The 57438-nt window shown below is 63.1% G+C and carries 51 protein-coding genes and 1 pseudogene (1 of these 52 only partly in view); 31 read left to right on the top strand and 21 right to left on the bottom strand.

What is annotated here, in order from left to right:
* Positions 1-31, bottom strand: partial view of an aspartate/glutamate racemase family protein gene (locus tag B552_RS0102120; RefSeq protein WP_019447343.1) — the start only. 671 nt of this gene lie to the left of the window's left edge; the window shows 31 of its 702 coding nt (coding positions 1-31); the start codon lies at positions 29-31; the stop codon falls past the left edge of the window.
* A gap of 156 nt (positions 32-187) precedes the next feature.
* On the opposite strand from B552_RS0102120, the gene B552_RS28700 reads away from it, so the two are divergent.
* Together B552_RS28700 and B552_RS0102110 are read left to right on the top strand one after the other, a co-directional pair.
* Entirely contained in the window at positions 188-334 is a 147-nt protein-coding gene (locus tag B552_RS28700) for a hypothetical protein (protein WP_157160156.1), read from the top strand.
* 221 nt (positions 335-555) lie between these two features.
* Positions 556-828: a DUF1145 domain-containing protein gene (locus B552_RS0102110; RefSeq protein WP_019447342.1), complete on the top strand. Its 273-nt coding sequence runs from the start codon at positions 556-558 to the stop codon at positions 826-828.
* Between the two features lie 128 nt (positions 829-956).
* Here B552_RS0102110 and B552_RS0102105 read toward each other — a convergent pair whose 3' ends face one another.
* From B552_RS0102105 to B552_RS0102095, 3 genes are read right to left on the bottom strand one after another with little or no spacing between them, the layout of a single operon-like run.
* Positions 957-1973, bottom strand: a complete 1017-nt coding sequence (locus B552_RS0102105; RefSeq protein WP_019447341.1) for a HupE/UreJ family protein — start codon at positions 1971-1973, stop codon at positions 957-959.
* On the bottom strand, positions 1970-2866 hold the full coding sequence (locus B552_RS27040; protein WP_019447340.1) for a peptidyl-prolyl cis-trans isomerase: 897 nt from the start codon (positions 2864-2866) through the stop codon (positions 1970-1972). Before B552_RS27040 ends, B552_RS0102105 begins: the two co-directional genes overlap by 4 nt.
* 10 nt (positions 2867-2876) lie before the next feature.
* Positions 2877-4811, bottom strand: coding sequence for a DUF3604 domain-containing protein (locus tag B552_RS0102095; RefSeq protein WP_019447339.1), 1935 nt, complete (start codon positions 4809-4811; stop codon positions 2877-2879).
* A 686-nt stretch (positions 4812-5497) separates the two neighbouring features.
* Between B552_RS0102095 and B552_RS0102090 the strand changes: the two genes are divergently transcribed.
* Positions 5498-6175, top strand: coding sequence for a carbonic anhydrase (locus B552_RS0102090; protein WP_026035226.1), 678 nt, complete (start codon positions 5498-5500; stop codon positions 6173-6175).
* Between the two features lie 126 nt (positions 6176-6301).
* On the opposite strand, the gene B552_RS0102085 is transcribed toward B552_RS0102090, so the two are convergent.
* The 4 genes from B552_RS0102085 to B552_RS0102070 form a co-directional block, all read right to left on the bottom strand.
* Positions 6302-7948, bottom strand: coding sequence for a 3-(methylthio)propionyl-CoA ligase (locus tag B552_RS0102085; protein ID WP_019447337.1), 1647 nt, complete (start codon positions 7946-7948; stop codon positions 6302-6304).
* A 295-nt stretch (positions 7949-8243) separates the two neighbouring features.
* Entirely contained in the window at positions 8244-8723 is a 480-nt protein-coding gene (locus B552_RS0102080; protein ID WP_019447336.1) for a 2,4'-dihydroxyacetophenone dioxygenase family protein, read from the bottom strand.
* A gap of 170 nt (positions 8724-8893) precedes the next feature.
* Positions 8894-9850 (bottom strand): TauD/TfdA family dioxygenase, encoded by a 957-nt coding sequence (locus B552_RS0102075; RefSeq protein ID WP_019447335.1) that lies wholly within the window; start codon positions 9848-9850, stop codon positions 8894-8896.
* 360 nt (positions 9851-10210) lie between these two features.
* Complete coding sequence (locus B552_RS0102070; RefSeq protein WP_019447334.1) at positions 10211-11257, bottom strand: AraC family transcriptional regulator; 1047 nt, start codon at positions 11255-11257, stop codon at positions 10211-10213.
* 95 nt (positions 11258-11352) lie between these two features.
* On the opposite strand from B552_RS0102070, the gene B552_RS0102065 reads away from it, so the two are divergent.
* The 3 genes from B552_RS0102065 (at position 11353) to B552_RS27035 (ending at position 15054) form a co-directional block, all read left to right on the top strand.
* Positions 11353-12384 carry an alpha/beta hydrolase gene (locus B552_RS0102065; protein WP_019447333.1) on the top strand — a complete coding sequence of 344 codons (1032 nt, stop codon included), beginning with the start codon at positions 11353-11355 and terminating at the stop codon, positions 12382-12384.
* Between the two features lie 57 nt (positions 12385-12441).
* Positions 12442-13896 carry a DUF1254 domain-containing protein gene (locus tag B552_RS0102060; RefSeq protein ID WP_237718148.1) on the top strand — a complete coding sequence of 485 codons (1455 nt, stop codon included), beginning with the start codon at positions 12442-12444 and terminating at the stop codon, positions 13894-13896.
* Between the two features lie 294 nt (positions 13897-14190).
* Complete coding sequence (locus B552_RS27035; RefSeq protein WP_237718147.1) at positions 14191-15054, top strand: DUF2092 domain-containing protein; 864 nt, start codon at positions 14191-14193, stop codon at positions 15052-15054.
* A gap of 1015 nt (positions 15055-16069) precedes the next feature.
* On the opposite strand, the gene B552_RS0102045 is transcribed toward B552_RS27035, so the two are convergent.
* The 3 genes from B552_RS0102045 to B552_RS0102030 all read right to left on the bottom strand — a co-directional run bounded on the left by B552_RS0102045 (position 16070) and on the right by B552_RS0102030 (position 19670).
* The gene (locus B552_RS0102045) at positions 16070-17263 is read right to left on the bottom strand and encodes a monovalent cation:proton antiporter-2 (CPA2) family protein (RefSeq protein WP_019447330.1); all 1194 of its coding nucleotides are present in this window, start codon (positions 17261-17263) and stop codon (positions 16070-16072) included.
* Positions 17264-17358: 95 nt separating this feature from the next.
* Positions 17359-18231, bottom strand: coding sequence for an alpha/beta hydrolase (locus tag B552_RS0102040; RefSeq protein WP_019447329.1), 873 nt, complete (start codon positions 18229-18231; stop codon positions 17359-17361).
* A 146-nt stretch (positions 18232-18377) separates the two neighbouring features.
* Complete coding sequence (locus tag B552_RS0102030) at positions 18378-19670, bottom strand: MFS transporter (RefSeq protein WP_019447327.1); 1293 nt, start codon at positions 19668-19670, stop codon at positions 18378-18380.
* Positions 19671-19878: 208 nt separating this feature from the next.
* Between B552_RS0102030 and B552_RS0102025 the strand changes: the two genes are divergently transcribed.
* Positions 19879-20895 carry an AraC family transcriptional regulator gene (locus B552_RS0102025; protein ID WP_035879297.1) on the top strand — a complete coding sequence of 339 codons (1017 nt, stop codon included), beginning with the start codon at positions 19879-19881 and terminating at the stop codon, positions 20893-20895.
* A gap of 196 nt (positions 20896-21091) precedes the next feature.
* Entirely contained in the window at positions 21092-22087 is a 996-nt protein-coding gene (locus B552_RS0102020) for an NADPH:quinone reductase (protein WP_019447325.1), read from the top strand.
* Between the two features lie 120 nt (positions 22088-22207).
* Here the strand turns inward: B552_RS0102020 and phaC are convergent, their stop codons facing one another.
* The 3 genes from phaC to B552_RS0102005 form a co-directional block, all read right to left on the bottom strand.
* The gene (gene phaC / locus B552_RS0102015; protein WP_237718146.1) at positions 22208-23854 is read right to left on the bottom strand and encodes a class I poly(R)-hydroxyalkanoic acid synthase; all 1647 of its coding nucleotides are present in this window, start codon (positions 23852-23854) and stop codon (positions 22208-22210) included.
* Positions 23855-23931: 77 nt separating this feature from the next.
* Positions 23932-24372 (bottom strand): MaoC family dehydratase, encoded by a 441-nt coding sequence (locus B552_RS0102010; protein WP_026035223.1) that lies wholly within the window; start codon positions 24370-24372, stop codon positions 23932-23934.
* Positions 24373-24774: 402 nt separating this feature from the next.
* Entirely contained in the window at positions 24775-25851 is a 1077-nt protein-coding gene (locus tag B552_RS0102005) for a hypothetical protein (RefSeq protein ID WP_237718145.1), read from the bottom strand.
* 83 nt (positions 25852-25934) lie between these two features.
* Between B552_RS0102005 and B552_RS0102000 the strand changes: the two genes are divergently transcribed.
* From B552_RS0102000 to B552_RS0101940, 13 genes are all read left to right on the top strand, one after another.
* Positions 25935-27425, top strand: a complete 1491-nt coding sequence (locus B552_RS0102000; RefSeq protein WP_019447321.1) for a DUF3300 domain-containing protein — start codon at positions 25935-25937, stop codon at positions 27423-27425.
* A gap of 60 nt (positions 27426-27485) precedes the next feature.
* A complete protein-coding gene (locus B552_RS0101995; RefSeq protein ID WP_237718144.1) occupies positions 27486-28382 on the top strand; it encodes a DUF2950 domain-containing protein in 897 nt (298 codons plus the stop codon).
* Positions 28383-28996: 614 nt separating this feature from the next.
* The gene (locus B552_RS0101990) at positions 28997-29566 is read left to right on the top strand and encodes a YSC84-related protein (RefSeq protein ID WP_019447319.1); all 570 of its coding nucleotides are present in this window, start codon (positions 28997-28999) and stop codon (positions 29564-29566) included.
* Positions 29567-29578: 12 nt separating this feature from the next.
* Entirely contained in the window at positions 29579-30541 is a 963-nt protein-coding gene (locus B552_RS0101985) for an ATP-binding protein (protein ID WP_019447318.1), read from the top strand.
* Positions 30507-31130: a response regulator gene (locus B552_RS0101980; protein WP_019447317.1), complete on the top strand. Its 624-nt coding sequence runs from the start codon at positions 30507-30509 to the stop codon at positions 31128-31130. The genes B552_RS0101985 and B552_RS0101980 overlap by 35 nt, the downstream gene beginning before the upstream one ends.
* Positions 31131-31285: 155 nt before the next feature.
* Entirely contained in the window at positions 31286-31660 is a 375-nt protein-coding gene (locus B552_RS0101975; RefSeq protein WP_026035220.1) for a response regulator, read from the top strand.
* Positions 31661-31788: 128 nt separating this feature from the next.
* Positions 31789-32043: an RNA-binding protein gene (locus B552_RS0101970; RefSeq protein ID WP_019447315.1), complete on the top strand. Its 255-nt coding sequence runs from the start codon at positions 31789-31791 to the stop codon at positions 32041-32043.
* Positions 32044-32138: 95 nt separating this feature from the next.
* Positions 32139-33389, top strand: a complete 1251-nt coding sequence (locus tag B552_RS0101965) for an efflux RND transporter periplasmic adaptor subunit (RefSeq protein ID WP_019447314.1) — start codon at positions 32139-32141, stop codon at positions 33387-33389.
* Positions 33386-36565, top strand: coding sequence for a multidrug efflux RND transporter permease subunit (locus B552_RS0101960; RefSeq protein ID WP_019447313.1), 3180 nt, complete (start codon positions 33386-33388; stop codon positions 36563-36565). Before B552_RS0101965 ends, B552_RS0101960 begins: the two co-directional genes overlap by 4 nt.
* Positions 36562-38031 carry an efflux transporter outer membrane subunit gene (locus B552_RS0101955; protein WP_019447312.1) on the top strand — a complete coding sequence of 490 codons (1470 nt, stop codon included), beginning with the start codon at positions 36562-36564 and terminating at the stop codon, positions 38029-38031. The genes B552_RS0101960 and B552_RS0101955 overlap by 4 nt, the downstream gene beginning before the upstream one ends.
* 4 nt (positions 38032-38035) lie before the next feature.
* Positions 38036-38509, top strand: coding sequence for a glycine zipper family protein (locus B552_RS0101950; protein WP_019447311.1), 474 nt, complete (start codon positions 38036-38038; stop codon positions 38507-38509).
* 62 nt (positions 38510-38571) lie between these two features.
* Positions 38572-39162: a hypothetical protein gene (locus B552_RS0101945; RefSeq protein WP_019447310.1), complete on the top strand. Its 591-nt coding sequence runs from the start codon at positions 38572-38574 to the stop codon at positions 39160-39162.
* A gap of 25 nt (positions 39163-39187) precedes the next feature.
* On the top strand, positions 39188-39574 hold the full coding sequence (locus B552_RS0101940) for an RT0821/Lpp0805 family surface protein (protein WP_019447309.1): 387 nt from the start codon (positions 39188-39190) through the stop codon (positions 39572-39574).
* A gap of 138 nt (positions 39575-39712) precedes the next feature.
* Here B552_RS0101940 and B552_RS0101935 read toward each other — a convergent pair whose 3' ends face one another.
* Both B552_RS0101935 and ppk2 read right to left on the bottom strand, forming a co-directional pair.
* A complete protein-coding gene (locus B552_RS0101935; protein ID WP_237718151.1) occupies positions 39713-41815 on the bottom strand; it encodes a patatin-like phospholipase family protein in 2103 nt (700 codons plus the stop codon).
* A 294-nt stretch (positions 41816-42109) separates the two neighbouring features.
* The gene (ppk2, locus tag B552_RS0101930) at positions 42110-42928 is read right to left on the bottom strand and encodes a polyphosphate kinase 2 (protein ID WP_019447307.1); all 819 of its coding nucleotides are present in this window, start codon (positions 42926-42928) and stop codon (positions 42110-42112) included.
* A gap of 242 nt (positions 42929-43170) precedes the next feature.
* Between ppk2 and B552_RS27025 the strand changes: the two genes are divergently transcribed.
* Genes B552_RS27025 through B552_RS0101900 form a run of 6 tightly spaced genes read left to right on the top strand, consistent with a single transcriptional unit; the run spans position 43171 to position 48869 of the window.
* A complete protein-coding gene (locus B552_RS27025) occupies positions 43171-43449 on the top strand; it encodes a hypothetical protein (RefSeq protein ID WP_019447306.1) in 279 nt (92 codons plus the stop codon).
* A 48-nt stretch (positions 43450-43497) separates the two neighbouring features.
* The gene (locus B552_RS0101920) at positions 43498-44619 is read left to right on the top strand and encodes an AI-2E family transporter (RefSeq protein ID WP_019447305.1); all 1122 of its coding nucleotides are present in this window, start codon (positions 43498-43500) and stop codon (positions 44617-44619) included.
* A gap of 2 nt (positions 44620-44621) precedes the next feature.
* Positions 44622-46184 (top strand): TolC family protein, encoded by a 1563-nt coding sequence (locus B552_RS0101915; RefSeq protein ID WP_019447304.1) that lies wholly within the window; start codon positions 44622-44624, stop codon positions 46182-46184.
* The gene (locus tag B552_RS0101910; RefSeq protein ID WP_083860205.1) at positions 46177-47361 is read left to right on the top strand and encodes an HlyD family secretion protein; all 1185 of its coding nucleotides are present in this window, start codon (positions 46177-46179) and stop codon (positions 47359-47361) included. The genes B552_RS0101915 and B552_RS0101910 overlap by 8 nt, the downstream gene beginning before the upstream one ends.
* A complete protein-coding gene (locus B552_RS0101905) occupies positions 47351-48415 on the top strand; it encodes a DUF2955 domain-containing protein (RefSeq protein ID WP_026035216.1) in 1065 nt (354 codons plus the stop codon). Before B552_RS0101910 ends, B552_RS0101905 begins: the two co-directional genes overlap by 11 nt.
* A 10-nt stretch (positions 48416-48425) precedes the next feature.
* Complete coding sequence (locus B552_RS0101900; protein ID WP_019447301.1) at positions 48426-48869, top strand: ion channel; 444 nt, start codon at positions 48426-48428, stop codon at positions 48867-48869.
* A 33-nt stretch (positions 48870-48902) separates the two neighbouring features.
* Here B552_RS0101900 and B552_RS0101895 read toward each other — a convergent pair whose 3' ends face one another.
* Positions 48903-49259: a hypothetical protein gene (locus tag B552_RS0101895; RefSeq protein ID WP_019447300.1), complete on the bottom strand. Its 357-nt coding sequence runs from the start codon at positions 49257-49259 to the stop codon at positions 48903-48905.
* 59 nt (positions 49260-49318) lie between these two features.
* A complete protein-coding gene (locus tag B552_RS0101890) occupies positions 49319-50320 on the bottom strand; it encodes an AraC family transcriptional regulator (RefSeq protein ID WP_019447299.1) in 1002 nt (333 codons plus the stop codon).
* A gap of 194 nt (positions 50321-50514) precedes the next feature.
* Between B552_RS0101890 and B552_RS0101885 the strand changes: the two genes are divergently transcribed.
* The 3 genes from B552_RS0101885 to B552_RS0101875 are packed head-to-tail and all read left to right on the top strand — an operon-like array spanning position 50515 to position 54021.
* A complete protein-coding gene (locus B552_RS0101885; RefSeq protein ID WP_026035215.1) occupies positions 50515-51495 on the top strand; it encodes a quinone oxidoreductase in 981 nt (326 codons plus the stop codon).
* A 10-nt stretch (positions 51496-51505) separates the two neighbouring features.
* On the top strand, positions 51506-52354 hold the full coding sequence (locus tag B552_RS0101880; protein ID WP_019447297.1) for a TauD/TfdA family dioxygenase: 849 nt from the start codon (positions 51506-51508) through the stop codon (positions 52352-52354).
* A gap of 17 nt (positions 52355-52371) precedes the next feature.
* A complete protein-coding gene (locus tag B552_RS0101875) occupies positions 52372-54021 on the top strand; it encodes a fatty acid--CoA ligase (protein ID WP_019447296.1) in 1650 nt (549 codons plus the stop codon).
* Positions 54022-54526: 505 nt separating this feature from the next.
* On the opposite strand, the gene B552_RS0101870 is transcribed toward B552_RS0101875, so the two are convergent.
* Positions 54527-54727 carry a DUF1289 domain-containing protein gene (locus B552_RS0101870; RefSeq protein WP_019447295.1) on the bottom strand — a complete coding sequence of 67 codons (201 nt, stop codon included), beginning with the start codon at positions 54725-54727 and terminating at the stop codon, positions 54527-54529.
* Positions 54728-54735: 8 nt separating this feature from the next.
* Positions 54736-55794: a 3-keto-5-aminohexanoate cleavage protein gene (locus B552_RS0101865; RefSeq protein ID WP_019447294.1), complete on the bottom strand. Its 1059-nt coding sequence runs from the start codon at positions 55792-55794 to the stop codon at positions 54736-54738.
* Positions 55795-55911: 117 nt separating this feature from the next.
* Here B552_RS0101865 and B552_RS0101860 point away from each other — a divergent pair, with 117 nt between their 5' ends.
* Positions 55912-56991: an AraC family transcriptional regulator gene (locus B552_RS0101860; RefSeq protein WP_019447293.1), complete on the top strand. Its 1080-nt coding sequence runs from the start codon at positions 55912-55914 to the stop codon at positions 56989-56991.
* Between the two features lie 141 nt (positions 56992-57132).
* Here B552_RS0101860 and B552_RS27020 read toward each other — a convergent pair.
* Positions 57133-57438 (bottom strand): annotated as a pseudogene (locus B552_RS27020) (porin); the annotation flags it as partial.

The raw sequence follows: 57438 nt of genomic DNA, 5'->3' as shown, positions 1-57438 counted from the left end.
TCATCCCGCCAATCAGTCCAATCGTCTTCATAAGGTGGTGTCGTGGTTCAGGTCGGCATCCACTCTAGCAAAAGCGCCAAAGGCGGGTGAGCCGTCTGGCCTGAGTATCGATGGCTAATTTTCCTCGGCATCGGTTTGTGTTCATTATGAACATGTTGCGATAAGAAAACTTATCGCAATATAACGCATGCGTAGCGCATCCAACCGGCACGAGCGGGGTACTAACCCAGAACAACGGCATCCAGTTGGTGTGATCGGCTTCGTCCAGGCGAACGCGGGCCTGATGGTCGATGTCTCGCTCAACGGCGCGAAGATCACCAAGCTCGATCTCTGAGGAGGATCAGGGCGGCACGGCGCGTTCGAAGATTCGTTCGCGATTCCATGTTCGTGCCTCATGCTTCGGAAGAAGCCGCCGGGCGCCTCCCGATCAAGCCGGCACCTTGGTCATTGGGTCCTGCCCCCACTACCCCTACTGCCAATTGGGCGGGTGTATCTTGAGGTGGTTCCTGCTTTAATGACGCGCCAAGTCCACTCGGGATTACCGGAGCCTCCATCATGTTCTACTCCCTCAGCAAAGTACTTCTGCTTGTCGTCTACGGCCTCGCGCTCGTGAGCTGCGTGAAGACGCTGCCGCTGCCGCCGGATGCGATCCACTGGCTGCGCATCGTGGCCGTGGCGCTGCTGGCGGCGCATATGCTGGAGGCGGTCGTTTTCTTCAAGAAGGTGGCGCTGTACAAGGGGCCGCTGCTCGACAGCGTGGTGCTGACAGTGCTGTTCGGCTTTGTGCACTGGATGCCGCTGGCCGATGCGGCGCAGCGCGGGCGCTGAGCCCGCGACGGGGCGGCCTGCCGCGCGTGCCATCGGCATCTACTCTGGTTCGAGCCCCGAAGCGCGCGCACAGCGACTGCTCCCCATCCGGGGACAGGCCGCTTGTCCCATATCCCGTCCACCGTGTGTCAGAAGGCCGCCACGCGCTGCACAACCCAGAAGGCGGCAACCGACCCGATCACATAGGCGATTGGTGTCCGGATCGAAGACCTCGATTGCCACGGATTGCGCCCCTCGCGGCCGCTGCCAGTTGCGAGACGCGCGACGAGCAGCAGCACCATTGACACCGCGGCGATGAAAAGGATTTGCCCGGCCTCGACGCCGAGGTTGAAAAACAAGAGCGCGACGGGGATGTTCTTTTCAGGCAGTCCGACTTCCCGGAGCGCGCCGGCGAAGCCGAAGCCGTGCAGCAGGCCGAAGACGAACGCCACGATCCACGGAAATCGCGCCGCCAGCCCAGTCGCTCCGTGCGCGCTGCGCAGCACCTCGGCGGCGACGAACATGACGCTCAGCGCGATCGTGGCTTCCACCGGCGCCTGCGGGACGTGGACGAGGCCGAGCGTCGCGGCGGCGAGCGTAATGCTGTGCGCAACCGTAAACGCAGTGACGGTGACGAGCAGGCGGTGCCAGTTCCCACAGAGGAACAGCAGGCCGAGCACGAACAGCAGGTGATCGACGCCAAGCAGAATGTGCTCGACGCCGAGCAGCAGATAGGTCTTCGCGACTTCGAACCGGCTCGGCGAGGCCGTCACCTCGAACGAGGTCTCGGCAGGCGTCAGCCGGGCCGTCTGCGTCGTGCCGTCCAGGCGCTCGACGCGCACAAGGACGTCTGTCTTCGTCGCGCTCAGGCCGTCGATGCCCACCCGCCTGCCGACCAGGCTGCCCGTGCAAGTAGCCTGCCAGCGCTCGACAAAGGTCGAGCCGACGAAGGAACCCTGCGACGGCACGCCGCTGCAGTTTTCCGGCAGCACCACGTAGATGCCGAGGCGGTAGTCACCGAGCGCCGGAACCTTCCACATCACCTCGAAGCGATCCGGCGCCACTTCGCGCAGATCGAGGTAGCCCGGGCGCACTTCATGGGCGTCGGCCATTGCCGAGGCAAACAGCAGAACGACCCGCAGAATCAGGCGCGCTGCTCGCATCATGGGTTCCTCCCCGAGTCCGAAACCGGCGCTTGCGACGCCGGGCCCGCCAGGCCCTCGATGCTGACGCGGTACTTGGAGCGCAACTGTGCAAGGAAGGCTTCCCTGGCCTTCGTGCCCTGCGTGGCCTGCCATTCACGAAGGACGACGGGCCGGATCTCGGCCAGCGGCGGGAGGCGCCCGGGCTCGCGCTGGTCGACGCGCACCAGATGAAGCCCGAAGGTCGATTTCACGGGGCCACTCCAGGAGCCGACTGGCGCCGCGGCCACCTGCGCGGCGAATGCCCCGCCGAACATGTAGGCGATCTCCTGCGCGCTCGCCGACTGGAGGTGCGTTGGCAGCAGCGTCGGGTCACCGAGCTCGCGCGGATCGGCGGGGCCGCGACCGGCGCGCAGCGAGGTCAGGATGCGCGCAGCCTCGTTCGGCGCGGCGCCGCCCCGACGTTCGATGCTGACGAAGACCTGCTCGAAGGTGAGCCGCTCCGGCGCGGTGAACTTCGATGCATGCTCGCGCAGGAAAGCCTCGAGCTGCGCGTCCGTCGGCTCGGCCGCGTCGGCGACACTGTCCGACATGAACTCCATCTTTTGGCGCAGCCGGCGGCGAATCACCTGGTCGTCTCGATCGATGCCCATCGCGATCGCCTCGCGGTAGTACACCTCGTCGGTAACGTAGTCGTCCACGAGGCCGCGCAGTTCCTGCGCGGTCGGCGGCCGCGACCAGGTCTTCTGGAAGTTCGTCGCGAGCGCTTCGACCTGGGACGTGCTCACTACGATGTCGCGGGTCGGCCCGGCGTCGCCGCCGGCCACGAAGTGCCAGACCGCGAAGAGCCCGGTTCCGATCAGGAGGAAGTGCAGCAGGGGCTCGCGGACCCACCCGCGCCAGTCAGGCGTTCGCATGCGCGGTCTCCTAGTGCGGCGTGTACCAGATCGGCGAGCTCCAGCCCCGCTCCTGCGTCGTCATAGGCACCTCGGGAGTCATCTTCAACTTGAAGCGCACGGCGTCGTAGGCCGTCCAGCGCGGGGTCGGGATCTCGAGGACGCGCGCGTAGTAGAACGCCGGCCGTGTCGGGTCGAACTCGGGATCCGTCCAGACGACGGCGAGCTCGGGCGTGCCGATGGTGTTGGTCCAGGTCGCCGTCGCGAGGTCCACCGTGTTGCCCACTAGCGGCACCTTGCCGTTCCTGTCGCGCTTGCGCTTCTCCGGATTGCTCCACACGACGTCGAACACCTTCTCGTGGGTCGCACCCGACTTGTCGAGCCAGCCCTTGATGACCTGGATGCGATCGAGATTGCCGCCATACGGATCTTTCGCCGCGGCGATCAGGAAGGTCGGCTTCTTGCCGGCCGGCGGCTGCGCCAGGTCGCCTCCCATCGGCACGCCCTTGGCATAGCCCACTATCGCAGGCGAGCGCGTCTGCAGGTCCTTGGGCACGTAGTCATAGCCGCCGAAGAAGCGTAGCCACAGGCGCGTGCCGCTGGTCGCGTAGGTCTCGCGTCGCTTCATCGCGTCCCAGATCGACTCGCGTGTGTTCTCGATCGCCCAGACGGCCGTGTAACCCGCTGCCGTCAACTCCCAGCCCTTCACAACGCGATCCCCAAACTTCAGCGCGGCCTCGCTCCAGCGCTCAGCGCGCGGCTCGCTGGAGATGAACTTGCCAAAGAAGTTGTCTTCCTCGGCCGTGGTGAGGCCGGTGTGCGTGTCCGTGCCCGCGGCCATGCCGTACTTGAATGGATTGGCGCCCAGGTCCTGCTCTAGCTTGAGACCGTTCTTCAGCGCCTCACGCAGGTACTCGTGCTGGATCATGCCGGGCTTCTTGGGCACGAGGTTGAGATTGCCCCTATCCCAGATCTCGTAGCCGACGGAGAACTCGTCGTTTGGCGACATCGACGGATGTGACTCGCTCTGGCCCTTGAACTGGATCACCTCGAACAAGGGCTCGAAGCGCGCCCGCTGCTCGGCATATTCCTTGGTCAGCGGCTTGCCGTCGAAGGTCTGCAGCTCGAACATGCGGCCGTTCGACAGGTTGCCGTTGTGCGGGATGGCGAGCAGGTGGCCGCCCGTCTTGCGCTCCCAATCGGCCATCCACTTCCAGAGGCTCGCGGGATCCTCTGAGGAGAAGGTCGTCAGGGGCAGCACCTGGTCGGCCTTGTCCTTGTTGTCGCGGTAGATGACGTTGCGGTGCAGGTTGTTGCCGCCTCCCGCGTTCGAAGTCCACTCGTAGGCGATGAACGTCGTGAAGCGCCCCGGCTCGTTGTACTTCTCCATGATGGCCGTGTTCTTCTCCCAGGTGCTCTTGGCGAACTTCGGGTCCATCAGCAGCGGCGGGAGTTTCTTGTTCGATTGCGCGGCGATCAGCTCGCTCATCGCCTTACCGGTCTCGTCGCCGCCCTTGGCCATCATGTCGTGCCAGCGCTTGAGCGTTGGGTCGGCCATCATCTCCGGCTCACCCGCTTGCAGCAGGGCGATGGTGCCCATGCCGTCCGAGTGATCAGTCAGAGCGAACCAGTCGAGGGGCCGCGACAGCCGCACCGGCTGCCCGCTGTTGGAGACGACCTCGTCGCCGCGCGCGAAGCGCACTGCGTCTTCCGGCCCGAGCGTCGTGCCGCTCATTCCGGCGTCTGCTGACCAGCCACTGTGGGCGTGCTCGTCGCCGAACAGAGGCCGCTCGGGATAGCGTCGTCCGGCGTAGGGCGAGTAGCCCGGGATCTTGTGGAAGGTCGACGGGTCGGCGGGGACGTAGCCATCGGAGTCGATGAGCCGTTGGGCCTGGGCGGGCGGCAAAAGCGCCAGCATGGCCAACGCGAGTAGATGCGCCTTGCCCATAGCGATGCCTTGCTTCATGTGTTCGCTCCTTCGACATGTTTTGTGTCGATGAACATCAATGCCCGCGTATCGAGCAGACCGGGTCACCGCCTCGGAGGCACGCTGGGGGACAGCGTCCCGCATAATTTATGACGAAATGGGGCCTTGGTGCAATCTCCTCGATCTCGTCCGGGGCACCGCCCCACTGCCGAGCGTGGCCGCCCGAATCGTGGCCTGAAGATCACCCCGGACGCGTTCGGGTCAGTCACCGCTGCGCCATCTCACCTTTATGCGTCGGTTGGACTGTGGGTCAATTCCCTGCCCGGTGCGCAATCGGCTGTCGCGCCCCCTGACACTCTTCCACATCCGATTCTCCAGATCGGTGGTGCGCGTGATCCCGGCCGAGTATCCGTTGTCGAGATCGCTTCTTCTGTTCGTCAGGCCCCAGTTCACCGCTCATCATTTGAAGGGCTTCATATACAGCCTTCTGCAAGATACGACAGTGCGGTAGGCAGCATTCACCCGCATACGGTGGGTGATAGCCTCATCTGAGGTCTGGGAGAGGATCGTTATGGCTTACCGCCTGGAGAAACGGCTCAATACGGCCATTGCGTGAATGTACCCGTCTGTTGCCGGGCTCGCTCTTGTCCGTACTCTCGGGAATCGCGCGGACCTGGAGGTTCAGCCGCCTCTACATTCAAAACTAGTCCTGGCGGAGGCAAACCATGCGCAAACTCATAATGGGCATTGTTGAATTCCGCGAGAAAATGCTGCCGCAATACGCGCAGCAGTTCAGCAAGCTGGCGCTTTCGCAGACACCTGACGCGCTCTTCATCACATGCTCGGACAGCCGGGTTGTGCCGGATCTGCTTGCTTCGACCCATCCAGGCGATCTATTCACAATGCGCAATGTCGGCAACCTCATACCACCGGCGACTGCGGAGGGTGCCTCTACCGGTGACCTTTCCGAGGCAAGCGCGATCGAGTATGCAGTGCTGGTGTTGAAAGTCGCGAACATTGTTGTGTGCGGGCATTCCGAGTGCGGTGCGATGAAGGCCGTGCAAACGCGCAGCGCCAAGCTGAAAGCGCCGAACCTCGATAAGTGGCTGTACCACGCCAACAACGCAGCGTTTCGTCTCGAACACGAAGGCCCGCTCGATGGCAGGCTGAAGCCGCACGATCAATTGTCGCAACTCAACGTGCTAGTCCAGCTTGAGCATTTGATGACATACCCGATCGTCCACCATCAGGTCACTGCCGGGGCACTGGTATTGAGCGGCTGGTGGTTCGACATTGCGACTGGCGACATGTACGCCTACGAGCGGACGAGCCGCTCGTTCGAAGTCATCGATCGCGCGATGGCCGATCGGATGATTGCGCGCCTCGCCGCCCGAGCGCGGTGAAGGTGCGAGGCTCCACAGGAACGGACATCCAAACTCGTTCCGATCAAGTCCAATGAGAGCTGATTGCACAGGTTCCGTAGCTGCTCGTCGAACCGAGTCTGGACAGGACGATCCGCGGCCACTCGCTCAGCGGGCGGCCATTGCCATCAGATGATTGCCGAACTGTTCCCGCAAACGGTTCTTCAGGGTCTTGCCCGTCGCACCCAAAGGAATGGCGTCCACGAAGATCACATCGTCCGGCGTCCACCATTTGGCGATCTTGTCCTCGTAGAAGGCGAGCAGTTCTTCCCGCGTGAGTTCCGCTTCGGGCTTTCTGGCCACGATCAATAGCGGGCGCTCATCCCATTTGGGGTGCTTCGCGGCAATGCACGCGGCCTGGAAAACGGCTGGATGCGCCATCGCAATGTTCTCCAGGTCAATCGAGCCAATCCATTCGCCTCCTGATTTGATCACGTCCTTGCTGCGGTCGGTGATCTGCATGAAGCCATCGGCGTCAATGGTGGCGACATCGCCGGTCGGGAACCAGCCCTGTGCTTCGTCGTCGAGCTGTAGTGGATTTCCGCCTTCGCTCCGGAAGTACTCACGTACGACCCACGGCCCGCGCACCAGCAAGTCACCGGACGCCACGCCATCCCAAGGCAACTCACGACCGTCCGCGCCGACGATCTTCATGTCGACGCCGAACAGCACACGGCCCTGTTTCGACTGGATTGTGAGACGGCCTTCGTAGCTCATCTCCCAGTGTTTGGGTTTCATCGAGCAAACGGTCCCGATCGGGCTCAGTTCTGTCATCCCCCACGCGTGCAGCACCGCCACGCCGTATGTGTCCTGGAACTTGCGCAACATGGCAGGTGGGCAGGCCGCGCCACCAATGATGGTACGCGCCATGCTCGAGAATTCCTGGCCTGTCTGCTCCAGATGGTTCAGCAGGCCTTGCCAGACTGTCGGAACGCCTGCGGAGAGCGTGACCTGCTCGGCTTCGAGCAGTTCGTACAGCGATTTGCCATCCAATGCCGGTCCGGGGAAGACAAGCTTGGCGCCGACCATGCACGCAACGTACGGAAGGCCCCAGGCATTCACGTGAAACATCGGTACGACCGGCAAGATCACGTCGCGCGCGGAACAATTCAGCGCATCCGGCAGCGCAGCCGCATAAGTGTGCAGTAGCGATGAGCGGTGGCTGTACAGGACGCCCTTGGGGTTGCCAGTCGTCCCGGAGGTGTAGCACAGCGTACTGGCGCTTTCCTCATCAAGAAGGGGCCACACATACTCGGGCGCGCCTTGCTCGATCAGATCTTCGTAGCAAAGGAGGTCAATACCTGCGTCCTGCGGCATGTGGGCGCGGTCGGTCATGGCGATGAACGCCTTGACCGTCTTGCAGCGGCTGGCGACGGCCTTGATCAGCGGCAGGAAAGTCAGGTCGAAGAAGATGTACTGGTCTTCAGCATGGTTCGCGATATAAGCAACCTGATCCTCGTGCAGGCGCGGATTGATGGTATGAAGGATGGCCCCCATCCCTGAGACGCCATAGTAGAGCTCCATGTGGCGATAGCCATTCCATGCCAGCGTGCCAATCCGGTCAGACGGCTTGATTCCCAGGGCGGTCAGCGCGCTGGCCATCTGGCGCGCACGGCGGTGGCAGTCCCGGAATGTGTAGCGATGGATATCGCCCTCTACCCGTCGCGACACGATCTCCGTATCGCCATGGTGCCGGTCTGCGTGCACGATGAGAGAGGAGATCAACAACTGCTTTTGCATCATCAGGCCATTCATGGCGTCATTCCTGTGTCTGCTGCTGTCTGCCAGCCCGAACCTCTGGCGGCAAATCGCTCCAGGCTGCGGAATGGGGGGGCGCTGTCAGGTCCGGGGACCTTCGTTCAGGCTGGTCAGGAGCGATGCCACGGTTCGCTGCTGGTCTTGATGAAGCAAGCAGACTGCGTGGTACCGGTGTTTGGATAAGGATGAACCCTTGGCCGCATCGCTGGCAGCGAATTGAGAGGCAGCCAAGGATCAATAGTCAGGCTGGAGTGGGAAGCCGCGGTGGTGCCGCGGCGCCCCTAAGCATTGCTTAGTTGAATGCCGAGAGATCCTTCGGCTGGATGTCATGCTTTTCGCAATAGGCGAGGTAGCGCTGCATCGCAGTCTTCCAGTTTTCGATGGCCAGGACTTTGTCGTTCTCATCGACAAACACAAGGTCGCCCATCACGGAAACCAGCATCAGCGTATAGCCATCTTTCTCATTTGTGCTGACGACTTCTGGCGTGTGAGTGGACGCAGCCGTCTCAAACACCACGCTGCCAGGTCCGGCAACCCAGTCGTGCTCCTTGTATTTCCACTGGCCTTCGATGGTGTAGACCATGACGGTGCCGGAATGGTGGTGCTTGGGAAGCTGCATGGTGATCGGTGCCTTCATCAGCACGATGATTTCGCCCCGAATTGGGTCAAGCTTGAAGTACTTCAGCAAGACTTCGTCCGAATAGGGGGTGAACGGAACCCAAGGCAGTGAATCGCCATCGATGACTGCAGTATCAATTTGTTGGTAAAGCATAACTGTCTCCTTTGATTTGAAATAAGACGGCATTTCAATTTGCCGCGTGATGCAACGCACATGCGTGTTGGCGCCGTATCAGCCTTGCAACTGATCAGGGCGAGGTGTAGTTGATGCCCGCCATGCGTTGGCGGGCGGACTTCTCAAGGTTTCCCCGGGGACAGACTGGATCAGGACAGCGGAGCGCCAGCCAGCGTCGCGCGAAGCATCTTCCGCGGCGCATTGCCATAGTCAGCCACGGCATAGTGCTGGCACAGCAGGTTGTCCCACATGGCCACAGTGTTGTCGCGCCACTTCAGGCGGACCTGGTACTCTGGAATCGCGGCCTGGGAAGTCAGATAGTTCAGCAGGTGATGCGCTTCTGGCATGAAATCGTTGCCGCAACGGACGTCCTTGAAGTTCCAGAAGTTCGAGAAATGGGTGGTGAAAGCATTCACGAACAGCACCTTTTCCCCGGTCTCGGGGTGGATGAGCACAACGGGGTGCTCGACGGCAGGAAGCTTTTCTGCGGCAGCAAGGCGTTCCTCCCTTGGATGCTGGGCAAAGAAGGATGGTTCGACGCTGTGCTTGGCGTACAGGCCGTCAATCCGCTGCTTGATGGCCTCGGGCAGGCGCTCATAGGCCATGGCCATGTTGGACCACATCGTGTCACCGCCGGTATCGGGGCCCAGTTCGCGCCGCAGTATTGCGCCACGCGGAGGAGTCTTCTTGTAGGTTATGTCCGAATGCCAGAGGTTTTCACGGCTGATCTTCTCGACCGTGCTTGACTTGCCCGCGTCGAGATTGCGGTACAGAACCAGCAGTTTGTCGGCTTCCGGATGACTCGGCGCAATTGGATGCGGCTCCAGTTCGCCGAATTGCGCCGCGAAGGCCTGATGCTCCATCGGCGTAATTTGCTGATCGCGGAAGAACACCACCTTGTGCTTCAGCCACAGCGCACGGATTTCAGCGATGAGGTCAGGATCCTGGGCAGCGTCGGCCAGGCTGACATTGCTGAGTTCTGCGCCGATGGCAGGCGTGCAGAGCTCCACCTTGATCGAATGTTGACGCACCGATGGCCGGATAATGGCCGGTGCCGTGGGGGAAACCTGTGTGGTCCTGTTCTGCGCCGTAGCTGCTGCTGTCATAGCTGTCTCCAATCTGAGTCTGTGCCCGCGGTGTGCGAGCGTTTTGCAGGCCTGGGTGGATCGGCACGCCGTACATCGACGGCGCTTGATCAATCCACTTGGGTGCAGCTATCTTAGGTTTCGTCGCTGCTTTGATGATTAGCCTGTTGGGCCAATTACTTAGCAGCCTGAGACATGCGCACCAGGGGGCACTGGCTCGGCGCGTGCGGCGACACTGGTCTCACTCCGCGAGGGAGATTCGGGGCAAGCGGGGAATTGGTTCGGCGTCTCTACGCTAGTTGGCGCTGCAGACTAGTCAGCCAGGAGCAACGGAACCCATTGGCTGAAGGGCGCGGGCCGCATCAGGCGCCTCAAATGAGTTCATCCACGCTTCAGTCCGGGCCTGGACGTCGCCATTTCCTGCCTGTAGTCGCCCGCCCAATCCGACGGGGTTTTGCCAAACTCCCGGCGGAACCAGCGGGAAAAGTCGCCAGCGGTGGAGAAGCCAAGCAGTTCGGCGACTTCATATAGCTTGCGCCTGCTATTGGCGAGGTATTCCTCGGCGAGCTCCAATCGCACAGCATTGACGATCGTTGTCGCGCTCTCGTCGCTGCTTGCCAGGTGCCGGTTCAGCGTGCGCCGGTTGATACCCAGATGTTGGGAGATTCGCTCGACCGAACACAGTCCGGTCGGCAGCAACATCTTGACGACTTCACGCGCGCGCTGGGTCAGGTCGTCTTCTTCCAGTCTGGCTAACTGTACGTCAAGCAAGCGCTTCACTTCTCGACTGAGCTCCGGGGTAGCCGCCGGAATAGGCAGATCCAGCTCGCGGCTGCGACAGACGATCGCATTGAATTCCTTCGAGAATTCGACAGCGGTCCCGAGCACGCGGCGATGAACATCGAGGTTGGAAGGGGCCTCGTGGGTAAAGCTGATCGACACAGGGCGAAAGGTATTCTGTGTCAAGACGGCAAAGGTCCGTAGCAAAACGCCCACCGACTGCTCGACCGCCTGGCGCCAGACGCCGGGGCGCCGGAAATTGATATGCAGCGCTGCAAGGTCCCCGGCATCGTCGAGCCGCAATTGCACCCCATCATTATGCAAACGCAGGTATCGGGCGGTGGCCAGCATTGCAGTGCGCAAAGTTGGTTCTTCGCGGACGACCAGGGCCAGCATGCCGAGGTTCGCCAGGCTTCTCTTCTCTGCCAGCAGCAGGGCGAATGCCTCTTCCCCGGACCGGAGCGCTGATTCTTCAAGCAGCCACCCGACGGCATCGGCACTGATCATGAGGTTGGGATCATCCAGTGCTTTGGCCGGTATCTTTGCCGCCCGCAACATGCGGTACGGATCCAGGCCGACTGCTCGGGCAAGGGGTTCGTAGCCGGTAAGCGCGGCCGCCCTGGTAAAAATGTGCCCGTCTGCAGCCATGTCCCAAACCTCTAAGAATTTGTCCCAGCTCGCTTAGTATAGTTGCGGCCTTTGCAGCTACCTTAGTAGTCGAAACCCTGACACGGAGGAAGACAATGACTAAGGGCACAGCAGCTCACTGCGCCAGGATCGACGCTTGGGCACGGGCGAATGCCGACGATCCGCAAGCGTTCAACCACTGCTTCGCCGAGGTGAACGGCATCCGCATGCACTACGTGGACGAGGGGGAAGGCCCCCTGGTCATCCTGCTGCACGGCTTTCCCTACCTGTGGTACATGTGGCGCCGCCAGATCCCGGCGCTGGTCAACGCCGGCTATCGGGTCGTTGTGCCCGATCAACGTGGATTTGGCCAAAGCGACCGGCCCGAGGCGATCGAAGCCTATGACTTGAGTCAGGCCGTTGGCGACATGGTCGGACTGATGGAGGCGCTGGGTGAGACGTCCGCCGTGATCGTCGGGCACGACCTGGGCGCCTGGGTCGCTCAGTCGGCCGCCATGCTGAGGCCGGATTTGTTTCGCGCACTCGTCATGCTCAACACACCGGTACCGCCACGAGGCAAGGTAAAGCCCAGTGTCGGCTGGCAGGCCATGGCCAAGGGCAAGGTGTATCACCACATGTACTTCCAGCAGGTTGGCAAGCCCGACCGCGAATTGTCCGCCGATACGCGAAAGACGCTGCGCAGCGTCTTCTACTCGATCTCCGGGAGTGCCGTCGGCGCCGAACGCTGGCGCATGCTTATCGAGCCGGGCGAGAGCATTCTTCGCGCTTTCACAGAGCCGAAGGAATTCCCTGAGTGGTTGAGTGCTCGCGCGCTGGACTACTACGTGGAGGAGTACACCCGCACCGGATTTGCCGGCGCCTTGAACTACTACCGCTGTCGCGACCGGAACTGGGAAATCACGGCTTTCCTCGATGGCGCCGTGGTGCAGCAGCCGAGCATGTTCATTGGCGGCGCAGCCGACCCATCCCTTGAGCTGGTGGGTGACCTCTATGACCAACTCGACGCGTACCTGCCCGGGCTGCGAAAGAAAGTCCTGCTGCCTGGCGTGGGCCACAGTGCCGCGGAGGAATGCGTAGAACAAGTCAACGATTTGCTCCTCGAGTTCTTGGGGCAGCTAGCGGGCTGAGTTTCGGAAAGTTTGACCTGACGCCCCACCGTCCTGGATGGGGCGAACGTAACGCTCATGGAAAATACAGGAGAAGACATGATTGGATGGACTCGTAGCCCGTGGCTTGGGCGCGCTCTGTGCCCACTGCTTGGTTTGGCTGCACTTCAGGTTCAGGCATCCGCCGGCGCAGCCACGGCCCCGCCAAGCGCGGCCGATGCACAGGAAATTGCTACAGAGGCCTATATTTACGCCTACCCGATGGTGCTAATGGAGGTGACGCGACGCGTTTCCACCAACGTTGAAGCTCCCGATTCCAGCCACTTCCGTGCGCCGATGAACCAGTTCGTGCACGCGACCGCTTTTCCCGACGAAAAGTTCGACATAGTGGTTCGTCCGAATGCGGACACACTGTACTCGACGCTCTGGTTCGACGTCACGCGTGAGCCACTCATCATCACCGTGCCGGATTCCGGCGGTCGCTACTATCTGCTTCCGGCGCTCGACCTGTGGACGGACATCTTTACCTCACCCGGTACGCGCACCACCGGCAATGGTCCGCAGCAGTTCGCCATTGTCGGCCCAGGTTGGCGTGGCAAGCTCCCGGCTGGCGTGACCGCTTATGTCTCGCCGACGGCCGTGGGCTGGATGATCGGCCGGACGCAGACCAATGGCGTTGCAGACTATGAGTCCGTGCACAAATTCCAGGCCGGCCTCAGGACGACACCGCTCAGCGCATGGGGCAAGCCTGGCTATGTACCCCCAATGGGCACCGTCAATCCACAGCAGGATATGACGGCCCCAGTCGAGCAGGTGGCAAAGATGGACGCGGACACCTACTTTGCGACGTTTGCCCGGTTGCTGAAGACCAATCCGCCGCATGCCAACGACTTCCCGATTCTTGCCCGCATCGCACGCCTCGGGTTGGTACCCGGGCAGGATCTTGATCTGAACCGCTTGCCGCCGGAGTCGCAGGCCGCGTTGCGGGCCGCGCCGGCCGCGGGACGCTCGCTGATCGTGGCAGCGCTACCTCGCACCGGTTTCGTGACAAACGGTTGGAGAGTGATTGCCAATCCGATCGGCACGTATGGGACCGATTATCTCCGTCGGGCGATAATTGCTTTTGCCGGTCTGGGAGCCTGCACGGTCGACGACGCGCTCTACCCGTTTGCGATGGTGGACGCCGAAGGCAAGCCCTTCGACAGCGCGGCGAAATACGTCATCCACTTCGACAAGGAGCAGTTGCCGCCGGCACGCGCCTTCTGGTCCCTGTCGATGTACAACGATCGGCAGTTCTTTGCTTCCAATTCCATCAACCGTTTCGCCATCGGTGATCGCGATCCGCTGAAGTACAACGCAGATGGCTCACTGGATCTGGTGCTCCAGCGCGAGCGTGCCATCGGCATGGAATCCAACTGGTTGCCCACGCCTGCATCAGGCAGCTTTTCGATGAACCTGCGCATGTACCTGCCGGGGCCAGATGCCCTCAATGGCACCTGGAAGCCACCGGTAATCAGGCGCGTAGCAAGCTGATATCCGGATTCCCGCCTGCTGGCTCGTCCAGCGGCGGGTTGCCGATTTCCGGCCACATCCTCATCATCGAAGGCACATGTCGTGCATGAGGCGCATCTGGCGCGATCGAGGTGTACTTGTTTGCAAAGGGCAGGCCATGCTGTACGTCGCCGGCCGCGATTGTTTGTTTTACATGCATGTGTAGCCTAGGCTGTGAACTATATTGCCCACAAGCCAGCTTGCTCAGGGCGCCCGCTACTGCCCGGCAGGAAGACGCTTCAAGAAAAAGAGTCGTATGTGAACAAGGGGGTGTTCATGAAAGCACACTATCGGATCCTGCGTCGCGTTGTGCAGGTTGTTCTCATGTCGCCCTTCCTTTGGGCGATCAGCCAGCGGGCATATTCACAACCGCCTGTGCCGGCAGAGAAGGCGCCTGCCGCAGTGCAGAAGAGCGAGTCGCGGGAGCAGGAGCAGGCTCGTACTATCTTGATGCGGATGGCCGAATTTCTCGGCAGCGCGCAGGCGTTCAGCGTCACGATGCGATGCGGCTACGATACCGTCCAGGCATCCGGTCAGAAGATCGAATTCGGAGAGATTCGCAAGATCATTGCGAGCAGACCGGACCGGTTGCGGGTTGAAAGCGAGCGTAGCGACGGCAGTAAGACTCTTACTGTACTCACGGGCAAGGAGATTCGGCTGATCGATTTTGCCGATAACGTCTTTGCGACTGGCGCGCAACCCGGCGGTCTGGACGACACCGTTGTTCATTTGGTCCGGGATCTTCATGTGCGGTTTCCCTTGGCCATGCTCCTGTTAAGCCGACTGCCCGCTGAATTCAATGAGCGCGTACGGGCGATCGATTATGTGGAGAAGACCAATATTCAGGGTATCCCGTCCTATCACCTTGCCGCGCGCGGCGACACGGTGGATTTTCAGGTCTGGGTGGCTGACGGCAACCAGCCAGTTCCCGTTCGAGTTGTCCTGACCTACAAGAATGAGCCGGGCCAGCCTCAGTTCTGGGCACAGTTATCGGACTGGAACTTCGCACCGAAGCTTGCCGATGACACATTCTCGGCGCGGGTGCCGGACGGCGCGACAAGGATTGCATTTGCCGCGGAAATTCCCACTGTGCAACCCGGGGCGCGCAAGGTGTCGCCAGCCAAAGGAGGCAAGAAATGAAAACACTTCCATGGCGTGGCGTTGCCGCCGTGGCGCTCGCAAGCCTATTCCTCATGGGGGGCGTGCTTGAGGCTGGCGCGCAGGGGCGTGGCGGCCGTGGCGGCGATCGGGGCAGCCGCAGTGGTGGCGAGGGTGGTGAGGGTGGCTTCTCGCGCGGAGGCGCGGCGGCTAGCGGATCCTTTTCTTCGGGGCAAGGAGGCGGAGCAGCGGCACAGCGAACAGGCGGCGGCGAGGGTGCGACAGGCCAGCGTAAGCAGGCGGCCGGCGAAAATCAGGCGCAACGGCAGTCCTCTGTGAGCCAGGCGCAACAGACTTCTGGCGCCAACCAGGCGCAGCGGCAGTCCTCCGTGAGCCAGGCGCAACAGACTTCTGGCGCCAACCAGGCGCAGCGGCAGCAGAGCAAGAGTGAAAGCCAGGCTCAGCGCCAAGCGACCTCCAGCCAGAACCAGGCCAACCGACAGGCCACCTCCAGCCAGAACCAAGCAAACCGGCAAAGCGCCTGCTCAGATTGCAATTCCGACTGGGACGACGATGCGGCTGCCGGCTTTGTCGCGGGCGCGTTAGTTGTTGGTACGACAGCGGCCATGGTGAGTGCTGCGGCAACTCCGGTTCCGGTCAGTACCGCGGCGCCTATGCCGGCACCGCCTCCGCCGCCAGCCGCACCGCCCTGCAACGTTGCCCCAGTGGTGGTGAGCGGCGCCTCCTACTACAACTGCGGTTCAACGTGGTATACGGCGGGCTACGGCAGTGGTGGCGTCGTCTACGTGCCAACCCAGCCACCACCGGGCCGATAATCTGGCTTCTTACCGCAGGCGCGTAGCCGCCATCCATCGCGAGAGGTGGCGGCAAATCGCAGAGTCAGGATCCACGTCTTAGACACGGCCAATGTTCGGAGTCCAGCCGTTCCCGGCCTCTTCGCAATGCCGGTCGCGGTCCCTGCGAGCCAAGCCGGAGACAGGCAAGCGACATCGGATTGGTTTGTGAGGTGGCAGCCTCCGCCGCGCCGGCAAGTGGCTCATACCCGGTTGTCGGGCACACTACGCTTCTCGCTCGGGCGCGTAGCTGCCAGCATTCGCTGGGTGACGAGCAGAAGCGGGGTGGCGGCCATCGATAGAGCGACCGCCGCTGTCACGACCGACAATTGCTCGTCATTCAGCAAGCGCGCGCTCTGGGCCGCCGCCATCACAACGAAAGCAAATTCTCCGCCCTGGGAAAGCAGAATCGCGAAGTAGGTGTGCTGCTCGCGCGGTACCTGGAACCGGCTGGCCAGGAACCACAGTGCGGCCGATTTGGCGCCGACTAGCGCAACAACCAGTGCGGCAATCAGCGCCGGCTTGTGTACCAGCACACCGAAATCGATCGACATGCCCACGGCCATGAAGAACAGCCCGAGCAGTATCCCCTTGAAGGGCGCCATGTCGGATTCGATCTCGTGACGGCCTTCGGAACCTGCCAGGAGCACACCGGCTACAAACGCGCCGAGTGACATGGACAGGTGAACGCTGTGCATGAGCAAGGCGATGCCAATCACCCAGAGCAGCGCGAACACAGTGAACATGTCGCGTGTGCCGCTGCGTTTGATGACAGGAATGATAAAACCCAGGAAGAAACGTCCGGCGAAAAGAATCGCGGCAAGCATGGCCAGTGCCTTAAGCGCCAGTTCCCAACCGGGGGACATCATCTCCGCAGCCGGCATTGGGGAGAGCAGTGGCAACAAGGCAATCATTGGGATTGCCGCAATATCCTGGAACAGCAGAATTCCGAAACTCGTCCTCCCGAGTGGCGTATCGATCTGCCGGCTCTGCTCGAGAATCGAAATTACCATCGCGGTTGACGAAAGCGAGAGCGCTAGTGCGGCTGCAACGCCAACGCGCCATTGCACGCCGAAAGCAGTGAAGATCGCGGCCAGCAGCACCCCGCACAGCGTGACCTGGATGCCACCGTAGCCGAAAATTGACCGCCGCATGTCCCACAGCTTCTGGACATCCATCTCGATGCCGATGACAAACATCATCAGCATGATGCCCAGCTCGGATATATGGAATACCGGGTCGACAGCGACGACGAGCCCCAATACTCCAGGACCGATGATCACACCGGCTATCAGGTAACCAAGGACAGAGCCGAAGCCGAGTCGTACCGACAGCGGCACCGTGATCAGTGCTGCCGCGAGAAATATCACTGAGTCAAGCAACAGGTTGACGATCATTCATCTGCTTCCTGTCGGCAGGTACGCGAACCATTCTAGGAGTAGAAGCGCTTTTCATGCAAAGCCGGGGGGCTCCCAACGTCCCGGCCAACCAGTTAAGGCCGATGGGGGCACCTTGCGCTATTGTCGGCGAAAAATTCAAGTAGGCGCTCGACCGTCCAATCCGGCAGCTCTTCCGGAATCCAGTGTCCGCAGCCTTCTGCGACACCGCCACGAACGTTGGCGGCCACGCGCTGCCAGGATTCCATCGCCGCCATGCCGCGGCCGATACCCGGTGCACCACCGCCATAGACAAGCACTGGCATCTCCAGCTTGCCTTCGGCAATGAACTGCTGGTTGTCTGCAATATCCTGCGGAAGGGCGCGGTAGTAGTTGAATCCGGCGCGCATGGCGCCCGGCTGCGAGTAGGTGCGCAAGTACTCGCGCCGGGCCTCTTCCGAAATGGCATCCGGACGGGCACCCGCCTTGCGATAGAAAAAGCTCAGATAGAGTTCTTCACGACCCGCGACCAGCGCCTCAGGGAAATCGGGTTCTCCATGAAACCCGAAGTGCCAGCGAGCCATAGCCGCCAGGGGCGCGCCATCGCCCGGTACAGGTACGTCGAAGGCAGCCAGCCCGAGAATGGCCTTGCGGTGCTGTGCCGCCAGCGCAAACGCCACCGGCCCACCCCAGTCATGGCCTACGACGAAAAAGCGGTCCTCGCCGAGCACGTCGTGTACAAGGCGCCAGATATCCTGACTGACCGTCTTGGTGTCGTACCCACCAAGCGGGCGGGACGAATCGCCAAGCCCCCGCAGGTCCGGGGCGATGACCCGGTAACGACTCGCGAGCCCATGAATGACGTCCCGCCACATGTACCAGGTTTGCGGCCATCCGTGCAGCAACACGACGGTTGGCCCGCTGCCGGCGGCGACATAGTGCAAGCGCACGTCGCCCAGATCGGCGTAGTGATGCGTTACGTTTGTCATGTCGGATGTCCTTTCAGAGCGGCTTGTCGCCGACGATCGTGGCGCGTTCATCTTGCGTTTGGCATGGCGGGTAATCCATCGCCGCGTAGCTCAGTCGTTCGACTTTCATTGATGTCTCCATTGAATGAGAAGTGGGCAGGCCAGCGTCATTGCGATCGCTGCCATTGCGGCGCGATGTGCTCGCCAGCCGGGGAAGGATTAGTGGCACGCACCTTCGCGGCAACCAACAGGAAGACACCGGCCGACACGATGACTAGAAGATCGGTGCCCAGAAGCGCGGTGGTCAGCGCGTGCGAAGATCCAGCAGCGTTCAAGCGGTCACTGATCGCGCCAACTGCAGCACTACCAACCGCGATTGCAAAGATGTTGACCAGCAGCATGGCGATGCCGGTGACGGTCGAGCGCATCTGTGGCGCGGTCGACGCGTGCATGACGGCAAGGGCCGGGCCATACAGTGCCAGCGGCAGGAAGAAGCTGGCGCACATGCCGATGTAGAAGAGGGTCGAGCCAGGCTGCGCAAAGCGGTAGGCAACCATCAGCGGGCTGCACAGCAGGATCATTGCCACGATAACGTTGGCATGCCCGCCGCGCATGCGATTACCCACACGGTCACCGAGCACGCCACCCACGGCGGCGCCGAGTACGCCAAACACGATCTGCAGGAGCCCGATCTGGCGCGCAATGGCAGCAGCATCGAAGCCGCGCTCGCGCACGAGCCACAGTTGCACGAACGAGAGCCCCGCGAACGCCACGTTCACCACAGCGAAACCGATGATGGTCCACAAGACAGCGGGTGTGATGCGTATAGCGTCCAGTGTGCTGCGCACCTGCTGCACGAATGGTGCGCCGCACGGTGATGCTTCGTGGGCATCGCGACGGTCCTTGAACAGCAAGAGACACGCTGCAATGACCACGCCAATGAGGCCCAACAGATAGAACGTGCCGCGCCAGCCTTGCGTCGCCCCGAGTGTGCCGGCCAACAGGAAGCTGAAGCCGACACCCAGCGGGATGCCCATGAAGAACACACCCACCGCAGTACTGCGCCGCTCGGCGCCGAACAACTCGGTCAGCAACGACACGGCGGCCGGCACCAGCGCAGCTTCACCGGTGGCAACCAGAAAGCGCGCGGCCACCATCTGCTCGAAGTTCTGTGCTGCACCTGACGCCGCCGTACATACGCTCCAGATCAGCATTCCCACGGCCATCACCCGCGTACGGCTGGTGCGGTCGGCCAGCGTACCCATGAATACGGCCATCACGCCATAGCTCAGCACCCATACCGCACCGACCAGCAAGCCATACTGTGCATTGCTCAGGGCAAGGTCCTTGGTGATCTGAGGTGAGAAACCGAGCAGCATGTTGCGATCGATGTGCGCGAGCATGTGAATCGCCAGCAGTACGGCCAGTACGCTGCGCGGGTAGTTCTTCCAACGGATCATTGTCTCCTCCAGGGGGCGTGATGCCTAAGGGGCTTTGGGGCAGGCGCCACCAAGGCTTGCGAGCCGCAGCGTGAGGTCGTTTCGAAGCCGGCCAAGCTGAACAGCGGTTTTATCTTGCAGTCGATTATGGATTCGCCCGACAGAAACTACTTTGTATTTCGGGACTTCAAGTTTATATTTGGAGGCAATAAGGGAAAACGATAAAACCATGTCTGGACTAGTGCGCAGCGCAAGCCTCACTCACTTCGCACAGATCGCGGCTGCATGCGATCTGGATGCGCGTGCGCTGGTTGCCGAGGTGAATCTGCCGCGCCGTTGCCTCGATGAACCGGATCTCCTGATTCCGGTCCAGGCGGTTGAGCACCTGTTGGAGCTCGCCGCGGCGCGGGGCGCTGAACCAGCATTCGGGCTGCGCATGGCGGAATCGCGCCGGCTGTCGACCTTGGGTCCACTGGGGTTACGGGTGCGGGACGAGCCCACGCTGCGACACGCGCTGGACGCCATCGTCCGTCATATCCATATGCACGGCGAGTCGGTCGCGGTAAGCGTTGAGCAGGAAGGCAACCTGGTTACGATTCGCGTGGAGATTGCGGCCATAGATGGCCAATCGGTGCGACAGGCCATTGAGATGGCGCTGGGGACCACATACCGCGTGCTCAGCGTTTTCCTGGGTGTCAGTTGGCGCCCGCAGAGGGTGTGTTTCATGCACCACGTGCCTGCCAGCACCGCGGTGCATCGGCGCGTATTCGGTCCCGTGGTGGAGTTCGGCCAGGAGTTCAATGGCATCGTATGCAACGCTGCCGATCTTGATGCGCCGAATCCTGGGGCCGACCCGGTGATGGCACGCTACACGCACAAGCTGCTGGAGCAACTCCCCAACAGGGAGGCCCGCGTTACCGACCGGGTGCGCCAACTAATCGTGCTGCTGCTGCCACGCGGGCACTGCCGAGTGGAGATGGTTGCCCAGCATTTGGGCGTCGATCGCCGCACTGTGGCGAGGCGCCTGGCCGAAGAAGGGACGACTTTCAGTGCATTGGTGGAAGGCATGCGGCGTGACCTTCTTTCACGTTATCTGAAAGACGGTGCACGACCGCTTGCCGAAGTGTCGACGTTGCTAGGGTTTTCCGGGCCAAGCACATTCGCGCAATGGCATCGGATTCAGTTTGGCGTTGCGGCGCGTACCCGTGTGAGGACATCTCACAAGCGCACCCTTGATTTGTCGTGATGCTCCTTGCGATAGACCGTTGATCGAAGTCTTGTCGCGATGAATGTGATTTTATGCATACCGCATGTCGCAGATTGGTAAGCCAAAGTCTTGCCCACGTAAGCGTGAAAGTGGCGGCCGGCAGATACTTCCGATGTGAAATCGGCGCTGATGGCGGCCCCGAATACGCAATGGTGGCAATGGGGACAAGGGCAACATGAAGGCGGTCTGGTATGAGAAGCAGGGGCGGGCGGAGGAAGTTCTGGAGTGTGGCGAATTGCCCACTCCCGAGCCAGCGCCCGGCGAGGTACGCGTGCGGCTGCATGCGTCGGGGGTCAATCCTGCCGATGCAAACCGGCGGGCGGGACGCATGCACGGTGGGATGGAGTTTCCGCGCATTATCCCGAATAGCGACGGCGCAGGTGTGATCGATAAGGTTGGCGAAGGTGTCGACCGCCAGTTGCTCGGTTCGCGCATCTGGCTGCATTTCGGGCAGCGCGGGCGCGCGTTTGGCACTGCGGCGGAATACATCTGCCTGCCCCAGGAACTGACATCGCCGTTGCCGGAGCATGTCGACTTCGCACAGGGCGCATGCCTGGGCATTCCCGCGATGACCGCCTACACGGGCCTGTTTCAGCGCGGGTCCATCAAAGGCAAGAACATCCTCGTTACCGGCGGTGCGGGGGCCGTGGGGCACTATGCCGTGCAGCTTGCCAAGTGGGGTGGCGCGAACGTCATTGCGACGACCAGTTCCAGCGTCAAGGCAGCCCATGCCGCGGCCGGCGGCGCCGATACCGTGATCGACTACACCAAACCGGATGCCGCGCAGCAGATTCTCGATGCCACCCAGGGACGAGGCGTCGATCACATTGTCGATGTGAACGCGGCCGACAATCAAAAGCTTTGCCTGCAGGTGGTGGCCGATAACGCGCTGTGGGTCACGTATGCCGTTGGCGCCAGCCTCGCGATGGAGCTTCCCCTGGTCACGCTGATTCGCAAGAACCTCGGCATGCAGGGACTATTTTTGCCGGGGCTGTCCTACGAAGTGCGGCGGGTAGCTCAGGAAGGATTGTCGCGCTGGATGCGCGATGTGCCGGATGCCATTCACGCGGTCGACAGCGTGTTCGACTTGAGAGACACGGCGAAGGCTCACCTGGCTGTGGAGGCAGGGACCAAGCTGGGCACCGTCGTGGTTCGGTGCGATTCGGAATAAATAATCGGGACGGAGCGTGGCAACGCGATGACCGTACTTGTTGACGGAAAATCGCGCCGCCACGGCTCCCGCAGCGGGGACGATGGCGGCCCGTCGTCCTCCTAACGTCCCCACATCTGCTTACTCGACCCTGACCTTCACGTAACGGCCCGGTGCAGCTTCGATCGGCTGGAACTTGCTGTTGCCGAGCTTGGCCGGGGCCGCTTTCTGCTTGCCGCCGTGCTGCTTGAGCCAGGCGCTCCAATGCGTCCACCAGCTTCCAGGCGTGGACTGCGCGGAAGTCAGCCAATCCTCGGCTTGGTCACCCTGTGCCCCGGCGCTCCAGTAGCCGCGCTTCTGCTTCGAAGCCGGGTTGATGACGCCGGCGATGTGGCCACTCTCGCCCAGCACGAACTCACTCTCGCCGCCTAGCAGCTGCGTGCTCCGGTAGGCCGACTGCCAGGGGACGATATGGTCTTCCTTCGTCGCCAGGATGTAGCTTGGCACCTTGATCTCACCGAGATCGATGGACTGCCCGCACATGGACAGCTCGCCTTTGCACAACCTGTTCTCCAGGTACATATTGCGCAGATACCACGTATACATGGGGCCGGGCAGGTTGGTGGCGTCGGCATTCCAGTAGAGCAAGTCGAATGCCGCGGGCGCTTTGCCCTTCAGGTAGTTGGAGACCACGTACGGCCAGATCAGGTCGTTGGGTCGCAGCGTCTGGAAGACGAAGGCCAGTTCCTTGCCTGGGTAGATGCCGCCGTTGCCGATGGTCTGTTCGCGCGCCATCACGGTTGCTTCATCGAGGAGGTGCCCAAGGTCGCCCGGGTCGGTGAAGTCGAGCATGGTCGTCAGCAGCGTCATGCTGGCCACCGTGTCTTCACCGCGTGCCTGCAGCACGGCCATCGCCGAGGTCAGCAGCGTGCCGCCGACACACCAGCCCAGCGCATTGACCTGGCTGGCGCCGCTAATGGCGCGGCTGACCTCAATGCCATCGAGCACACCCTCGACGTAATCGTCCCAGGTGGTATTGCGCATGTCCTCCTGCGGATTGCGCCACGACGTGACGAACACGGTATAGCCCTGCTCGCAGGCAAAGCGCACAAACGAGTTGTCCGGCTGGAGATCGAGGATATAGAACTTGTTGATGCAGGGCGGCACGATCAGCAGCGGGCGCGACATGACCTTGGCCGTCAACGGCTTGTACTGGATCAGCTGCATCACCTCGGATTCGAAGACCACGGCGCCTTCGGACGTGGCAACGTCGCGGCCCACCTCGAACGCCGACTCATCGGTGATGGCAATACGGCGCTGCCGTACGTCCTCGACATAGTTCGAGAAGCCACTCAACAGGCTTTCGCCTTTGGTTTCCACAGCCAGGCGGAGCGCTTCCGGATTCGTTGCCAGGAAGTTGGAAGGGCTCAGGGCATCGACAAACTGGCTCAGGAAGAATTCCAGCTTGTTCTTGTCGTCGTCAGGCAGGTGAATCGATTCAGCCAGCTCGGAAAGGGTCCGCGCATTGAGCAGATAGCTTTGCTTGAGCAGCCGGTACCACGGGTTTTCATCCCAGTCCTTGACTGCGAACCGTCGATCGCGCCGGGTTTCGGCCTCAGGCTGGCCAAACATCGCCGCCAGCATGGCCATTTGACCTTCCAGATGGCGGAAGCTGGACTGCATCATGCGCGGCACGTCGATACCATGGGGCAGGTATCGAGGGGTCGTGAGCAGCTCGGCGAGCGTTGTCAGCGAAGGGGTAAAGCCGTTGAGTAAAGGATTGGACATCGGTGTCAGCACAGGCATGGTGATCTTCGTAGCGGTCTTCGTAGCGAATGAGGCGTGTTATTGGTCGTTATTGGTTGTTATTGCTTGCGCCGTTTTGCCGACGTCGGCAGGATCAACGCATCACCTTCAATGACGACCCTGTCCTGGACCGTACAGACCGTGCTCAGTGCCACACGCTGCTTCTCCGGGTGGAGATCCGTGACCGTGACGGTGACCTGCACCGTTTCACCAGGCCTTACCGGCGCCTTGAAGCGCAGGTTCTGGCCCAGGTAGATCGAGCCCGGGCCGGGCAGGCGGCTGGCAATCGCGGCCGAGATGACGCTGGCGGTCAGCATGCCGTGGGCCACGCGCCCGCCAAATGGCGTCGTCTTCGCAAACTCCTCATCGAGATGAACGGCGTTGTTGTCACCGGATGCGGTGGCAAACAGCTCGATGTCGGTTTCAGTGATTGTCTTGACGAAGCTTTCGCTCATGCCGAGCTGCAAGTCTTCATAGTCATAGCCATTCAATGGGTTCACGGTGTCTCCTTGGTGATAATGAAAATGGTTCGAGCCGCCGGTCCAGCCGAGGCCCTTACGCCGAGGTCGCGTTGTCGGAACAGAGCGCAGATTTCGCTGGGATTGCTGACGCTTGCGCTGACCCGGGGCCGGATCGGTGCGATCCGGCTGCTGCGCACGGAACGTGCTGCAAGCTGCCTGGGAATTGGCGGACGAGAGTTCTGACGGGGGCGTTGGGGGCGTTCAGGGGCGTTCGGGGACGTTCACGGTTGGGCGAATTGATCTTGTTGCCACCAGCATAGGTGTCCGCCCATTCCGCGACTTTGCATGAACGGCCAATGTTTTGACATTTCGCGCCATGCGACCTCTCCGCATCGATGGAGATGGCTGTGGCGCAACCCATGGCAGGGAAGGCGCCTTCGGCTAGAAGCTTGCCGCTATGCCCAGCGAGACCCCTGAGACATTGTTGCCAAAGACATAGCGCACCACGGTCCGCACACGTGTCACAAAAATCTCATGTGCACTGGTGTCGAGTTCCAGGCCCAACCCGAGTGTTGTCAGGTAGTTGAAGCCAAGTACGCCGGCCTGGGCGCCGAAGTAGTGAGAATGCGACAGTTCCAGCACGTAGCGTAGCGGCCGATCCATCGCGATATAGCCCGTGGGCGCACGCCAGCGCGCATACAGGTTCGCCGTCTGTGATGTCACAGATCCCTGGACGGCCGGCGACGAGCCGCCAAAGCTCTCCAGATGGATGGCCGTGTAGCGCAGTTCCAGGTCGATGTCATGCTCGGGGCGGTAGTGCTCCCAGTCGAGCATCAGCGCGCCGCCCAGCCCGTAGGCATTCAGCGAGCCGCCATCGAGAAAATTCGTGTCCCGGTCTGTCTTCCGCGCCACGAAGCCCTGCGCAAGCCTGAGATCGCTAGATACATTGCCCAGCGAGCCATTGAGGATCGGCCGGATCACCAGTTCCTTGTCACTGGTCAGCGGGAAGTCCCAGCCGATGCCGACCGTTCCCGCGAAGGTATTCCAGCGCGTAGGCAGGACGCGCGATTCGGTGCCGCTCGACTCCACGAAGGTCGGGTCATAGCGGCTATAGGCAATCGAGCCTTCCATGTACAGCGGGAATGTCTTGCTCATCGTGAAGCCGCCGCCGAGCTGGGACATGACGAGGCCAGGATTTTCGGTCTGGGCGTTCTTGATCGACAGCGAACTCGATGCAAGATCGGGCACCACCGAATAGCTCATCAGGGCCAGGACAGCGTTGGCCTGCCGCTGCACGCTGGGGCCGAAGATCTGGAAGTTCGGCGGGGTCTGGGCGTGCGCCGCTGGCAGCGCCCCCCCTGCAAGACAAAGCAGAGTCAGGCGCCATAGAAATGACGGGAGGCGAAGTTTCGGCGTCGTGACGCAGTCCATGCGCTCGGCCAGGATTTCCGGCGGCCAATGTCGGTTTCCAAAGCGTACCTCTCCTGCGTTGTGACGCGTATTGGACCAAGGTTCCATTGCGGGTAGCGCAAGCGGCATCTATAAGATCACCATGATGGCATCGGTGCGGCACAACGCCGACGCCGCGTTAGGAGGGGGCCATGACGCTTTGCAGCGCTCGACGACTCCGTTGGATCGGAGCATGGATCATTGCTTGCTTCCTAGCAAGCTTCGGCAGCGCATGGGCGCAGGATACTGCCAGCCAGGCGCCGACCTTCAAGCCGGAGGAGATAGAGGCGCTGGTAGCACCGATCGCGCTCTATCCGGATTCCGTGCTTGCCCAGGCGCTGATGGCTTCGACCTATCCGCTGGAAGTCGTGCAGGCCGCGCGATGGGTCAAGGCCAACCCCAATGTCAAGGGGGATGACGCGATCAAGGCCGTCGAGAGCCAGCCGTGGGACGTCAGCGTGAAGTCGCTGGTGGCGTTTCCACAGGTGCTGGAGCCGATGAGCGACAAGCTCGACTGGACCCAGAAGCTCGGCGACGCTTTCCTGGCACAGGAAAAGGACGTCCTGGCGGCCGTGCAGCGGCTGCGTGCGAAAGCCCAGCAGAACGGCAACCTGAAATCGAATGAACAGCAGCAGGTGATCGTCGAGCAGGCCCCGCCGCCGGAGCAGGGCGTCCCCGCACCGGCGGGCGGCGCGTCCCAGACCATTGTGCGGATCGAACCGGCCAATCCCCAGGTGATTTACGTACCGGCGTACAACCCGACGACCGTCTACGGCGCGTGGGGCTACCCGTCCTATCCGCCGTACTACTGGCCGCCGTCTCCGGCCTACTACCCCGGCGGTGCGCTGATGACCGGCTTTGCATGGGGCGTTGGCCTGGCCGCCGCCGGCGCGATCTTCTCGGGCTGCAACTGGGGCGGCGGGGACGTCAATATCAACGTCAACAAGGCGGCGAACATCGACCGCAACTTCGACCGGACCAAGGTTCAGGGCGGCAACAAATGGCAGCATGACTCCAGCCACCGCAAGGGCGTTGCATACCGCGACAACGCGTCGCGCCAGAAGTATGGCAACAACGTGGGTGGCGCCGATCGCCGCAATGATTTCCGTGGCCGCGAGGGGGCGGGCGATCGCGCCGGCGACCGTGCAGGCAATCGCCAGGGTGATCGCGTGGCAGACAGGGGAGGCGACCGCGCCGGTGATCGTGCGGGAGACCGGGGCGGCGCCGCGGGTGACCGGGGTGGTGCCGGTGCCGACCGGGGCGGCGCCAATCGCGCCAGCACAAGTGACCGCGGTGGCGCCGCTGGCGCCAACCGTGGCGGCGCGGCAGATCGCGGCGGCGCAAGCGTGGCGGATCGCAGCGCCGGCGCCAGCAATCGCGGCGGCAGCTACGGCGGTGGCGGGCGTGACAACGCGTTCCAGGGCGTGGGCAGCGGTAATAATGCACAGCGCGATCTTGACCGTGGCCGTGCCAGCTCCAGCCAGGCCGGGTTCAGCGGCGGTGGCCAGCGTGGCGGTGGCGGTGGCGGTGGATTCAGTGGAGGGGGAGGACGCGGCGGGGGTGGCGGAGGCTTCAGCGGTGGCGGCGGCGGCGGACGCGGAGGTGGTGGCGGCGGCCGTGGTGGTGGCGGCGGAAGGCGTTGAGCGCGACTTCAACGTATCCAGAAGGGGACATTCATGCGCGTTTTGACCCGTATCTTGCGAATGAGCATCTCAGCCGCTGTCGTGCCACTCATGCTGACACTCGGCCTGGTGTCGGCTGCGCATGCGCAGAAGTCATTCGACACCCCCGAAGCCGCGATGAACGCGTTCGGCGACGCGGTGGCCACCAGCAACGAGGCCGCCGTGGACGCCATGCTCGGGCAATCGGCACGACGGCTGGTGCCCCCTCTGGGCGCAGATAGCCGCTACAAGTTCCTGTCCGCCTGGAGCAAGTCACATTCGATCGTCGGCCAGAACGACAACATGGCCCGCATCGCCGTGGGCAAGGATGGCTGGACGCTGCCGGTCCCGCTGGTCAAGCGCAACGGCCGCTGGCAGTTCGACACGCAGGCCGGGCTGGCGGAAATACGCCTGCTCCGGATTGGCCGCAACGAACTGTCGACGATCCAGTCCATGCTCGCCATCTATGACGCACAGCGCGAATACGTGTTGGAAGATCACGGCCGCAACGGGATGCTGGTCTATGCCTCGCATCTGATCAGCTCGCCGGGCAAGCAGGACGGGCTGTACTGGCCGACGAAGCCTGGCGAGCCCGAGAGTCCGCTGGGTCCGGGGTTCATCGACGCGGTCGGCGGGAAAAACCTCAAGACTGACGGGTTCAACGGCTATCGGTACAAGTTGCTGACATCCCAGGGTTCGGCGGCATCGGGCGGCAAGTACACCTATCTGGTCAACGGGCAGTTGTTCGGCGGATTCGGCGTGCTGGCGTGGCCCGTGAAGTACGGCGAAACAGGAATCAAAAGCTTTATCGTCAATCACCAGGGACAGGTCTTTGAACGGGACCTGGGCAAGGACACCAACGCACGTGCCGAGTCCATCCAGTCATTCGATCCGGTGACCGGCTGGAACAAGGTTTCCGCCGATACGCCCGAGCCATAAGCTCATGGAAGGTGGGCCAGCCGGCCCACCGGAAGTACCGTGACCTGCGCTTTGGTTGTCGTCAAGAAATCTGACTAGTCATAAAAAGCTCGTGATGCCGCGAGCTTATTTTTTTTTGAATTGCGAAGTAACGATTGCATTCCACAAGGGCCCGGACTAACTTGATACCACACAAGGGTCGAAACCAGTGAAAGCGGAATAGTGTGCTCATCTGGACAGCATCCGCGCGATCGAGACCGGCTGGAGCCGGGTTGGATATCGATTGAGAGTCCGATTTTTAGCAGTCGGTTGGGGTAAGCGTTCAGGGACGTCGCATCGAGCTGGATTGCCGCGCGAGGACTTGTGCTCGCGCAGACTTCGCGTGTCATGGAGCGGCGCGGCATTGATCTTCCGGTCCCGGGACATCCCAAGCAACCAGGAGGGGTGTCATGTCATCCGTAGTCCTGCCTGCTGTCCTGTCTGTTCTCGCCGCCCTGGCAATCAAGGCGCGCCATATCCATAGCCATACCCCGACTCAGAATCGTCTTCTTGCCCGTGTTTCCGGGCGGGGGAAGGTTCGCTAATCCACTGGCTCAACAAAAAACGAGCCCGCTTTCCACCACTGGGAGACCACCATGAATCGACGCCTGTTCATTCAGCTGCCTTCGATCGCACTGATACCGGCGATTGCCGCCTGCACCACAAATAGTGGGTCCGGGTCGGACCCGGCCGCCAAGCGACGCGAGATCGATGCCGGCGTGGATGGCACGCTGAGCAAGCTCTATTCGACCTCCAGTTCGGCGCAGGCGCTGTCGCGCGATGCCAAGGGCATCCTTGTCTTCCCGAAGATCCTTGCGGCCGGATTTATCGTTGGCGCCGAGTATGGCGAGGGGGCATTGCGTGCGGCCGGATCGTCGGTGGGCTACTACCGCACGACCACGGCTTCCTTCGGCTTTATCGCTGGCGCGCAGTCCAAGGCGCTGATCATGATGTTCATGACCGATGACGCGTTGAAGAACTTCCAGCAAAGCAAGGGCTGGACCGCCGGTGTGGACGGCTCCATCGCCGTTGCCACCCTCGGCGCGAATGGCCAGCTGGATACCAACACGGCAAAAGCGCCGATCATCGGCTTTGTTCTGACCAACGCGGGCCTCATGGGCAATCTCTCCCTTGAGGGCACGAAGATCAGCAAGCTCGACATCTGAGGCGTGCACGCGATGCGGTTGCTGTCCTTCCTGGTGGTAGGCGTCTCGACGGGGGTGGCGTTCGCCGCCACGATGGTCCCCGTTTTCGGGCGCAGGCGATCGGCCAGGCCGGTTGGCGGTGCGCAGCCTGAAGAGGCCACGCGCGCCGCCGATGGCAGCCCCAGGGAGGTCGCGCATCTGTGCCAGGCCCCCGGCATGAACGAACTGGCGGGGTCTCTCGCGCATGAACTGAACCAGCCGCTCACCGCGATCACCAGCAATGCCCAGGCCGTCAGGGAGTATCTGACGTCGGGGCCGTGCGACATGGCCGAAGTGCGCGAGATCCTCGACGACATCGTCAGCGATGCATCGCGTGCCAGCGAGATAGTCAGGCGGGTGCGGGCGTTGATTCTTGGCGAAGCCCCCACGTCGGTTCAGTTCAACGTCGACGAGGTCGTAGAACAGGCGCTGGAACTGGTCGGCGCCAATGCGCGGGCGCGTGGCGTTGCTGTCTCGCGGGAAGTGGAAGGCCCGCTGCCGCGCGCGATTGGCGATCCGATGGAGATCCAGCTCGTGCTGCTGAATCTGCTGATCAATGCGCTTGATGCCGTGGAGTCGGTCCGCGCGGGCGGCGAACGCAAGGTCTCGATTCTTGCGCAGGAGCGCGACGGGACGATTGAAGTGCTTGTGCGCGACAACGGCTGCGGGGTCGATCCGGGCCAGCTCGAACGCATCTTCCAGCCGTTCTATTCGTCGAAGCCGAAAGGCATGGGGCTTGGGCTATCGTTCAGCCGGGCGCTTGTGGAGCGTAACGGCGGCCGGCTCAAGGCAAGCCGCAACAGCGACCTGGGCATGACCTTCGAACTCACCCTGCGCACGGAAGCCTCGGCGCAGCATCTGCGCGGATCGATATTGCCGCTGATACCGCGAAACTACCCGCGCCAACATGGAGGCAGCAGCGATGAACGCAACGCAGCCAACGGTTTGTATCGTTGACGATGACGACAGCGTGCGGCGTGCGCTGGCGCGCATGCTCGGCGCCCACAGGTATCACACCGCGTGCTTCGAATCGGCCAGGCACTTTCTGGACGGCGTGGATCTTGACAGTGTGCCGATCTGCGCGGTGATCGACCTGCAAATGCCTGACATGGACGGCATCGCGCTGCAGCAGGCCATGAGCCGGCGGGTGCCGGTGGTGATCCTGACCGGCCATGCCGACGTGGGCAAGGCGGTACAGGCCATGCAGGCCGGGGCCATCGACTTCCTTGAAAAGCCGGTCCAGGACATGACGCTGCTGGCAGCGGTCGAACGCGCGTGTGAATGCGCGATGGACCAGTTCGTGCGCAGGGCGGAGCTCAAGGTGCTCAGGCAGAAGGTGGAGCGTCTCACCCCGAGAGAGCGGGAAGTGCTGGCGTGGATCGTGTCCGGCCTGCGCAACAAGCAGGTGGCCAGCGAACTGGGAACGGTGGAGAAAACCATCAAGGTGCACCGCGCCCACGTGATGCAGAAGCTCGAGGTGGATTCGTTGCCGGCGCTGGTGCGCATCGCCGACAAGATGGGTATGGGGCTGGTCGCGCGCGCCTGAGGCGGCCTGAAGTTGCCTGAAGTTGCCTGAAGCGGACTGATGTCCGATGCTGTCTGACGACGCGATGGACCATCGTCCAATATCGTAGGGCGCCAGTGTTACATAGCCTTGGGGAAGGTGGTTCCTCCCTTGGTCTACGATCACTTGGCGCGGATATGGGGTCTTCAGGACAATTTGCAGTGGTTGTCGACGATGACGAGTCCGTTGCACGCGCGATATCGCGTCTGCTGCGTGCTGCGGGCATCACGGTAGACACCTTCACCAGCGGCACGACGTTCCTGGATCGGGTTTCGTCGCAGCCAGCGTATCGCCCGAGCTGCGCCATCCTCGACGTCTGCATGCCGGACATCGACGGCCTGGAAGTTCAGCAGCGCCTGACCGGCATGTCCGTGCCGATCATCTTCATCACCGCCCACGACGTGCCCGAGGCCCGCGACAAGGCCCTCAAGTCCGGCGCCATCGGCTACCTGCGCAAGCCTTTCAATACCGCCCAGCTTATCGAGTTGGTCCGCGGCGTAATGTCGTCCTGAGTGTCTGATCCGACGGAATTTGGTCCTTGGTCCAATTGCCATTCAGACACAAAGAGACACACTCTTAGCAGGACGGATCTGCAATGTGCGCAGCACGTACGGCTGCGGCTCCGTGAAGAGGACCGACCATGGCGCTTCTGATGCTCTCCAACCTTCATCCCGATACCACCGAAGAACAGGTGAAGGAATTCCTGGGCCGGTACGGTGTGCCGCCCTTTGACGAGATCGAATTCCAGGAGGGGGACGGCACGCGGCCGGCCGCCACGCTGACATTCCTGTCCGTCGATGCCGCCGCACTGCGGCAGTACGTGCAGCGCATTCATGGCGTGTTCTGGAACGGTCACAAGATCAATGCACTGGTATTGAGGGAGCGCTTCACCTGATGACGCTGGCCTGTAGTCGATGGTGCCAATGACGGGAAGCTCCGGTGGCGCGTCTATCAGGCGCGGGCAGACCGGAGCGAGCGGAGGAGCAAACGATGGCGAGCGGTCTGGAGTCCAAAGGCAGGCAGTATGCATTCGTGTTCCTCACCGCACTTGCGCTTGCAGTTGCGGGATGCGGAAAGCAGGAAGCCAAGGGCCCGGCCGCGCCGCCCGTGATGGAAGTCGGCGTCATCAAGGTCGCGCCGCACGATGTCCCGATCACGTTCGAGTTCGTCGGGCAGACAGAGAGTTCGCAGCAGGTTGAAATCCGCGCGCGCGTCAATGGCTTCCTGGAACAGCGCATCTATACCGAGGGATCGAGGGTCAAGGCTGGCCAGGTGCTGTTCCGCATGGACCAGAAGCCGTTCAAGGCCGCGCTGGACGCCGCCCAGGCCGAACTTGCGCAGCAGCAGGCGCGGCTGACCACCGCCCGCCAGAACCTTGCGCGCGTGCGCCCGCTGGCGGCCAAGAACGCCCTGAGCCAGAAGGACCTGGACGATTCCGTCGGCAACGAACATGCCGCCGCCGCCGCGGTGGACCAGGCCAGGGCCAACGTCATCAACGCCAAGCTGAACCTGGACTACACAACGATCTCGTCGCCCGTCGACGGGCTTTCCAGCTATGCCAAGAAGCAGGTTGGCTCGTATATCGATGCCAGCAACAGCCTGCTGACCTACGTCGCCAAGCTCGACCCGATCTGGGTCAACTTCAGCCTGTCCGAGAACGAAGTCCTGCAGTCCCAGTCCCAGCAGGCTTCCGGTGAGCTGAAATTGCCGCCGCGTGGCGAAATGGGTGTGGAAATCGTGCTGGCCGATGGAACGACCTACGGCAAGCGCGGGCACATCACGTTTGCCGATGCCTCGTTCAATTCCGAAACCGGCACCTATCTGATCCGGGCGGAACTGCCCAACCCCGAAGGTACGCTGCGTCCGGGCCAGTTCGTGCGCGTGCGCGTGCTGGGCGCAGAGCGTACACGCGCGGTCACGGTGCCGCAGGAATCCGTGGTGCAGGGCCAGCGCGGCCAGTCGGTATGGACGGTCAGCAAGGAAAACAAGGCGGAGCCGCGCGTCGTCGACGTTGGCGAGTGGGCCCAGGGCAACTGGATCATTCGGTCGGGCCTGCGCGAGGGTGACACGGTGATTGTCGACGGCACGGTGCGCCTGGCGCCCGGCGCGCCGGTCAAGCCTGTGGCCGCCGCACCGCGTCCGCCATCGACGCAGCGGCCGCCCGGCGCGGCGCCGCTGCCAGCGGCCCCGGCTTCGGCCCCGGCCCCGGCTTCGGCCGCTGCTCCGGGGGCGGCATCATGAAGCTCTCGCACTTCTTCATCGACCGGCCCATTTTTGCGTCGGTCCTTTCGATCATCATCGTCGTAGGCGGTCTGGTTGCCATGGTCAACCTGCCGATTGCCCAGTTCCCGGACATCACGCCACCAACCATCACCGTCACCACGACGTACCCGGGTGCCAGCTCGGACGTGGTGGCGCAGAACGTGGCGGCGCCGATCGAGCAGCAGGTCAACGGCGCGGACAACATGCTGTACATGACCTCGACGAGTTCGTCCACGGGCAACATGACGCTGACGGTCTACTTCGAGATCGGCACGGACCCGTCGCTGGCCCAGGTGGACGTGCAGAACCGCGTGAACCTGGCGCTGCCAACGTTGCCGGACGCGGTGACCAAGCAAGGCGTGAGCGTTCAGAAGCGGTCGTCCGCGTTCATGATGGTGATTGCCGTCTATTCACCGGACAACAGCTACCCGCAGACGTTCGTCGACAATTTCACGAACATCTACATCCTCGATGCGCTCAAGCGGATTCCGGGCGCCAACCAGGCGTCGATCTTCGGCACGCCGGACTACGCAATGCGCATCTGGCTGAAGCCGGACCGCATGGCGCAGTTGGGCATCACCGTGGAAGATGTGAAGAATGCGGTGGCCAACCAGAACGAACAGTTCTCCGCTGGCCGAATAGGACAGTCGCCTACTGATGGGCCCGTCAATCTGACCTTCCCGATCACCACCAAGGGACGGATGACCGAGCCATCCGAGTTCGAGAACATCATCCTGCGCGCGGCCTCCGGCGATGCCGCGCTGGTGCGGCTCAAGGACATCGGCCGGGCCGAACTGGGGTCTAAGGACTATTCGCTGCGCAGCCGCTACAAGGGCAAGACCGCCACGCTGCTGGCGGTTTATCAGCAGCCGGGCGCCAATGCGCTGGCCGTGGCCGAGCAGGTGCGCAAGACGCTGGCCGAGGTGAAGAAGACCTTCCCGCCGGGCATGGAGTACGACATTGCGCTGGATACCACCGAGTTCGTGCAGGAATCGATCAACGAGGTGATACATACGCTGCGCGACGCCGTGATCCTGGTGATCCTGGTGGTGTACATCTTCCTGCAGAGCTTCCGCGCCACGCTGGTGCCGATCCTGGCGGTGCCGGTGTCGATCATCGGCACGTTCACGGCGATGGCGGCGTTCGGCTTCTCGGTCAACATGCTGACGTTATTCGGGATGGTGCTGGCCATTGGTATCGTGGTGGACGATGCCATTGTCGTGATCGAGAACGTCGAGCGGAACATGGTGGAGTTCAAGATGGCGCCCAAGGAGGCAGCCAAGGCCGCCATGGATGAGGTCGGCGGGCCGGTCATCGCCATCGTGCTGGTGCTGCTGGCCGTGTTTATCCCGGTGGCATTCCTGTCCGGCATCACCGGCCAGCTCTACAAGCAGTTTGCGGTTACGCTGGCCGTATCGGTGCTGTTGTCCGGCATAGTGGCGCTGACGCTGTCTCCCGCGCTGGCCGCCATCCTGCTCAAGCCGGACAGCCACAAGAAGAACCGCTTCTTCCAGTGGTTCAACCGCTCGTTCGACCGCCTGGTGGAAGGCTATGGCACGTCGATCCAGCATGTGATACGGCGCACGGTGGTCTCGCTGGCACTCGTCGTTGTGATGATCGTTGCCGCCGTGCTGATGTTCATTCGCATCCCGTCATCGTTCCTGCCGGTGGAAGACCAGGGTTACCTGCTGGGCGCCGTGATCCTGCCCGATGCGGCCAGCCTGGACCGGACTGGTGAGCTGTCCACGCGTGCCGCGGACTGGTTCGCGAAGCAGCCCGAGGTCAAGTCGGTGGCCGTACCGGACGGCTACAGCCTGATCGACTCGCAGAACAAGTCCAACGCGGGCACGCTGTTCGTGACGCTGAAGAGCTTCCACGAACGGGGCAAGGGCGAAAGCGCGGCGGATCTGATCAGCAGGGCCAACAAGGAGTTTTCGACCTATCGCGAAGGGGTTGTGGTGCCCGTCAACCCGCCGTCCATTCCGGGCCTGGGTACGACCGGCGGCTTCGAGTTCTGGCTGCAGAGTACCGGCGATGCCACGTATCCACAGCTTGAGGAGCGGGTCAGGGCGTTTATCGCCAAGGCGCGGCAGCGGCCCGAACTGCGCGGCGTGACCACCACGATCAACACGCGGTCCCGGCAGTTGCTGGTGGACCTGGACCGCGAGCGCGCCGAGACGCAGGGCGTGCCGGTGGATTCGGTCTATTCCGCGCTGCAGACGATGTTCGGCTCGCTGTACGTGAGCCAGTTCCCGAAGAATAGCCGGCTGTTCCAGGTGATCCTGCAGGCCGAGCCGAAGTACCGCTCGCGGCCGGAGGACCTGGACAACGTCTACGTGCGCAACACGAAGGGCGACATGGTGCCGATCAAGGCCGTGACGAATTCGCGCTACGTGGCCGGCGCGGATCTGGTCACGCGCTTCAACAACTTCCCCGCTGCCAAGATCACCGGCGATGCGGCACCGGGCTACAGCTCGGGGCAGGCCATCGCGGCAATGGAGGACGTGGCGCACGAAGTCCTTGGCGAAGGCTACAGCTTTGCCTGGAGCGGGCAGGCCTATGAGGAGAAGAAGGCTGGCTCCACCGCCGCGATGGTGTTTGCGTTCGCACTGCTGATGGTGTTCCTGATCCTGGCGGCCCAGTATGAAAAATGGTCGCTGCCATTGGGCGTGCTGCTGGCCGTGCCGTTCGCACTGTTCGGCGCGCTGGTGGGCATTCTGGTGCGGGGCATGGAGAACGACGTCTACTTCCAGATCGGGTTGACCGTGCTGATTGCGCTGGCGGCCAAGAACGCCATCCTGATCTTCGAGTTCGCCGTCGAAATGCAGCACAAGGAGAACCTGAACCCCTATGACGCAGCGGTCAAGGCGGCCAAGATGCGGCTGCGCCCGATCATCATGACGTCGCTGGCGTTCATCCTTGGTTGTATCCCGCTGGCCATTGCCAGCGGGGCATCCGCCGCCAGCCGGCAGTCGCTCGGCACTGGCGTGATTGGCGGGATGCTCGGCGCCACCGTGATTGCCATCTTCTTTATCCCGATGTTCTTCTGGGGCCTTGAGCAGCGCAGCGAGAACAGGAAGAAGAAGGGTGAAAAGCCGGCCGGCGGAGAGGGTTCCGCCGCCGATACCGAGGCTTCGCCAGGAGGCTCGTCATGAAACCCGGCCGGGCGTCCCGCCTGGTTCTGGCCACCGCGCTGGTCGCCAGCGGCTGCGCGGTAGGGCCGGACTACGTGCGCCCGACGGTGGACGTGCCTCAGGCGTACAGGTTCTCGGAAGAGCCGATCGACGTTCCGCAGGCGCAGGCGGCGTACTGGTGGTCGCAGATGAACGACCCGGTCCTCGACGGGCTGATCGCCACGGCGCGCGCAAACAACAAGGACCTGCTGATTGCCGCGGCGCGGGTCGAGGAATACTACGGCCGGCTGATGACCACCCGGTCCGGGCTGTTTCCGCAGGTGGGCGTGGAGGCTGGCGGCGGCCGTCAGCGCCTGAGCACCAAGAGCGGTACCGCGTTCCCGCTCAGCAACCCGTTCAACTCGGTGCGTGCCGATGTCTTCGCGTCGTGGGAGATCGACCTCTTTGGCCGTGTCCGCAGGCTGACCGAAGGCGCCAAGGCCGACTGGCAGGCCAGTGAACAGGCGCGGCGAGCCACGGAAATCAGCGTGATTGCCGCGACGGCCAGCGGCTATATCACGCTGCGCGATCTCGACAACCGGCTGCGTATCTCGAAAGACACGCTGGAAAGCCGCCGCGGTGCCATGGAACTGTTCAAGGAGCGATTCGAGGGCGGCGTGGTTTCCGAAACCGAATACGCGCAGGCGCGTTCGGAATATTCGTCGGCGCTGACCCAGGTCGAGTCGTTCCGCCAACAGGTGGCCCTGCAGGAAGACCTGCTGTCCGGCCTGATCGGCGAAAACCCGCGCGATATCCCGCGAGGCAAGCCGATTGACGAGTTGACCGTGCCGGGCGTGCCGGTGGGCCTGCCATCGACATTGCTTGAGCAGCGCCCCGATCTGCTGCAGGCCGAGCAGAACCTCGTGGCGGCCAATGCGCGTATCGGTGCAGCGCGTGCCGAATACTTCCCGACGATCACCTTGACGGGCCTGTTCGGCGCCGCCAGCACCTCGCTCTCGGGATTGTGGACGGGGGCCGCACGCACATGGTCCTTTGCCGGACTGATCAGCATGCCGATCTTTACCGGCGGCGCCATCGCCGGCGACGTCAAGCAGGCTGAAGCGATCCAGACGCAGGCACTGCAGGCGTACCAGCAGTCCATTCAGACGGCCTTCCGCGAGGTGGCAGATGCGCTGGTCAGCGTGCAGCGCACGCGGGACCAGCTCAACGCCAAGAATGACCAGGTGAATGCCCTGTCGCGCTATGCATCGCTGGCCCGGGATCGATACGAAGGCGGCTATACGAGCTATCTTGAAGTGCTGGATTCCGAGCGTGCGTTGTTCTCGGCCCAGCTGGACCAGTCGACCCTGATCGGCGACGAGTTCAACCAGCTCGTGCAACTCTACAAGGCGCTCGGTGGCGGCTGGCCCGTGAACCCGGATGGCACCGACGCGACACAGGCGCCGCAGGCAAACCTGGCCAAACCGGAATCCCGTGACAAGGAGTAATGCAATGTCAAAGTCGATCATCAGGCCGACCGTCTTGCTGGCAGCCCTCGGCATTGCCGTCGGTGCAATGGCGCAGTCCAAGCCGATCGCGTATCCCGCCAAGGGTCAAAGCGCCACCCAGCAGCAGCAGGACGACGGCTACTGCTACTCGTGGGCCAAATCGAACACCGGCATCGACCCGGCTGCCGTGTCGTCGGCGCCTCCGCCGCCGAGCGGCCCCGCTGTTGGTGGCGGTGAGCGCGTGGGCGGTGCGGCGCGCGGCGCAGCCGGCGGCGCGGTGATCGGCGCCATCGCCGGCGACGCCGGCAAGGGTGCCGCAGTGGGCGCCGCCGCAGGCACGATGGTCGGCGGTTCGCGCGCGCGGCAGAACCAGCGCAATGCCCAGGCGAATGCGCAGGCGCAGTCCCAGGGCGCCATAGACACCTACTACCGCGCCTACTCCGCCTGCATGGAAGGGCGAGGATATTCGATCAAGTAGCCAGTCAAGCAACCATCAAGTAACCACCAAGTAACCCAAGTCGTTCTATTTGAGGAGAAAACATGCTCAGGAAAGCCTTGATCCCACTTGCGATTCTGCTTTCGGTGCCCGCCATCGGCTGGGCGCAGCCAGAAGTCAAGACCGACGTGACACGCGGCGACGGCAAGGTCACCGCCACCGGCTCCGCGAAGGTCGTTGCCACGATCACCGCCATCGACAAGACGACCCGCAAGGTCACGCTGAAGACCACGGCTGGCAAGGTGGTCGACATGAACATCGGCGACGAGGCGCGCAACTTCGACCAATTACGTGTCGGTGACGTCGTGACCGTGGAATACAACGAAGCGTTGAGCCTGAGCCTGAAGAAGGGCGGCGGCGCGCAGACGACGTTGACGGAGAAGCCGATCGAGCAGCGCGCCGAGGCTGGCGCCAAGCCGGGCGGCATGGTTGGACGCGAGGTGAGGGCCACCGCGCAGGTCGTGGCGGTCAACAAGGAGACGAACACCGTGTCGCTCAAGGGGCCGAAGGGCCATATTGTCGACGTGAAGGTCGAAGACCCGGACCAGATGAAGAACATCAAGAAGGGAGACCATGTCGAAGCTGTCTATACGGAGGCGGTTGCGGTATCGGTGACCCCCGGTACCGGCAAGTAGCCGCCATCCGACAGGAATTGTCCTCATGAAGCACATTGCAGCATTGCGTTGTCTTGGAGCGGCCGCGCTGATCGCCATCGCGTGGCCGGCCCACGGCTACTTCGACTACTACCTGAGCAGCACGATCGTCGGAACGCTTGGCAGGGAGCAGACCGATGCATTGCGCGGCATCTTCACCAAGACCCTGTCCGAGTCCGACGACGGCGCTACGGTGCCGTTCAGCCTGCCTGCCAAGGGCCGGACCAAGGCCACCGAAGGCACGTTCACACCGCTGACCACGCGCACGGAGAACGGCCAGCGCTGCCGCAAGATCCGCAGCGAACTGCGCCAGGCGGGCAAGTCCGAGCGCTGGGAAGGCTGGTACTGCCAGCAGGGCGACGGACAGTGGAAGAAAACGATGTTGAAGGATTAGAAGCTGTTTAAAAATGATTCTGGCGTCGTTGCGGGGCCTTGCCGTACCACTTGTACTGTCTGCGGCCCCGCGCCTAGCCAGAACCGCTTCGCTTCATTTTGAAACAGCTTCCAAGGACTGAAGACCGGGGGACGATCCTCACGGTTTACCCAGGAACAGATAGAAGCTGTAGTGGCCCGCCGCCGCACGCCCATAGGCCAGGTAGAGCGGGCCAATCGGCGAGTCCAGCGCCACGAACAGCGAGCCCGACTTGAGCCATCCGGTCGGGCTGCCCGGCACCAGCGGCGAGCCCATGCGGCCAAGTTCGAGCGAAAAGCCCCCATACACGCCTTCGAGCAGCGATTGCCGCGCGAGCTTGTTGTAGTAGACCGCGCGCACGAACTGCAGGTTCTGGCCGAGCAATTGGCCCGTGCTGTAGCCCGATTGCTGCAGGAAGCCGCCCCACTGGAACAGGTCGTAGTTCGGCAGCGGATCGCCGCCAACGTTGGTGCCCGCGCGGAAGGTCGTGGTCAGCGTGTTCCGGCCGGTCGACCATGCGTACGTCCCGGCTGCCTCGGCCTTGGTGTACGTCTGGTCCGCGCCCAGTTCCGGCCTGGAGACATAGGCGTTGACGGTGCCCGCGTAGCCCTCGCGCGGGAAGCTCGTGCTGTCGAGCTGGTCGATCAGGAAGCGTGCCGTGAACGCGCCGCGCTGTACCGAAGTCATGGTTGGGGCCAGAAACTCGGGGCCGGTGCTCAGCGAGATGTTCTGGTGCCCGAACACCACGCCGGTGCGCAGTTCGCCATACTTCGTGAATTGCGCGCCGATGTCCAGGCCGAAGTCATAGCGCCGGAAATCGTACGTGGCAATGCGCGTGGTGTCCTGGAACACGTTCTGCGGGCGGCGCTCCAGTTCGATGCGCGGCGCTATGAACAGGGACTGGTCCACGTTGATGGGCTGGTACAGCTCGCTGACAAGGCGGCTGGCCTGCCCGATCTGGATGTCGTTACGCCATTCCGCGCCGTACGAATTGAGCCACGTCCGGCGATAGCTCCCCAGAAGATTGAAATACGTGTCGCCGCGGAAGTCGGTGCTCAGGCCCAGGCCGAAGCGTGCATAGTTCGGGCCGTACGATTTCTCGACGGCATCGACGGCCAGCACGCGCTTGCCGGGCTCCTCCAGTATCCGGTAATCCACATGCTCGAAGTCGCCCGTGCCGAATACGCGGCTGAGGTCGTCATCGAGCCGTTGCTCGTTCAGCGGCTCCCCCGGCTTGGTCTGGATATTGGAGCTGATGAACTCGGGGTTCACGCGCGCCATCGGCGCAATGCGGATCTCGTCGACGGGACGGCGGTCGGGCGGGGGCACCGTCAACTGCTGCTCGCGCAGCGCCGCGTACTGCACGGGTGGCAGGGACAGCGCCGCAAGCCGTGGCTCCACCTTGCGCGCCGCGGCTTCGCCAATCGGGATCGTCTTGGTCAGGTGATCGAAATCCGCTGCCGAGAAATCGCCGAGTTCGGGCTCGATCAGGATGTCGTTCGGGCCAAGCATCGCCAGCGATTTGCGCACGTTCTGGTCAGTCAGGATGTTCAGCATCTGCATGGTCACGCTGAGTGCGGATGTCAGCGATTCGCGCGGCATCAGCGGCGTGCCAAGATTGACGGCGATGATGATATCGGCGCCCATGGCACGCGCCACGTCGATCGGCAGGTTGTTGACGAGCCCGCCGTCGACCAGCATCTTGCCTTCGTACTCCACCGGGGCGATAACGCCGGGAACGGACATGCTGGCGCGCATCGCCCGCGACAGCTCGCCCTGGCTGAACACCACCGCCGTGCCCGTGACAAGGTCCGTGGCAACGGCGCGGTACGGGATCGGCAGCGTATCGAAGTTCCGGTAGCCGGGCGCCCTGGCCAGTTCGCGCAACACCTTTTCCAGTTGCACGCCCGTGAATGCGCCCTTGGGCAGCAGAAGCTCCCCGCCCTTGACCCCGATCTCGGGTGTCACCAGGTTCGAGCGGTCTTCCTCCTTGCGGCGGCTGGACAGGTTCTGGCGCGGTGGCCGTTCCTTGAACAGCGCGCTGGCGGACAGCTCGCCGACGATCCGCTCCATTTCGTCGGGCTCCACGCCGGTGGCATAGGCCGCCCCGACCAGCGACCCCATGCTGGTGCCCGCGATGCAGTCGATCGGCACGTGCATCTGCTCCAGCACCTTGAGCACGCCGATATGCGCCGCGCCGCGCGCACCGCCGCCGGACAGCACCAGGCAGATGCGCGGGCGGTGGACCGGGGAGGCGCCATTCGGGGCGGAAGCTTCAGGCTGGGGCGCGGTGGATGGTGTGGGTGCGGCGACTGAATCGGCCGATTCGGCCGAAGCGGGCGAAACGGATGCTCCCTCGGTGCCGGGCGGGGCGTCGCCGAGTGCAAGGACCAGCGATGGACACAGGGCAATCGCGACGGCTAGCGCCCGGATGATTCGATGCGTCACGGCACGGCATGGCCTCTGGCAGATGACTTCCCCCGAACGGGGAATTCCCGAAAAACGCGGCTTCCCCGGTCAGAAATCCTCCGGGATATACCGGTACGGGTAATCAGGCTCCTTGTAGGAGCCGGGCTTTTGCCTTTCCGGCAGCGTGACCTTCTTGCGGGAGATTTTCTCGTAGGGGATGGAGTGCAGCAGATGGCTGATGACGTTGAGCCTGGCGCGCCGCTTGCAGTCCGATCGCACGACATGCCAGGGTGCGAAGTCGGTGTCCGAAGCGTTGAACATCGCGTCACGCGCGCGGGAATAGTCATACCAGCGGCTGTATGACTTCAGGTCCATGTCCGTCAGCTTCCACGTCTTGCGGCCGTCCTGGATGCGCTCTTCCAGCCGGCGCGTCTGCTCCTCGGGGCTGACCTCCAGCCAATACTTGATCAGCACGATGTTCGAGGCAACGATGGCCCGCTCGACCAGCGGCACCGCGCGCAGGAACATCTCCACCTGCTCCTCGCTGCAGAACTTCATCACGCGTTCCACGCCGGCCCGGTTGTACCAGCTTCGGTCGAAGATCACGATTTCACCGGCAGCGGGAAGATGGCGAATGTACCGTTGCACGTACATCTGGCTCTTCTCGCGCTCGGTCGGCGCAGGCAGGGCCACCACGCGGAACACGCGCGGGCTGACCCGCTCGGTGATGGCCTTGATGACGCCGCCCTTGCCGGCGCCGTCACGGCCTTCAAAGACGACGCAGACCTTGGCGCCGGTTTCCTTGACCCAGTTCTGCAGGTGAACCAGTTCCACATGCAGCGGACGCAGCGCCTTCTCGTAGTCCTTGGAGCCCAGGTCCTGCGTGGCATCGGTGTGGTCTTTCGAATGTCGTGAGTCCTTGCCCATGTTTCCTCCCCGGATGCGTTCATTTGACCCACTTCTCTCCGTACCAATCTCGGCCATTGGCAGGGGCTTTGACAAGGGACTTTGGTCCAATGTTTGCGCGACGACGGACCGGCGGCCGGAGCGGCGGCCAGACCGACTACCTGGGGCGATGGCAGGGGTGATCTTTGGCGCCGTGGTTGGCCCAAGGACCAATTGCAAAGCACACGGCGTTGGCTGAATCTTTTACTGGGAGTGTATTCACCATGTACAAGACCGGATACTGGTTGATTGTGGTCGGGTTCTGGCTGGCCCTGGCCGGCGTGTTCCTGTGCGACCCCGTCGGGAGTCGCCCGGAGCATATAAACCTGTTCAGCTTCGCGCTCCGCGGGCTGGAGATTCATCTGTTCCAGACGTCTGAAGCACCGCAGCGCTACCTGGTGACGGTCCTCGCAAGAGACTGGCTGATCGGCTGCATCGCCATCATGCTGGTCGGCGCGGTCCTGCTTGCCGTTGGCCGGCGGCGCAGACGCCAGTTCTTGTGAGATGCTCGCGCCGCGGGGCGCGCCCAAGGTTCTGCAAGGAGGTCGGCGATGCTGCGCACACCATTCACGATCCCTACGCTGTCGCGTACGCTGATCGACATATATATCCGCTTCGGCCTGATCGCGCTGCTGGCGGTGTCCTGTTTCGAGATCTTCAAGCCGTTCCTGAGCCTGATCCTGTGGTCGATGATCCTGGCCATCACGATGTACCCGCTGCAGACGCGCCTGAAGGGCAAGATATTCGATGGTGATGGCCGCACCGCCACGCTGATCGTCTTCGTGGTCATCTGCGTGATCCTGGTGCCGTCCTGCCTGATCGGCGTTGCGCTGATCGACTCGGTGGAACGGGCCATGGATATCGCCAAAAGCGGGCAGGTCCAGATTCCGCTGCCGCCTGATTCGGTGGCAAGCATACCGATGGTCGGCCAGCGGATCCATGATTTCTGGCAGCTTGCCGCCACGGACTTCGGCTCGCTGGCCGAGAAGCTGGCACCGCAGATCAAGGTCGTCGCAGTGGCTTTGCTGGGTACCGCGCGCGGCGTTGGCGTTGGCCTGCTGGTATTCGTCGCCGCGCTGATGGTGGCGGGTATCTTCATGGCTTATGGCGAACTGGGTACCCGCAGCGCCATTCAGATTGCCTCGCGCATCACGACCCCGGACCGGGGCCCGCGCCTGACCGCGCTGTGCACGGCCACGGTCCGCGCAGTGGCCCAGGGCGTGGTGGGCATCGCGTTCATCCAGATGCTGCTGATCGGCATCGCTCTCGTTCTCAAGGGAATACCGGGCGCCGGCCTGCTTGGGCTGGTGATTCTGCTGCTTGGGATCATGCAGTTGCCGGCCACGCTGATCACGATCCCGGTAATCATCTACGTTTTCGCGACGGAGCCGGTAAGCCTCGGCAGCATCGTGTTTGCGGTCTATGTCTTCGTTGCCGGCCTGGCGGACAACGTGCTCAAGCCGCTGCTGCTGGGCCGTGGCGTGGATGTGCCGATGCCGGTGGTCCTGATCGGTGCGCTGGGCGGTATGGTCACCGGCGGCGTGATCGGGCTGTTCATCGGGCCCGTTGCGCTGGCGGTCGGGTATCAGCTGTTCTGGCAGTGGGTGGAGGACGTGCCGCCGGAGTCAGCGGAGCCGGTCGCGCACAGCGAAGGCGGTCCATCCGCCGGATAGCGATGTCGGCCCGGGCCCGTGCACTCCGTGGCTGGATGGTGACCGCGACGATGCTTGGCGGCTGCGCGCACGTTGGGCCCGATTTCCAGCCACAGCAAGAGCAGTGGTCCGGCCAGTGGAGCAGCGAGGCGATAGCGCAGGCCAGCAATCAGCAGGCGCAGCCCGAAATGCGCCAGTGGTGGCAGGTGTTCGACGATCCAGTGCTGGAGCGCCTGATTGCCGAGGCCGACGCCAACGACGCCGGCGTGAAAGTTGCCGGGCTGCGCGTGATGGAGGCCCGAGCCCAGCTTGGCATGGCGCAGGCCGGTCGCTATCCGCAGCAGCAGCAGTTCACCGCCGACGCCATGCACGTCCGCAGCCGGCAGTCTGGCCCCACCGCGCAGACCAGCCGCGTCTGGGAGTACAGCGCGGGGGTCGATGTTGGCTGGGAACTCGACTTCTGGGGCAAGTTCGCCCGCGCGATTGAATCCGCCGACGCCGCGTACTTCGCTTCCCTGGCCAATCGCGAGGACGTGCTGGTGCTGCTGCATGCACAACTCGCCCAGGCCTACTACGCATTGCGGACGGCGGAGGCACGAGTGCGGATCGCGCGCGAGAACGCGCAGCTTCAGAAGCGCAGCTTCGAGATCACCGAACGGCTGTTCAAGGCCGGGGAAAGCGACGAACTCGACCTCCAACAGGCGAAGACGCAGTACCTCGGCACGTTGAGCAGCATCCCCGAACTTGAGCGGCAGATCGCGCTGTCGCACAACGCCGTGGCGATCCTGCTGGGCAGGCCGCCAGGGCCGTTGCCTGAACTTCAGGAAGCCCAGGGCAAGGTTGGCATATTGCCGCGCATCGATCGGGCGATCCTGCAGGATGTGCCCGCCAACCTGCTGCTGCGCCGCCCGGATATCCGGGCTGCCGAGTTGCAGATTGCCGCGCAATCGGCGCAGATCGGGGTGGCCAAGGCGGACCTGTATCCGTCGCTGACGCTGGTTGGCAGTATTGGATGGTCCGCCAATTCGCTGCCCGGCACGCAGAACGGCCTGCTGCTGGTTGCCGGGCCAAGCCTCCGGTGGAACATCTTCGATTACGGGCGCATTCACAACAATGTGCGGGTGCAGGATGCACGGCTGCAGCAACTGATCGTCATGTATCAGAACGATGTGCGCGTGGCCGCCCGCGAGGCCGACGATGCGGCCAGCAGCCTGATCAAGGCGCTGGAGCGCGAAGACATCCTGCGCGAAGCCGCGCGATCCGCTGAACGTTCGCTGACGCTTGCCAACACGCAGTTCAAGGAGGGTTACTCCGATTTCCAGCGCGTGCTTGACGCCCAGCGTGCGCTGTTTGCGCAGCAGGACAGCTACCTGGTCAACCGAAGCAATGCGGTTGGCTACCTGATTGACCTGTACAAGTCACTTGGCGGCGGCTGGTACACGGAGCAGCCGATGGTGGACGCCGCCACGCGCGAGCAGATGAAGCGGCGCACGGACTGGGGCGACCTGCTGGAAGAGCCGCCACGCGCACCGTCCGCACCAATCAAGCCGATTGTCACACCGCAGGGAGCGAACGGTCATGAGTGACGCGAGCGCGCCGGAACAGGCCACCCCACCAGCATCAACGCCGGCTCCGGCACCAACACCAACACCGGCTCCGGCTCCGGCTCCGGCTCCGGCTCCGGCTCCGGCCGGCGATGCATCGGGAAAAGGGCTGCGATGGGTCATCATCCTGATCGTGGTGAGCCTGACCTGGTACCTGCTGGCGGACCGTTTGACGCCGTATACGCAGCAGGCGCGCGTGCAGGCCTACGTGATTCCGGTGGCGTCGGAAGTGTCGGGCCGCGTGACGCAAGTGCACGTCCACAACGACCAGACCGTCGAGGCGGGGACCGTGCTGTTCGAAGTCGATCCGCTGCAGTACCGCATCGCCCTGGACCGCGCACGCGCCGATCTGGAAACAACGCGCCGCCAGATCGGGGCGAACACGGCGGGGATCGACTCCGCGATGGAGTCATTGCGCGCCGCGCAGGCCAATGAACTCAAGGCGCGGCAGGACAGCGAGCGGCTGGAACGGCTGTACCGTGAAGACCCCGGCACGGTATCGGTGCGGCGGCTGGAAGTGGCCCGCGCCACGCATACCCAGGCCCTCAGCCAGGTTGGGGCGGCACGCGCCGAGGTGGAGCGAGCCAAGGAGAATCAGGGCGGCAGCGACGAAAAGAACGCCAAGCTGCGCAGCGCAGCCACGGCTGTCGAGAAGGCCGAACTTGACCTGTCCAACACCAAGGTGCGGGCGCGTACGGCGGGCCTGATCACGGACCTGCGGACCGAGACCGGCCAGTTCACATCGGCCGGCGCCCCGGTCATGACGCTGATAGCGATTCAGGACATCTGGATTACGGCGGACCTGACCGAGAACAACCTGGGCCATGTGGAACCGGGTACGCCCGTGGCCATCGTGCTCGATGCGCTGCCGGGCAAGGTGCTGGACGGCAAGGTGCGCAGCATTGGCTACGGCGTGAGCGCGGGCCAGAGCACGCCGCCGGGCACGCTGCCGACGGTGCAGAACAGCCGGGACTGGCTGCGGCCCGCGCAGCGCTTTCCGGTGGTGGTGGAGATCGACCCGGGGCAGTTAAAGTCGCTGCGCGGTGTGCGCGTGGGCGGTCAGGCGGATGTCATGGCGTTTCCAATATCCGGCAATCCGCTCAATCTGCTTGGCCGCGTGTTTGTCCGGGTGATGAGCTGGCTGTCCTATGTCTACTGAGTCTGCCGAGCCCGCTGAGCCTGCCGGGCGTCCGATCTCCGCCGCGATCGCCGCGCGCTCGCGCCGTGCATTGCGGCTGGCCATCGGGACCGGCCTTTGCCTTGCGGTCAGTTACGGCTTTCAGTGGCCAATTCCAATGGTGGCGCCGGTACTGGCGGTATTCCTGTTCGCCTCTGTGGATCGGCCCTTACCAGCAAAGGCCGGGGTGGCGCTGCCGGTGCTCGTCATGGCGACCACCGGCAGCGGACTGCTGCTGATTCCGTTCCTGCTTCATGCCGCGCTGAGCGGCGTGCTGATGGTCGCGCTCGGCCTGTTCCTAGCCTTCCGGTATGGGCTGCGTGGCGGCAACGGGATGGTGTCGACATTCGTTGTCGCGGGCATCGCGCTGATTTCGGCGGCCGGCACGGCGGACATGGGGCTGGCCATCAGCGTGATTGGCGCGCTGGCCCGGGGCCTGTTGCTCGGTGTGCTGGCAATGGCCGTGTGCCATTGGCTGATACCGGATGTGGCCGGGTCAAGACCGGCACCCAAGGGGCCTGTCAGCGCAGCGGCCGACGCCGACTGGATGGCATGGCGCGCCACCCTGGTGGTCATGCCGGCGTTCCTGCTGGCGCTGACCGATCCGGCAGGTTACCTGCCGATCGTCATGAAGGCGGTCAGCCTGGGCCGCCAAAGCTGCACCACGGCCCGTGGCGCCGCCACCGAACTGATGAGTTCCACGCTGATGGGTGGGCTGCTGGCGATACTTTTCTGGTTCGCGCTGAGCCTGTTCGTCGATCTGTGGATGTACGTCCTGTGGACGATCCTATTTTCGCTGGTCGTCGCCCGCAGGCTCTATGCGATCCGGCCGACGCGCGCCACGCCAGGCTTCTGGCTCAACAGCCTGGTCACGATGATCATCCTGCTTGGCCAGTCGGTGGAAGACAGCGCGGCTGGGAAGGACGTCTACCAGGCCTTCGCCGTACGGATGGCGCTGTTTATCGGCGTGTCGCTGTACGCCATGCTGATGCTGCGATGGATCGACGTGCGCCGTGCGGCGCCCGCAACGCCCTGAGGAGGCTTCCATGAGCTTCGACCTGCTGGTTGCCGCTCCCGTCATGCTGGTGTGCCTGGTAATGCAGGGTTTCGTGGTAGCGATATGCCTGCGCCGCTATGCGCGCTACCGCAGACGCTGGGAAGGGCGCGAGAAGATGTGGATGGAAATCGCGCTGCTGATGGCGGTCATGCTGCTGACGCTGATCTGCAATATTGCCCAGATCGCGATCTGGGCCGCGCTGTTCATGATGCTCGGTGAATTCAAGACGTTCATGCCGGCGCTGTACCACTCGAGCGTCAATTTCGCCACGCTCGGCTATGGCGATATCGTCATGTCCGAGCGCTGGCGGCTGCTGGGGCCCATCGAGGCAGCCAACGGCATCCTGATGTTCGGCATGTCCACGTCACTGATGACCGCTGCCGTGCTCGACGTCATCAAGAGCAACATGGCCAGGCTGCGCGAAGGCGCCTGACCCCTGTCAGTGAAGGCGGCCCCAGGTACGACTTCAGGTGCAGTTGGCGATATACGTATCTTCCAGCGACTGGCGGGTCTTGTCGCGTTCGATCTTGGGCACGGAACGGCCTTGCGCATTCTGCGTTGCAGTGCCGGGAGAGGTGTACGTGCGTGTCTTGGACGTCGCGTTGTACTGGCTCTTCAGCGATTCGCATTTTGCGCGCTTCGCTTCCGCCGCCGTGGGGTCGGCAGCCTCGGGCGGGCGGTAGGGGCTGGCACCGTCCTGCACGGCGTCCGAAATGGCGGCGGCCGCATTGCCCTGGGCGGGCTTGGTTGACTGGGCAAGCGATATGGCAGGCAGGCCAAGGGCCAGGACAACGGTCAGTAGCGCTGCTTTATGGTCTTTCATGATTTCTCCGGTGTTGCAAAAGCCCGCCCAGCCTACGGCCAGCGGCACGGAAAGGCAAGTCAGCGGCTGGCGGCATGGCGGCGTCGCCAGACCACGGGAGCCTCGCCAAACTGCGCCGAAAACCAGCGTGTGAACGAACTGGCAGAGCCATAGCCAAGCAGTTCGGCCACACGCAGCAACGAGTAGTCCTGATTGCCGACATAGCGCTGAGCCAGTTCGCGGCGGACTTCGTTGAGGATGTCCGTGAACGACTCCTGCGCCTCGTCCAGCTGCCGCTGCATCGTGCGCTGGCTTAGTCCAAGCCCCTGGGCCACCGCCTCGCACGTGGCGCGGCCCATCGGCAGCATCAGGTAGACCGCATTGCGCACATCGCGCCCGATGGATGCCTCGTTCACGCGCGGCAGCGTATCCACCAGGCGTTGCGCGTGACGCGCCATCGCGGGGTCGCCAGTCGGGTTCGGCGCGTCAAGATCGGCGGCCAGACAGACGATGCCGTTGAACTCGCTGCCAAATTCGATCGGACAGCCGAACAGCCGGCGGTGCACCTGCAGGTCCGGCGGCGCCGCATGGGTGAAGTTGACGGTAAGCGGATGCCAGTGGGTGCCGAGCAGCGCGCGGCACAGGCGGAACATCACGCCTATGGCCAGCTCGGTGCCCTGCCGGGAGGGCGCTTCGAGCACCACTTCCTGGCGGATCATGACCACCTTGCCCACGGATTCCAGCAGGATCGCCACCGATTCGTTGACGAGGTGCCGGTAACGGATGATCGTGTCCACCGCATCGCGCAGCGTCGGTTGCTGGCTGATGAGCAGGCTCATCACGCCAAAGTCAGATAACTGACGGGATTCGGCCATGCGCAGCCCGAAGGTGGGGCAGTTGCCCGCCTGGGCGGCGGCCTCCAGCAGCGCCGCGCAGGCCTCCACCGGAATGCGTTGTTCAGGATCGGTCAGCAGTGCCCGATTCAGTCCCGCCTGGCGCAGCAATGGCTGCGGATTCAGGCCGACAGCGGCTGCCACCTCGAAGAAATTGGTCAGTGCTGCCGCACGCACCAGCGTTCTCAAGCTTGTCTCCCATCTTGTTCTTCGCGCGGCACTCTTAGCCATGCCGCGTCGTGTTCGCCGGGATGATAGGGCCTGTTGGCATGAAATGCAAAGCAGGATGTAGTCATTGCAAAGCGGCAACAGTGCTCCACACTTAGATTTACTGTCGCAGCGGCACATGTCGTGCGGCAACCAATAAAACAGGAGACGATGCGATGGCTAAAGTCGTGCGTATGTATGAGACCGGCGGACCCGAAGTTCTTCGTTATGAAGATATGGAAGTCGGCGATCCAGGCCCCGGCCAGGTTCGTATCCGCCACGTGGCGGTGGGCCTGAACTACGCCGATACTTACTTCCGCAATGGCACGTATCCGATGCCGCTGCCCGCCGGCATGGGCGTGGAAGCATCGGGTGTCGTGCAGGCCATCGGCCCGGACGTGACCAACGTGGCCGTTGGCGACCGCGTGACGTACACGGGCTTCCTGAACACGCTGGGCGCCTACAGCACCGAGCGTCTGGTGCCTGCCGCACCGCTGATCCGCCTGCCGGAAAGCATCGGCTTTGAAACCGCCGCCGCGATGACGATGCGTGGCCTGACCTCGGCGTACCTGATGCGCCGTATCCACCAGTTCAAGAGCGGCGACACCATCCTGCTGCATGCCGCCGCTGGCGGCGTTGGCCTGATCGTTTCACAATGGGCCAAACTGCTTGGCCTGAACGTGATTGGCACCGTGTCTTCGGAAGCCAAGGCCGAGGTGGCGCGTGCACATGGCTGCGACCACACCATCAACTACAGCCACGAGGACGTGGCCAAGCGCGTGCGCGAACTGACCAACGGCGTGGGTGCAACGGTGGTGTTCGACAGCGTTGGCAAGACCACCTTCATGTCGTCGCTCGATTCGCTCAAGCGCCGCGGCCTGCTGGTCTGCGTGGGTACGGCGTCTGGCCCGATCCCGCCGTTTGATCCCGTGCTGCTTGCGATGAAGGGCTCGCTCTACATCACCCGTCCGGCGCTGGCCGACTACATCGCCGACCCGGCCGAGAAGGCCGAACTGGCCGGCGAGCTGTTCGACCACGTGGGCGCGGGCCGTATCCGCATCGAGATCAACCAGCGCTATGCGCTGGAGGACGCCGTGCAGGCCCACCGCGATCTCGAAGCACGCAAGACCACCGGTTCGTCGATCTTCGTCGTCTGAGGAGCACACCATGCAAGTCAATCCCCTGACCGGCTCCATCGGCGCCGAACTCGTTGGCGTGAACCTGGCAGACGCGATCAAGAGCGACGATCTGTTTGCCGAAATCCGCGCGATGCTGCTGAAGCACCGCGTGGTGTTCCTGCGCAACCAGGAAATCAGCCGTGCCGAGCACGTTGCGTTCGCGCGCCGCTTTGGCGAGCTTGAAGACCATCCCGTGGCTGGCAGCGATCCGGATCACCCGGGCCTGGTCCGCATCTACAAGTCTCCGGACCAGCCGAACGACCGCTACGAAAACGCGTGGCACTCGGACACCACCTGGCGCGAGGCCCCGCAGTTTGGCGCGGTGCTGCGTTGCGTGGAATGCCCGCCCGTGGGCGGCGACACGATGTGGGCCAACATGGCGCTGGCCTACGAGAACCTGCCCGAGCACATCAAGTCGCAGATTGCCGACCTGCGTGCCCGGCACAGCATCGAAGCCAGCTTCGGTGCCGTGATGCCGATCGAAAAGCGGCTCGCGCTGAAGGAACGTTTCCCCGATGCCGAGCATCCGGTGGTACGCACCCATCCGGAAACCGGCGAAAAGATCCTGTACGTGAACGGTTTCACGACGCACTTCACGAACTATCACACGCCCGCCCGCGTCCGCTTCGGGCAGGACGGCAACCCGGGCGCGGCGGACCTGCTGCGCTACCTGATCTCGCAGGCCTATATCCCCGAGTACCAGGTGCGCTGGCGCTGGCAGCCCAACAGCGTGGCGATCTGGGACAACACGGCAACGCAGCACTATGCCGTGATGGACTATGCGCCTTGCTATCGCAAGATGGAGCGCGCCGGCATCATCGGCAGCGTGCCGTTCTGACCTGCACCGGAGAGAATATGGAGCAGAACCTCGTAGTTTCCGCACGCTCGGCGTACGCGTACCCGCTGCTGGTCAAGCAGTTGCTGATCAATTCCATGAGCCTGTATGGCGATCAGGAGATCAGCTACCGTGGCGAGCTGCGCTTCACGTATCGCGAATTCAACGAGCGCGTTGGGAAACTGGCCTCCGCGCTGACCGCCCTCGACGTGCGGCACGGCTCTACGGTTGCCGTGATGGACTGGGATAGCCACCGCTATCTGGAGTGCTATTTCGGCGTGCCGATGATGGGCGCCACGCTCTTCACGGTGAACGTACGGCTGTCTCCGCAGCAGATCCTCTACACGCTGAACGATGCAGGCGCCGACGTGGTGCTCGTGCATCCGGACTTCGTTCCGGTGATCGAGCAGATCCGCGGGCAACTCACGTGCAACCCGCGCTTCGTGTTTATGGCCGACGGCCAGGCCACGCCGGACAGCACCATCCCGTTTGTGGGCGAGTACGAGGCGCTGCTCGGCGCTGCATCGGCCGACTTCGATTTCCCGGAGTTCGACGAACGCACGAAAGCCGCCACGTTCTACACCACCGGCACCACCGGTGACCCGAAGGGCGTGTGCTACAGCCATCGCGACATCGTGATGCACACACTGACCGCCTCGGTGAGCCTGTGCTCGCCGCGCGAAGGGCAGCGCATGCATCGCGAGGATGTGTACATGCCGATCACGCCGATGTTCCACGTGATGGCATGGGGCATCCCGTACGTGGCGATCATGCTGGGCCTGCGCACGGTGCTGCCCGGACGCTACGTGCCGGAAACGCTGCTGAAACTCCGCGAAGCAGAGAAGGTGTCGTTCTCGCACTGCGTGCCGACGATCCTTCAGATGCTGCTGCAAGCGGCGGAGAAGGGCGGGCAGGACCTGTCGGGCTGGAAGATCATCATCGGTGGCTCTGCGCTGCCGCCGTCGCTGTGTGAAGCGGCGATGGCGCGCGGCATCGACATCTTCGCCGGTTACGGCATGTCGGAAACCGGGCCGATCGTGGCGCTGGCGCAACTGCCGCCGGGATTCAAGCCGGAGAGCCGCGAGCAGGAAGTACGCATGCGCTGTTCCACTGGCCGGCCGACGGTGATGGTGGACTTCCGCGTCGTTGGCACGGACATGCGCGAACTGCCGCGCGATGGCCAGAGCCAGGGCGAGGTTGTGCTGCGCGCGCCGTACCTGACACGCGGCTATTTCCGAAAGCCGAGCGCATCCGAAGAACTGTGGGCCGACGGCTACCTGCACACGCAGGACGTGGCGGTCGTCGGGAAGAACGGTTTCGTGCAGATCGTGGACCGCCTGAAGGACGTGATCAAGACCGGCGGCGAATGGGTGTCGTCGATCGAGATCGAGCACCTTGTCACGCGCGTGCCGGGCGTTCAGGAATGCGCTGTGATCGGCGTGCCCGATGCCCGCTGGGGCGAGCGCCCGATGGCATTCGTCGTGCGTCAGGCAGGCTCGGACGTGGATGCGGAACAGATCCGTTCGCAGTTGATGACGCACGTGGACGCGCAGCGCCTGAGCAAGTTCGCGGTACCGGAAGCTGACCGGATTGCCTTCGTGGCAGAGATTCCGAAGACCAGCGTCGGCAAGATTGACAAGAAGCTGCTACGGGGAAAGAAGGCAGACTGAGGGTAGGAGAGATTCGGGAACGCCCCTTATGGGGCGTTTTTTTTCGCCTTCGATAAGCTGTTGCAGATCCTGGCTTGCCCGTGCGGGTGTCTCTGCGTCGCCCGATACTTTCCGGACATGGCGCCGGCCGGCTTGGATGGATCGGATGCCTCGGATGCATGGAACGCGCGCGGAATGATTGCTTCAGTGTGATGGGCGCCGCTGCGATACCAGGGCCAGGGCATTTGTCCTGGCCTTCCTGTTTCTGAATCTGAGACGTCGATCAGCCGGCCTCAGGCATATGCGAGCCGGGGCGGAATGGAACCGAGTTTGTAGCGGGGAAAAACGGGGGAGTGGAGCGAGGGGTGAAGCGGAGGAGGTGAAGCGGGGGGGTGAAGCGGGGGAGGGGAAAAAGACCGGACCTGCGTGCTTTGGGCTGACTGGAAAGTGTCGAACGAACGGAGTCGAACGTATAGCAGGTCCGGCTGGAAACGATGTGCGCCGCACGGAGTGTGCGGCGCGAAGGTCAGGAGAGCTCTGGTGCAGGCTGGCGCGACGCAGCCCGGTTCAGGGCGCGCAGCGGCAGGTCGGCAAGTATGTCGATTCGCTGAGCCTCGGTCATGCGGTCCCACAGACCGATTTCGACCGAGGTTCTGCGGCAACCCTGGCAGTACTTGCCCGCAGAGTCCATGCGACAGATGTTGATGCAGGGATTGGCTACGGACATGGTACGACTCAGGCTGCAGCGCGCAGCGGCAGGTTCTTCTCGCCCGACTTGCGGTTCGGAGCCATGCCGTGGGCAGCCAGCGTTTCCTCGACGCTGTCGTACCACGTGCCGATGCGGTAGATCTCGCGCGCTTCCTTGCCCGTGGCGATCTCGCGGCCCAGTTCCTTGGCCACGCGCACGCATTGCTCGATCTGCTGGACCGAAGTCATGCGATTGCCGTGCTGGTCGATGATCGTGTCCTCGATGCCGCAGCGCGGGTGCAGGCCCATGGACATCGCCATCACGTTGAACGGCAGCACGTTCTTGAGCAGCGATTCGGCGGTCAGCGTGCAGCCGTCCGGAGCGCGGTGGATGAAGTTGAAGAAGTTGAACGGGTTGGGGCCGTCAAAGCCGCCGCCAATGCCGATCCAGGTCAGGTTCAGCGGACCCTTGTACTTGCCGGCACGCACCAGGCGCTCCAGCGTTTCCATCGCGTGGATGCCGGTGAGCTGGAAGTGCGGCTGCACGCCAGAAGCGGTCAGGCGGCGCAGGTGCTCTTCGAGCCAGCCCGGGCCTGCCGGCACGGTCATCTCGCGGTACGCTTCGATCAGCGCCGGATGGGACAGCGACGTACCCGCCGTGTATTCGGGGTACAGCAGCTCCATGATGTTCATCTGCGTGGTGTTGATCGCCACGGTCACCTGGTCAGGCGTCGGCTGCAGATCGGCCAGCATGTGGCGCGTATCGTCAGACAGCCACTTGGCGGCCTGGCCGTCGTCTTCCGGTGCGAACGAGATCGAGCCGCCCACCTGGATGATCATGTCGGGCACGGCGGCGCGCACGCCGGCGATCAGCTCGTTGAACTTCGACAGGCGCTTCGAGCCCTTGCCGTCCAGTTCACGCACATGCAGGTGCAGCACCGTGGCGCCAGCGTTGTAGCAGTCGACGGCCTTCTGGATCTGCTCTTCCATCGTCACGGGGATGTCTTCCGGGAAGTCTTCCGGCATCCACTCGGGGCCGTACGGCGCCACCGTGATGACAACCTTGTCCATGTTTTCGGGGTGCAGGGAATCGTCGAGAAACTGCATGCTGTGTCTCCTGAATTGGCTACGTGTTGCGATGCCCGAAGTATCGTGCAACGGCGTTGAAATATTTGACGACACGGGACACTCGATTTACATTTCGGGACAGTCAGGGAAAACACGATGTCCTACTTTCTTCGCAGTGCCAGCCTTACCAATTATGTGGAAGTTGCTCGCGCGGTAGGGCTCGATCCACACCAGATGCTTCGCGCGGCAAAGATCAGCCGCGACGTCCTGCTGGACCCCGATATCCGCATCCCGGCAGCGTCCGTGGCACAGCTGCTGGAGGCCTCGGCACGTGCCGCAAACGTGGAGGATATCGGCCTGCGGCTGGCGGAACTGCGCCAGTTCTCAAACCTCGGCCCGCTGGCCTTCGTCGTGCGCGAGGAACCCACGCTGCGTCGCGCGCTGGAATCGATGGTGCGCCACATGAGCCTGCAGAACGAGGCGCTTGCGATGCGTGTGGAGGAGATGGACGGCCTGGTGGTCATCCGTCTGCAACTTCTCAGTGACCAGCCTGGATCGCTGCGGCAGGCCATTGAGCTGGCCGCAGGCGTGATGTTCCGGATGCTGAGCGTGTTCCTCGGGCCCACCTGGCGGCCACGCAGCATCTGCTTCGCCCACGCGCCCCCTGAGAGCCAGGCCGCATACCAGCGCGTGTTCGGCATGCATGCGCTCTTCAACCAGGATTTCGACGGTATCGTTTGCGTGGGCAAGGACCTGGAGGCGCCACTGCCGTCGTACGACCCCGTGATGGCGCAGCAGGTCAAGCGATACCTGGGCACGCTGCTGGCGCAATCGAACACCACGATGGCCGACAAGGTGCGCAAGCTGGTGTACGCACTACTGCCCAGCGGCATGTGTTCGATCGATCGCGTGGCCCAGCATCTCGGGGTGGACCGACGGACGGTGCATCGCCGGCTTGCGCAGGATGGCACCACGTACTCGGACATCGTGAATGAAGCGCGCGCAGGGCTGGCAACGCGCTATATCGAGAACCGCGCACGGCCGCTGTCGGAAGTGGCCACGCTTCTTGGTTTCTCGTCGCTGAGCGCATTCTCGCGCTGGTTCGGCAACCAGTTTGGCTGCAGCGTTTCAAAGTGGCGCACGGGGCATCCCGGCGGCGGTGTCGATGGTGTCGATGGTGGCGTGGATAGCGGTGTGGATAGCGGTGTGGATAGCCGGCCGGGCAAGGAAGCCTGACGGCAATAACCGGGCCGCAAACAAAAATGGCCACGCGGCATGAGCCGGGTGGCCGAAGGCGAGAATGAAACCTGGTCAGGCGAGGGGAACGGGATGACTCGCCTGACCAGATTCGCGCCAGTAAAACCTGGCGGATGACGCTTAGAACTTGTGGCGAAGACCCACGCTCACGCCCAGCATGTTGCTCTGGCCGTTGCCGAGGATGTAGCTGTTGCCCGTTGCTCCGGTAGTGGCGAGCTGGTTTGTGTTGGCGCTATCCAGCGTCAGGCCGGCGTTCTTGGCATAGGCTGCGCTCAGGTACACGTCAGTACGCTTCGAGAACGTGTAGTCCGCAACGAAGGCGATCTGCCACGGATTCGCGGCGTGGGTGTTGCCCGAATAGTCACGCTTGAGGTTGTCGTAGTCATACTCGAGCGTCAGGCCCACTGCCGGCGTTACCTGGTAGTT

Source organism: Cupriavidus sp. BIS7 (assembly GCF_000292345.1).
Classification (GTDB): Bacteria; Pseudomonadota; Gammaproteobacteria; order Burkholderiales; family Burkholderiaceae; genus Cupriavidus.
The sequence above is the reverse complement of the archived record's forward strand: the minus strand, read 5'-3'. Positions and strand labels throughout refer to the sequence as shown.

Excerpts from the sequence above, each read along its gene's own strand:
- B552_RS0101975 (WP_026035220.1), top strand. The coding sequence starts at position 31,286 with ATGGGGTCTTCAGGACAATTTGCAGTGGTTGTCGACGATGACGAGTCC.
- B552_RS0102025 (WP_035879297.1), top strand. The coding sequence starts at position 19,879 with ATGTCTGGACTAGTGCGCAGCGCAAGCCTCACTCACTTCGCACAGATC.
- B552_RS0101945 (WP_019447310.1), top strand. The coding sequence starts at position 38,572 with ATGCTCAGGAAAGCCTTGATCCCACTTGCGATTCTGCTTTCGGTGCCC.
- B552_RS0101985 (WP_019447318.1), top strand. The coding sequence starts at position 29,579 with ATGCGGTTGCTGTCCTTCCTGGTGGTAGGCGTCTCGACGGGGGTGGCG.
- B552_RS0102060 (WP_237718148.1), top strand. The coding sequence starts at position 12,442 with ATGGAAAATACAGGAGAAGACATGATTGGATGGACTCGTAGCCCGTGG.
- B552_RS27040 (WP_019447340.1), bottom strand. The coding sequence starts at position 2,866 with ATGCGAACGCCTGACTGGCGCGGGTGGGTCCGCGAGCCCCTGCTGCAC.
- B552_RS0101940 (WP_019447309.1), top strand. The coding sequence starts at position 39,188 with ATGAAGCACATTGCAGCATTGCGTTGTCTTGGAGCGGCCGCGCTGATC.
- B552_RS0102000 (WP_019447321.1), top strand. The coding sequence starts at position 25,935 with ATGACGCTTTGCAGCGCTCGACGACTCCGTTGGATCGGAGCATGGATC.
- B552_RS0101960 (WP_019447313.1), top strand. The coding sequence starts at position 33,386 with ATGAAGCTCTCGCACTTCTTCATCGACCGGCCCATTTTTGCGTCGGTC.
- B552_RS0102040 (WP_019447329.1), bottom strand. The coding sequence starts at position 18,231 with ATGACAAACGTAACGCATCACTACGCCGATCTGGGCGACGTGCGCTTG.
- B552_RS0101910 (WP_083860205.1), top strand. The coding sequence starts at position 46,177 with ATGAGTGACGCGAGCGCGCCGGAACAGGCCACCCCACCAGCATCAACG.
- B552_RS0101905 (WP_026035216.1), top strand. The coding sequence starts at position 47,351 with ATGTCTACTGAGTCTGCCGAGCCCGCTGAGCCTGCCGGGCGTCCGATC.
- B552_RS0102110 (WP_019447342.1), top strand. The coding sequence starts at position 556 with ATGTTCTACTCCCTCAGCAAAGTACTTCTGCTTGTCGTCTACGGCCTC.
- B552_RS0101995 (WP_237718144.1), top strand. The coding sequence starts at position 27,486 with ATGAGCATCTCAGCCGCTGTCGTGCCACTCATGCTGACACTCGGCCTG.
- B552_RS0101870 (WP_019447295.1), bottom strand. The coding sequence starts at position 54,727 with ATGTCCGTAGCCAATCCCTGCATCAACATCTGTCGCATGGACTCTGCG.
- phaC (WP_237718146.1), bottom strand. The coding sequence starts at position 23,854 with ATGTCCAATCCTTTACTCAACGGCTTTACCCCTTCGCTGACAACGCTC.
- B552_RS0101880 (WP_019447297.1), top strand. The coding sequence starts at position 51,506 with ATGCAAGTCAATCCCCTGACCGGCTCCATCGGCGCCGAACTCGTTGGC.
- B552_RS0102020 (WP_019447325.1), top strand. The coding sequence starts at position 21,092 with ATGAAGGCGGTCTGGTATGAGAAGCAGGGGCGGGCGGAGGAAGTTCTG.
- B552_RS27025 (WP_019447306.1), top strand. The coding sequence starts at position 43,171 with ATGTACAAGACCGGATACTGGTTGATTGTGGTCGGGTTCTGGCTGGCC.
- B552_RS0102045 (WP_019447330.1), bottom strand. The coding sequence starts at position 17,263 with ATGATCGTCAACCTGTTGCTTGACTCAGTGATATTTCTCGCGGCAGCA.
- B552_RS28700 (WP_157160156.1), top strand. The coding sequence starts at position 188 with ATGCGTAGCGCATCCAACCGGCACGAGCGGGGTACTAACCCAGAACAA.
- B552_RS0101970 (WP_019447315.1), top strand. The coding sequence starts at position 31,789 with ATGGCGCTTCTGATGCTCTCCAACCTTCATCCCGATACCACCGAAGAA.
- B552_RS0101920 (WP_019447305.1), top strand. The coding sequence starts at position 43,498 with ATGCTGCGCACACCATTCACGATCCCTACGCTGTCGCGTACGCTGATC.
- B552_RS27035 (WP_237718147.1), top strand. The coding sequence starts at position 14,191 with ATGAAAGCACACTATCGGATCCTGCGTCGCGTTGTGCAGGTTGTTCTC.
- B552_RS0102070 (WP_019447334.1), bottom strand. The coding sequence starts at position 11,257 with ATGGCTGCAGACGGGCACATTTTTACCAGGGCGGCCGCGCTTACCGGC.
- B552_RS0102105 (WP_019447341.1), bottom strand. The coding sequence starts at position 1,973 with ATGATGCGAGCAGCGCGCCTGATTCTGCGGGTCGTTCTGCTGTTTGCC.
- B552_RS0101885 (WP_026035215.1), top strand. The coding sequence starts at position 50,515 with ATGGCTAAAGTCGTGCGTATGTATGAGACCGGCGGACCCGAAGTTCTT.
- B552_RS0102085 (WP_019447337.1), bottom strand. The coding sequence starts at position 7,948 with ATGAATGGCCTGATGATGCAAAAGCAGTTGTTGATCTCCTCTCTCATC.
- B552_RS0102080 (WP_019447336.1), bottom strand. The coding sequence starts at position 8,723 with ATGCTTTACCAACAAATTGATACTGCAGTCATCGATGGCGATTCACTG.
- B552_RS0101955 (WP_019447312.1), top strand. The coding sequence starts at position 36,562 with ATGAAACCCGGCCGGGCGTCCCGCCTGGTTCTGGCCACCGCGCTGGTC.
- B552_RS0102065 (WP_019447333.1), top strand. The coding sequence starts at position 11,353 with ATGACTAAGGGCACAGCAGCTCACTGCGCCAGGATCGACGCTTGGGCA.
- B552_RS0102005 (WP_237718145.1), bottom strand. The coding sequence starts at position 25,851 with ATGGAACCTTGGTCCAATACGCGTCACAACGCAGGAGAGGTACGCTTT.
- B552_RS0101915 (WP_019447304.1), top strand. The coding sequence starts at position 44,622 with ATGTCGGCCCGGGCCCGTGCACTCCGTGGCTGGATGGTGACCGCGACG.
- B552_RS0101990 (WP_019447319.1), top strand. The coding sequence starts at position 28,997 with ATGAATCGACGCCTGTTCATTCAGCTGCCTTCGATCGCACTGATACCG.
- B552_RS0102030 (WP_019447327.1), bottom strand. The coding sequence starts at position 19,670 with ATGATCCGTTGGAAGAACTACCCGCGCAGCGTACTGGCCGTACTGCTG.
- B552_RS0101965 (WP_019447314.1), top strand. The coding sequence starts at position 32,139 with ATGGCGAGCGGTCTGGAGTCCAAAGGCAGGCAGTATGCATTCGTGTTC.
- B552_RS0102095 (WP_019447339.1), bottom strand. The coding sequence starts at position 4,811 with ATGAAGCAAGGCATCGCTATGGGCAAGGCGCATCTACTCGCGTTGGCC.
- B552_RS0102090 (WP_026035226.1), top strand. The coding sequence starts at position 5,498 with ATGCGCAAACTCATAATGGGCATTGTTGAATTCCGCGAGAAAATGCTG.
- ppk2 (WP_019447307.1), bottom strand. The coding sequence starts at position 42,928 with ATGGGCAAGGACTCACGACATTCGAAAGACCACACCGATGCCACGCAG.
- B552_RS0101875 (WP_019447296.1), top strand. The coding sequence starts at position 52,372 with ATGGAGCAGAACCTCGTAGTTTCCGCACGCTCGGCGTACGCGTACCCG.
- B552_RS0102075 (WP_019447335.1), bottom strand. The coding sequence starts at position 9,850 with ATGACAGCAGCAGCTACGGCGCAGAACAGGACCACACAGGTTTCCCCC.
- B552_RS0101865 (WP_019447294.1), bottom strand. The coding sequence starts at position 55,794 with ATGCAGTTTCTCGACGATTCCCTGCACCCCGAAAACATGGACAAGGTT.
- B552_RS0101980 (WP_019447317.1), top strand. The coding sequence starts at position 30,507 with ATGAACGCAACGCAGCCAACGGTTTGTATCGTTGACGATGACGACAGC.
- B552_RS0101900 (WP_019447301.1), top strand. The coding sequence starts at position 48,426 with ATGAGCTTCGACCTGCTGGTTGCCGCTCCCGTCATGCTGGTGTGCCTG.
- B552_RS0101895 (WP_019447300.1), bottom strand. The coding sequence starts at position 49,259 with ATGAAAGACCATAAAGCAGCGCTACTGACCGTTGTCCTGGCCCTTGGC.
- B552_RS0101860 (WP_019447293.1), top strand. The coding sequence starts at position 55,912 with ATGTCCTACTTTCTTCGCAGTGCCAGCCTTACCAATTATGTGGAAGTT.
- B552_RS0101950 (WP_019447311.1), top strand. The coding sequence starts at position 38,036 with ATGTCAAAGTCGATCATCAGGCCGACCGTCTTGCTGGCAGCCCTCGGC.